At 48.0% G+C, this 55,910-nt stretch carries 62 protein-coding genes, 1 tRNA gene and 1 pseudogene (1 of these 64 only partly in view); 31 read left to right on the forward strand and 33 right to left on the reverse strand.

The window, feature by feature from the left end; translation table 11 throughout:
• Positions 1-31: 31 nt before the first annotated feature.
• From LEPBO_RS0129725 to LEPBO_RS0129815, 16 genes are all read right to left on the reverse strand, one after another.
• Entirely contained in the window at positions 32-1,126 is a 1,095-nt protein-coding gene (locus LEPBO_RS0129725; protein ID WP_017291245.1) for a site-specific integrase, read from the reverse strand.
• Entirely contained in the window at positions 1,108-1,332 is a 225-nt protein-coding gene (locus LEPBO_RS0129730) for a hypothetical protein (protein ID WP_017291246.1), read from the reverse strand. The genes LEPBO_RS0129725 and LEPBO_RS0129730 overlap by 19 nt, the downstream gene beginning before the upstream one ends.
• A 68-nt stretch (positions 1,333-1,400) precedes the next feature.
• Positions 1,401-4,352 (reverse strand): DUF3854 domain-containing protein, encoded by a 2,952-nt coding sequence (locus LEPBO_RS0129735; protein WP_017291247.1) that lies wholly within the window; start codon positions 4,350-4,352, stop codon positions 1,401-1,403.
• Positions 4,353-4,560: 208 nt separating this feature from the next.
• Entirely contained in the window at positions 4,561-4,755 is a 195-nt protein-coding gene (locus LEPBO_RS0129740) for a hypothetical protein (protein ID WP_017291248.1), read from the reverse strand.
• Between the two features lie 156 nt (positions 4,756-4,911).
• Positions 4,912-5,190 (reverse strand): GIY-YIG nuclease family protein, encoded by a 279-nt coding sequence (locus LEPBO_RS0129745; RefSeq protein WP_017291249.1) that lies wholly within the window; start codon positions 5,188-5,190, stop codon positions 4,912-4,914.
• Positions 5,191-5,481, reverse strand: coding sequence for a hypothetical protein (locus tag LEPBO_RS0129750; RefSeq protein WP_017291250.1), 291 nt, complete (start codon positions 5,479-5,481; stop codon positions 5,191-5,193).
• A gap of 199 nt (positions 5,482-5,680) precedes the next feature.
• On the reverse strand, positions 5,681-5,854 hold the full coding sequence (locus LEPBO_RS43480) for a hypothetical protein (RefSeq protein WP_017291252.1): 174 nt from the start codon (positions 5,852-5,854) through the stop codon (positions 5,681-5,683).
• Positions 5,855-6,041: 187 nt separating this feature from the next.
• Positions 6,042-7,871 (reverse strand): ATP-binding protein, encoded by a 1,830-nt coding sequence (locus tag LEPBO_RS0129765; protein ID WP_017291253.1) that lies wholly within the window; start codon positions 7,869-7,871, stop codon positions 6,042-6,044.
• A 69-nt stretch (positions 7,872-7,940) separates the two neighbouring features.
• Positions 7,941-8,927 (reverse strand): hypothetical protein, encoded by a 987-nt coding sequence (locus tag LEPBO_RS0129770; protein ID WP_017291254.1) that lies wholly within the window; start codon positions 8,925-8,927, stop codon positions 7,941-7,943.
• Positions 8,928-9,015: 88 nt separating this feature from the next.
• Positions 9,016-9,432, reverse strand: coding sequence for a hypothetical protein (locus LEPBO_RS0129775; RefSeq protein WP_017291255.1), 417 nt, complete (start codon positions 9,430-9,432; stop codon positions 9,016-9,018).
• Positions 9,429-9,644: a hypothetical protein gene (locus LEPBO_RS0129780; protein WP_017291256.1), complete on the reverse strand. Its 216-nt coding sequence runs from the start codon at positions 9,642-9,644 to the stop codon at positions 9,429-9,431. The genes LEPBO_RS0129775 and LEPBO_RS0129780 overlap by 4 nt, the downstream gene beginning before the upstream one ends.
• Positions 9,641-9,796: a hypothetical protein gene (locus LEPBO_RS43065; RefSeq protein ID WP_017291257.1), complete on the reverse strand. Its 156-nt coding sequence runs from the start codon at positions 9,794-9,796 to the stop codon at positions 9,641-9,643. Before LEPBO_RS43065 ends, LEPBO_RS0129780 begins: the two co-directional genes overlap by 4 nt.
• Entirely contained in the window at positions 9,793-10,122 is a 330-nt protein-coding gene (locus tag LEPBO_RS0129790; protein WP_017291258.1) for a hypothetical protein, read from the reverse strand. The genes LEPBO_RS43065 and LEPBO_RS0129790 overlap by 4 nt, the downstream gene beginning before the upstream one ends.
• Before the next feature lie 149 nt (positions 10,123-10,271).
• Positions 10,272-10,721 carry an HNH endonuclease gene (locus tag LEPBO_RS38675; RefSeq protein WP_017291259.1) on the reverse strand — a complete coding sequence of 150 codons (450 nt, stop codon included), beginning with the start codon at positions 10,719-10,721 and terminating at the stop codon, positions 10,272-10,274.
• Between the two features lie 373 nt (positions 10,722-11,094).
• Positions 11,095-12,129, reverse strand: coding sequence for a ParM/StbA family protein (locus tag LEPBO_RS0129805; RefSeq protein ID WP_017291261.1), 1,035 nt, complete (start codon positions 12,127-12,129; stop codon positions 11,095-11,097).
• 276 nt (positions 12,130-12,405) lie between these two features.
• A complete protein-coding gene (locus LEPBO_RS0129815; protein ID WP_026149023.1) occupies positions 12,406-12,702 on the reverse strand; it encodes a hypothetical protein in 297 nt (98 codons plus the stop codon).
• Between the two features lie 510 nt (positions 12,703-13,212).
• Here LEPBO_RS0129815 and LEPBO_RS0129825 point away from each other — a divergent pair.
• The 13 genes from LEPBO_RS0129825 (at position 13,213) to LEPBO_RS38685 (ending at position 24,374) form a co-directional block, all read left to right on the forward strand.
• Complete coding sequence (locus LEPBO_RS0129825) at positions 13,213-13,485, forward strand: hypothetical protein (protein WP_144056293.1); 273 nt, start codon at positions 13,213-13,215, stop codon at positions 13,483-13,485.
• Complete coding sequence (locus LEPBO_RS0129830; RefSeq protein WP_017291266.1) at positions 13,482-14,006, forward strand: hypothetical protein; 525 nt, start codon at positions 13,482-13,484, stop codon at positions 14,004-14,006. The genes LEPBO_RS0129825 and LEPBO_RS0129830 overlap by 4 nt, the downstream gene beginning before the upstream one ends.
• Positions 14,007-14,425: 419 nt before the next feature.
• Positions 14,426-15,103 carry a hypothetical protein gene (locus tag LEPBO_RS0129835; RefSeq protein WP_017291267.1) on the forward strand — a complete coding sequence of 226 codons (678 nt, stop codon included), beginning with the start codon at positions 14,426-14,428 and terminating at the stop codon, positions 15,101-15,103.
• Positions 15,103-15,282 carry a hypothetical protein gene (locus LEPBO_RS0129840; protein WP_017291268.1) on the forward strand — a complete coding sequence of 60 codons (180 nt, stop codon included), beginning with the start codon at positions 15,103-15,105 and terminating at the stop codon, positions 15,280-15,282. The genes LEPBO_RS0129835 and LEPBO_RS0129840 overlap by 1 nt, the downstream gene beginning before the upstream one ends.
• 2 nt (positions 15,283-15,284) lie before the next feature.
• A complete protein-coding gene (locus LEPBO_RS40465) occupies positions 15,285-19,553 on the forward strand; it encodes a tape measure protein (RefSeq protein ID WP_017291269.1) in 4,269 nt (1,422 codons plus the stop codon).
• Positions 19,554-19,693: 140 nt separating this feature from the next.
• Positions 19,694-19,903, forward strand: a complete 210-nt coding sequence (locus tag LEPBO_RS0129850) for a hypothetical protein (RefSeq protein ID WP_017291270.1) — start codon at positions 19,694-19,696, stop codon at positions 19,901-19,903.
• Positions 19,890-20,573: a hypothetical protein gene (locus tag LEPBO_RS0129855; RefSeq protein WP_017291271.1), complete on the forward strand. Its 684-nt coding sequence runs from the start codon at positions 19,890-19,892 to the stop codon at positions 20,571-20,573. The genes LEPBO_RS0129850 and LEPBO_RS0129855 overlap by 14 nt, the downstream gene beginning before the upstream one ends.
• 3 nt (positions 20,574-20,576) lie before the next feature.
• Complete coding sequence (locus tag LEPBO_RS0129860) at positions 20,577-21,086, forward strand: hypothetical protein (RefSeq protein WP_017291272.1); 510 nt, start codon at positions 20,577-20,579, stop codon at positions 21,084-21,086.
• A 31-nt stretch (positions 21,087-21,117) separates the two neighbouring features.
• A complete protein-coding gene (locus tag LEPBO_RS0129865; RefSeq protein WP_017291273.1) occupies positions 21,118-21,537 on the forward strand; it encodes a helix-turn-helix domain-containing protein in 420 nt (139 codons plus the stop codon).
• Positions 21,538-21,608: 71 nt separating this feature from the next.
• Entirely contained in the window at positions 21,609-21,830 is a 222-nt protein-coding gene (locus tag LEPBO_RS0129870) for a hypothetical protein (RefSeq protein WP_017291274.1), read from the forward strand.
• Positions 21,831-21,976: 146 nt separating this feature from the next.
• A complete protein-coding gene (locus LEPBO_RS44125) occupies positions 21,977-22,114 on the forward strand; it encodes a hypothetical protein (RefSeq protein WP_017291275.1) in 138 nt (45 codons plus the stop codon).
• Positions 22,115-22,670: 556 nt separating this feature from the next.
• On the forward strand, positions 22,671-22,955 hold the full coding sequence (locus tag LEPBO_RS0129875) for a hypothetical protein (protein ID WP_017291276.1): 285 nt from the start codon (positions 22,671-22,673) through the stop codon (positions 22,953-22,955).
• A 561-nt stretch (positions 22,956-23,516) separates the two neighbouring features.
• Positions 23,517-24,374, forward strand: coding sequence for a trypsin-like peptidase domain-containing protein (locus LEPBO_RS38685; protein WP_017291277.1), 858 nt, complete (start codon positions 23,517-23,519; stop codon positions 24,372-24,374).
• Positions 24,375-24,435: 61 nt separating this feature from the next.
• On the opposite strand, the gene LEPBO_RS42540 is transcribed toward LEPBO_RS38685, so the two are convergent.
• Positions 24,436-24,639 (reverse strand): hypothetical protein, encoded by a 204-nt coding sequence (locus LEPBO_RS42540; RefSeq protein ID WP_144056295.1) that lies wholly within the window; start codon positions 24,637-24,639, stop codon positions 24,436-24,438.
• Positions 24,640-24,787: 148 nt separating this feature from the next.
• Between LEPBO_RS42540 and LEPBO_RS0129885 the strand changes: the two genes are divergently transcribed.
• The 3 genes from LEPBO_RS0129885 to LEPBO_RS0129905 all read left to right on the forward strand — a co-directional run bounded on the left by LEPBO_RS0129885 (position 24,788) and on the right by LEPBO_RS0129905 (position 28,790).
• Positions 24,788-25,210, forward strand: coding sequence for a hypothetical protein (locus LEPBO_RS0129885; RefSeq protein WP_017291278.1), 423 nt, complete (start codon positions 24,788-24,790; stop codon positions 25,208-25,210).
• 470 nt (positions 25,211-25,680) lie between these two features.
• Positions 25,681-27,615, forward strand: coding sequence for a P-loop NTPase fold protein (locus tag LEPBO_RS0129895; RefSeq protein WP_017291280.1), 1,935 nt, complete (start codon positions 25,681-25,683; stop codon positions 27,613-27,615).
• 464 nt (positions 27,616-28,079) lie between these two features.
• Positions 28,080-28,790: a tetratricopeptide repeat protein gene (locus LEPBO_RS0129905; RefSeq protein WP_017291282.1), complete on the forward strand. Its 711-nt coding sequence runs from the start codon at positions 28,080-28,082 to the stop codon at positions 28,788-28,790.
• 716 nt (positions 28,791-29,506) lie between these two features.
• On the opposite strand, the gene LEPBO_RS0129910 is transcribed toward LEPBO_RS0129905, so the two are convergent.
• Positions 29,507-29,578, reverse strand: a tRNA-Lys gene (locus LEPBO_RS0129910).
• Between the two features lie 49 nt (positions 29,579-29,627).
• Between LEPBO_RS0129910 and cbiE the strand changes: the two genes are divergently transcribed.
• Positions 29,628-30,809 (forward strand): precorrin-6y C5,15-methyltransferase (decarboxylating) subunit CbiE, encoded by a 1,182-nt coding sequence (gene cbiE, locus LEPBO_RS0129915; protein WP_017291283.1) that lies wholly within the window; start codon positions 29,628-29,630, stop codon positions 30,807-30,809.
• Here cbiE and LEPBO_RS0129920 read toward each other — a convergent pair.
• From LEPBO_RS0129920 to LEPBO_RS0129930, 3 genes are all read right to left on the reverse strand, one after another.
• A complete protein-coding gene (locus tag LEPBO_RS0129920; protein WP_017291284.1) occupies positions 30,806-31,162 on the reverse strand; it encodes a DUF6464 family protein in 357 nt (118 codons plus the stop codon). The genes cbiE and LEPBO_RS0129920 overlap by 4 nt on opposite strands.
• A 97-nt stretch (positions 31,163-31,259) precedes the next feature.
• On the reverse strand, positions 31,260-32,777 hold the full coding sequence (locus LEPBO_RS38695; RefSeq protein ID WP_017291285.1) for a DUF4335 domain-containing protein: 1,518 nt from the start codon (positions 32,775-32,777) through the stop codon (positions 31,260-31,262).
• Positions 32,774-33,409, reverse strand: a complete 636-nt coding sequence (locus LEPBO_RS0129930; protein WP_026149027.1) for a DUF3038 domain-containing protein — start codon at positions 33,407-33,409, stop codon at positions 32,774-32,776. The genes LEPBO_RS38695 and LEPBO_RS0129930 overlap by 4 nt, the downstream gene beginning before the upstream one ends.
• Before the next feature lie 126 nt (positions 33,410-33,535).
• Here LEPBO_RS0129930 and LEPBO_RS42545 point away from each other — a divergent pair, with 126 nt between their 5' ends.
• From LEPBO_RS42545 to LEPBO_RS0129950, 4 genes are all read left to right on the forward strand, one after another.
• A complete protein-coding gene (locus LEPBO_RS42545; protein ID WP_017291287.1) occupies positions 33,536-33,718 on the forward strand; it encodes a hypothetical protein in 183 nt (60 codons plus the stop codon).
• A gap of 121 nt (positions 33,719-33,839) precedes the next feature.
• A complete protein-coding gene (psbP, locus tag LEPBO_RS0129940) occupies positions 33,840-34,391 on the forward strand; it encodes a photosystem II reaction center PsbP (protein ID WP_017291288.1) in 552 nt (183 codons plus the stop codon).
• A 4-nt stretch (positions 34,392-34,395) separates the two neighbouring features.
• Positions 34,396-35,052: a nucleoside triphosphate pyrophosphatase gene (locus tag LEPBO_RS0129945; RefSeq protein ID WP_017291289.1), complete on the forward strand. Its 657-nt coding sequence runs from the start codon at positions 34,396-34,398 to the stop codon at positions 35,050-35,052.
• A 115-nt stretch (positions 35,053-35,167) separates the two neighbouring features.
• On the forward strand, positions 35,168-36,196 hold the full coding sequence (locus tag LEPBO_RS0129950; RefSeq protein WP_017291290.1) for a serine/threonine-protein kinase: 1,029 nt from the start codon (positions 35,168-35,170) through the stop codon (positions 36,194-36,196).
• On the opposite strand, the gene LEPBO_RS0129955 is transcribed toward LEPBO_RS0129950, so the two are convergent.
• The 4 genes from LEPBO_RS0129955 to murC all read right to left on the reverse strand — a co-directional run bounded on the left by LEPBO_RS0129955 (position 36,193) and on the right by murC (position 39,888).
• On the reverse strand, positions 36,193-36,588 hold the full coding sequence (locus LEPBO_RS0129955) for a hypothetical protein (protein ID WP_017291291.1): 396 nt from the start codon (positions 36,586-36,588) through the stop codon (positions 36,193-36,195). The genes LEPBO_RS0129950 and LEPBO_RS0129955 overlap by 4 nt on opposite strands.
• A gap of 67 nt (positions 36,589-36,655) precedes the next feature.
• The gene (locus tag LEPBO_RS0129960) at positions 36,656-37,003 is read right to left on the reverse strand and encodes a YbaB/EbfC family nucleoid-associated protein (RefSeq protein ID WP_017291292.1); all 348 of its coding nucleotides are present in this window, start codon (positions 37,001-37,003) and stop codon (positions 36,656-36,658) included.
• A gap of 280 nt (positions 37,004-37,283) precedes the next feature.
• Complete coding sequence (gene murB / locus LEPBO_RS0129965) at positions 37,284-38,309, reverse strand: UDP-N-acetylmuramate dehydrogenase (RefSeq protein WP_081614777.1); 1,026 nt, start codon at positions 38,307-38,309, stop codon at positions 37,284-37,286.
• Positions 38,310-38,412: 103 nt separating this feature from the next.
• Complete coding sequence (gene murC, locus LEPBO_RS0129970) at positions 38,413-39,888, reverse strand: UDP-N-acetylmuramate--L-alanine ligase (protein WP_017291294.1); 1,476 nt, start codon at positions 39,886-39,888, stop codon at positions 38,413-38,415.
• A gap of 828 nt (positions 39,889-40,716) precedes the next feature.
• Here murC and LEPBO_RS0129980 point away from each other — a divergent pair.
• Positions 40,717-41,730 carry a type I glyceraldehyde-3-phosphate dehydrogenase gene (locus tag LEPBO_RS0129980; RefSeq protein ID WP_017291296.1) on the forward strand — a complete coding sequence of 338 codons (1,014 nt, stop codon included), beginning with the start codon at positions 40,717-40,719 and terminating at the stop codon, positions 41,728-41,730.
• 133 nt (positions 41,731-41,863) lie between these two features.
• On the opposite strand, the gene LEPBO_RS0129985 is transcribed toward LEPBO_RS0129980, so the two are convergent.
• Entirely contained in the window at positions 41,864-43,006 is a 1,143-nt protein-coding gene (locus LEPBO_RS0129985; RefSeq protein ID WP_051077901.1) for a glycosyltransferase family 4 protein, read from the reverse strand.
• Between the two features lie 81 nt (positions 43,007-43,087).
• Positions 43,088-43,381 (reverse strand): DUF2470 domain-containing protein, encoded by a 294-nt coding sequence (locus LEPBO_RS0129990; protein ID WP_017291298.1) that lies wholly within the window; start codon positions 43,379-43,381, stop codon positions 43,088-43,090.
• Positions 43,382-43,520: 139 nt separating this feature from the next.
• Between LEPBO_RS0129990 and LEPBO_RS0129995 the strand changes: the two genes are divergently transcribed.
• Positions 43,521-44,036, forward strand: coding sequence for a L,D-transpeptidase (locus tag LEPBO_RS0129995; protein WP_017291299.1), 516 nt, complete (start codon positions 43,521-43,523; stop codon positions 44,034-44,036).
• Between the two features lie 172 nt (positions 44,037-44,208).
• Positions 44,209-45,063 carry a hypothetical protein gene (locus LEPBO_RS43485; RefSeq protein WP_190713088.1) on the forward strand — a complete coding sequence of 285 codons (855 nt, stop codon included), beginning with the start codon at positions 44,209-44,211 and terminating at the stop codon, positions 45,061-45,063.
• Positions 45,064-45,126: 63 nt separating this feature from the next.
• On the opposite strand, the gene LEPBO_RS0130005 is transcribed toward LEPBO_RS43485, so the two are convergent.
• A complete protein-coding gene (locus tag LEPBO_RS0130005) occupies positions 45,127-45,828 on the reverse strand; it encodes an esterase/lipase family protein (protein WP_017291302.1) in 702 nt (233 codons plus the stop codon).
• Positions 45,829-45,883: 55 nt separating this feature from the next.
• On the opposite strand from LEPBO_RS0130005, the gene LEPBO_RS0130010 reads away from it, so the two are divergent.
• Entirely contained in the window at positions 45,884-46,462 is a 579-nt protein-coding gene (locus tag LEPBO_RS0130010; protein WP_017291303.1) for an Npun_F5749 family FMN-dependent PPOX-type flavoprotein, read from the forward strand.
• A 1-nt stretch (position 46,463) separates the two neighbouring features.
• Here the strand turns inward: LEPBO_RS0130010 and LEPBO_RS0130015 are convergent, their stop codons facing one another.
• The 5 genes from LEPBO_RS0130015 to LEPBO_RS0130035 all read right to left on the reverse strand — a co-directional run bounded on the left by LEPBO_RS0130015 (position 46,464) and on the right by LEPBO_RS0130035 (position 51,595).
• On the reverse strand, positions 46,464-47,219 hold the full coding sequence (locus LEPBO_RS0130015) for a hypothetical protein (protein ID WP_017291304.1): 756 nt from the start codon (positions 47,217-47,219) through the stop codon (positions 46,464-46,466).
• 102 nt (positions 47,220-47,321) lie between these two features.
• Positions 47,322-48,446, reverse strand: a complete 1,125-nt coding sequence (locus LEPBO_RS0130020; protein WP_017291305.1) for a glycosyltransferase — start codon at positions 48,444-48,446, stop codon at positions 47,322-47,324.
• Positions 48,447-48,606: 160 nt separating this feature from the next.
• Positions 48,607-50,277 carry a transglutaminase-like domain-containing protein gene (locus LEPBO_RS0130025; protein ID WP_017291306.1) on the reverse strand — a complete coding sequence of 557 codons (1,671 nt, stop codon included), beginning with the start codon at positions 50,275-50,277 and terminating at the stop codon, positions 48,607-48,609.
• Between the two features lie 196 nt (positions 50,278-50,473).
• Positions 50,474-50,800, reverse strand: coding sequence for a hypothetical protein (locus tag LEPBO_RS38700; RefSeq protein WP_017291307.1), 327 nt, complete (start codon positions 50,798-50,800; stop codon positions 50,474-50,476).
• 129 nt (positions 50,801-50,929) lie between these two features.
• The gene (locus tag LEPBO_RS0130035) at positions 50,930-51,595 is read right to left on the reverse strand and encodes a hypothetical protein (protein WP_017291308.1); all 666 of its coding nucleotides are present in this window, start codon (positions 51,593-51,595) and stop codon (positions 50,930-50,932) included.
• A gap of 350 nt (positions 51,596-51,945) precedes the next feature.
• On the opposite strand from LEPBO_RS0130035, the gene LEPBO_RS0130040 reads away from it, so the two are divergent.
• The 6 genes and pseudogenes from LEPBO_RS0130040 to LEPBO_RS43075 form a co-directional block, all read left to right on the forward strand.
• Positions 51,946-52,515 carry a hypothetical protein gene (locus LEPBO_RS0130040; protein ID WP_017291309.1) on the forward strand — a complete coding sequence of 190 codons (570 nt, stop codon included), beginning with the start codon at positions 51,946-51,948 and terminating at the stop codon, positions 52,513-52,515.
• Between the two features lie 3 nt (positions 52,516-52,518).
• Entirely contained in the window at positions 52,519-52,827 is a 309-nt protein-coding gene (gene secG, locus LEPBO_RS0130045) for a preprotein translocase subunit SecG (protein ID WP_263970843.1), read from the forward strand.
• Positions 52,812-53,462: a hypothetical protein gene (locus LEPBO_RS0130050; protein WP_017291311.1), complete on the forward strand. Its 651-nt coding sequence runs from the start codon at positions 52,812-52,814 to the stop codon at positions 53,460-53,462. Before secG ends, LEPBO_RS0130050 begins: the two co-directional genes overlap by 16 nt.
• A 172-nt stretch (positions 53,463-53,634) precedes the next feature.
• Positions 53,635-53,817: pseudogene (locus LEPBO_RS43710) on the forward strand (DUF4351 domain-containing protein); the annotation flags it as partial.
• 36 nt (positions 53,818-53,853) lie between these two features.
• Positions 53,854-54,315 (forward strand): hypothetical protein, encoded by a 462-nt coding sequence (locus tag LEPBO_RS38705; RefSeq protein ID WP_017291313.1) that lies wholly within the window; start codon positions 53,854-53,856, stop codon positions 54,313-54,315.
• 75 nt (positions 54,316-54,390) lie between these two features.
• A protein-coding gene (locus LEPBO_RS43075; RefSeq protein ID WP_017291314.1) for a tetratricopeptide repeat protein crosses the window boundary here: on the forward strand, positions 54,391-55,910 show its 5' portion. Its footprint extends 652 nt past the window's final position; 1,520 of the gene's 2,172 nt are visible here — the first part of the coding sequence; the start codon lies at positions 54,391-54,393; the stop codon falls past the right edge of the window.

Raw genomic sequence — 55,910 nt, forward strand, 5'->3', positions numbered from 1 at the left:
CACCAAAAAACCGCCACAATTTAGGGAAGATTTAGGGAGGCGGCAGAGGTCGATCACTTCTCTGCATTGCCAGGTCATAAGCCCGTTGATGTACCTCATCAGAAATCCAGTGATGATAGGTGTTGCAGTGGATTTGATAGCTATGTCCCATCTGCACAGCTGCAAGCTCCACGGGTAGAAAGTCGATCGACCGCACTGCCCAACAATGACGCAAATTGTAAGGATTGCGAAAGCCGTAACGCTTAAATGCTTGCGTTACCCGATGCCCTAATTCTCGATTGTTCCGTCCTGTTACCTGTGGCAATAACGAGACATCCCACAAGCGCCACTTGTCCCACCATTCTGGGTAGAGTGCCCAGACCCTTCTTGCACCGGTCTTACCGCCTCCGTGGGTGTCTTCGATCAAGTGCAGAACCGGACCATCGCGCAGTTTTTCTAGGTCAATATGAAATAGTTCGTGATTCCGCAACCCATAGCAAGCCATCAGTCCGAATGCGAACTGCCATTGCTCATTTGAAATACGATCGCGCCATTGGCTAATTTCAATATCAGACGGCAAATCACGCGGTGTCAGTTTTTTGGCTGAATAGTTCCCCCGCAACGACTTCACATCCAGATCCACCGATGCCAACTTAGCTAGCGCACCCAGAACCATGCAGTAGCGCTGCCGATTGCGACTATCTGGCTCTGTCTTCAAAATGTGCGATCGCAATAATTCCGGTGTTAGCGGCTCATTCAGTGGTAGCTGTCGAAACACTTGTGCGTATTCAGTCTGCCAAGTGGTTTCAGACTTGGGTGTGCGCTTCCGTTTGCTGAAGTAATCAGCCTCAAACTGCTCGATCCACTTGCTAACGGTATCTGATTGTGATTTGGGGCTGTCTATCCAATCAAGCCAATTAAACGCTTTATCCGCCAGTTGTGCGCCTGCTTTTCTGGCTTCAATTTCTGCCCGCTTATAGCCTGCTGGATTGGCGTAGATACCCAACGATATATCACGTTGCTTCCATTCCGTCTCGCCTGACTTAGGTGGGAACGTACCGCGCAAATAGAGCCGATCGCCCTTCTGCCGAATGGTTACGCCGATCTTGCCTGCCTTGAGACGGGCATTTATTTGGTCAAGTAGCATTTTCTCTTTTCTGGCGGAGTGTTCAAAAGTTCCTCGCAGCGTTCCACATGAAACTGAAGGGTCGGACGCTTTGAGCCAATTGGAGAGATGTCGCGGAAATGATGCCCATGCTTAAACATTCCTGACCTGTACAATTCTCTCAGCTTCTCGGCAGGTAGGTCTAGCGCGATCGCGGCTTCGTTCGTCAAATACCAGGTCTTCATCATTCAATGTTTCATGAAATTAGTTAAGAGTTGGGTTAGGGCGGGCTATTACCGCCCTAAGAGTTGATGGATTAACGCCCAGTGCTTATTGAGAGCCGTTCAGGTTCGCACTCCGAAAGAGCCGTTAGGTTGCCCGTAGGATCTTTCACTACTAAACCGTCAGCAGCCCGAACAATCTCTTTCACGCGGATTATTGCCTTTGTCCGTTTATGAACGACGCAGCAACCAGCTTGCGCCCAACTGGGAATACGTTCATTAAGTGGAGCTTCAACTTCTTTCGCAGGAGTTGGTTCGGCTTGCTCAACAGGGGAATCTACTTGCTCTACGGAGTTAAAAGCCAGTCCCTTAATTCCTTTTTGGCGATGTCCAACGTCAACCAGTTTGCATTGAGGGAAAAGCTTCGAGAGCCTATTCCAAATCTGATTCGCGCCTTTGACATAGGAATCTCCAGGGCGCACATCTTCAGCCCAGATGCGACTCCCATTCCCATCAATCCTCAAAGTCTCGGTATCGATGTAAAACTGCTCAAGTTTTTCCCAGATTTCCTTAATTGGAACAATGGAGCCGCGATCTGGGGTTAATCCCGTTTCTTTCGCAAACTCAAACAGATGCGAATTGTGGATTCTAATTTCCTGCATCGCTTCGTCACAGCAAGAATAGTTGATGCCGTTCAGCAAAAGATCTTGAAATGCCGCAACCATCCGGTTCAGGAAAGCTGACAAAACGTTGTTTCTGAGAAAGTCTCGATCGTATTTGAACCGTGGATCTGCTTGAATTTCGCCTTTTGCGGGATCTGGGTTTGTTGCAAAAGTTTTATCGAAAGCAATTACGGCAAGCCTGCTATCGATAGCGTTCATACCTGCCTTGAGTGTGGGAATGTCGTTCAAATTAAATAAGAACACTGCTTTAGGATTGAACGGCTTTTCGTCAATTCCTTTCAGCTCAAAGACCAACTCTTCGCCTGTGATCGCCGTTTTAAGGCTTGGCAAATCATCTAGACTCACACCTTTACGGTTCTCTGATGCCCAGTTAATTCGAGAAGTCGCCAACTTTGCAAGAGGAAATTTTCTTCCAAAGTCGTACTGCTGAAAATCCTCCAAACTTGCTGACGTTAATCCGGTTCCACCAAAAACAGCGCTTACAGCTTCTCTGATCGTGTCCTTGCCGTTAGATCCAACTCCAATCGTCAGAAGTGCTTTGATGTTTCTGCCGTGGAACTTCCGAACCGTTTTAAGATCCATTGAAGCCGAAATCACCTTCATTAAAACGTTTTGTTGTGGCTGTTCCAATGCAGCCATCATGCGATCGCAGTCTTCAGAAGATGCCGATGGATCGTATGTTGCTTGTGGCTCATAGAGGTAGTAGAGGTCTGGAGTATGCGGAATCAATTTGAATTCCGCAACATTGCCGCGCTCACCTGTGTAGTTGATTTGCAAGACTCCATTTGTGCAGTTCAACCCACTCGGATTACAGTCCTCAAACGGAACTGCAAATTGAATCTTGACCCAATCCAAAGCGCTCCGAACTTGGCTTGGCGTTGCATATGGATAGACGTAAAAAACCTCCCCTTTTGACACTTTCTTTTCCTTGATCGTATCTGCAAGTCCTCGAATTCTTGCAAGCTCAACATCATCATCAGAATGCATGTAATGACTCCCTGTCCAACGATAAAGCTTGCCTGCAACGCAAATCCAGCGATCCTTCTTGTAAAGTGAATCGCTAACCATCTGAGGGAAGGTTTTGATTGCGTCGTCATCGTCATCATCTGATGAACTTGCCAACCGCAATCCTAGGGATTCTTGCAGCTTCAATGAGGCTTCAAGTCTTGCTTGGTTTCTTTCAGTTTCGAGCTTTTTCGAGATTGCTTTGAGTACCTTTTTTCCAAGCTTTGTCGAAGCTTGAATCTCACTGACCAACGATTCAGAGTCCAGCTCACTTAGATGCTCTATCGCAAGTGCCAGTAAGCCGTTAACGCATTCATCCCGTTTGGACACGTCCACAGCCTTGAGCGATTTAGCGATCGAGAACAGATACTCTTTCGTGGCGGATGCCACGCCAATTTCGGCAGGAAAAAGCTCTTTTAAGCACTGGGGAATCTCAATCGCAGGAGCGCTAGAAGAAAATGCGATCGCATTTTTGACAGCATCCTCAAAAGCTTCCTTTCCGCTTTGCGTTACTAAATCATCAAGTCCTTTTCCCTGAGAATGCTCCCACAGGACAATCCGTACCGAAACCCCTTCTTGAGCGCTCAAAAGCTCAGCGGCTTGTTTAACGGCGTAGCCTACAGATCTCATGGTTTCAGGCTTCTCATCACGATCAAGAGCGATGAAAAATTCTCTCCCAGGTTGGCTAAATCTTTTTAGCTCCGGGTTAACGATGTGCTTGCCGTCTTCCTGTTTTTTAGTCAGGCAGCTTGCCCCGTACAGAGCAATGGCAACATAACCCAAACTAATCGCGCAAAGCGCTTTTTTAGCGCCCTCGGTGAGAATGATCGGGATTTCTGGATTCTGCTCTACAAAATTCCAGAATGAACCTTCTAGGGGAATCTCAGCACCATTTCGATTGTTGATTATCTGACGAATAGATTCGGGGATTGGAGGTAGGTAAGCCTTTGAGCCGTTCCCTTTGGGAGCTAGATAGGGCTTGTTGTAGCGTTCTTTGTCTGCATTCCAAGTCTGATAGTTCAGTTTCGCTTGCCACGAAGAGCTATCTTCGTTGTGCATCAGTGCAGCAAAGAAAGACTCTCTCAAAGCGAATCCTGCTTGGGAATCGCTTTGCTTCCATCCCAAAAATTCAGCGATAGGATTTGCGACTGCCTCCCCGTGTTCAATCTGCATATCGCTGACAATTTGAACGACTGAGTTAAACAACTGCAAGTCAATTTTGCTGTCATTAACGAACTCTGTACGAATCCCTTCTGAAAACTCATCAAAGGTCTTGTATAAGACTCTTTTGGGTTTAGGCTGCTCAACGTGAGAAGTCTCAAGCTCTTGACGCTGAGCTAAGATTGAAGTATCTTGCATGTTAGTTTGAAAAGCTTCTCGAATACCCGTCAACGCCCCTGGAAAGTTTGTTGGCGGGTATTCGTTTGTCTGGGCAATTCCTCAGAATCGCCCTTGCCGATATGTTGGTCGGCTCCCGTTTGCTTGCATCGCGCAACAATCCAGACGGGTAAGGTAAGGTTCAAAATATTTTTCAGGGCATCGCGCCGTGATTGTTTCGAGTCTAGCGCTAAAGAACAATGATATTGACCTGTCCTGGGTTTCGATCAATGAAGTGTTTTGCTAGACCGATCGCAAGGCGCACCTTTTCGCTACGTTTCTTCAGTTCGGGAAACATTCCGTCGATCAGTTCCATGTCTGCTTTTGATAAGGTCACTGGCGACCCACCATCATGCCGTGCTGTTGTTGTTTTCTTGTTGCTCATAGTGATTAGTTAGCTCACTGAGATAAACTTACGGACTTTTCCGTGAGGAGTAACAACAACTCAAAAAAAAATCTTTTGAGTTTGATTTTGGATCAAGCCGTCTACCCCTGAACACTGCGAAACATTTCGTACCGTCCAGGGGTAGACGGCTTTACTTCAAACCTCGCCCTGCTCATAAGAAGTCAGAAGTCGTCCAATATCACCTAACAACCGGAGCGAGTACCTAAATAATTCGCCGCCGATCGAGTAGAACTTAAATGTTTCAATGATTTTCGCTTCGATTCTTCCCTCGGTTGCTAGCGACCCCAAATCAACGATCCTCAAGCATTCCCAGTCCGGGCAGGAAGTCCGCAACTGCTGGAGCCGTCGATCTATATTGTTTGTGATGCCGATCTTCAAAGCCGCCTGTCTTTTGCTTTCTAACAAATAAATCATTCAGCGCTCCGAAATCATTGAAAGTTCTTCGCTCTCGATCGCCAAATCGATCGCCGCACAGAGCATTAATTCTGCGATCGCCTGATTCAAATCCTGGTAGAGGCGATCAGAGATCGCGCTTCCGCTCCATGCCTCCCAGAGAGTGATTCGCAGTAGTTCCGCTTCAGGTTGGATTGTGATTCCATATGCGCCGCAATCTAACCCTGTTGAAGCCAGGATTCCGTCCCTGCAAAGTTCAATATTTTGAAAGCTCTTGTCTGCAAGAATGTTGATAATTTCCGAAACTTTCATCGTCTTTAATCCACATAAATTTCACCTCAAAACATCCGAGTATCTTGTTCGGGAATTCACACATTATTCAATCTTTCTTCGCTACGCAGCGAAGTTTTTTGTCGCGCCAGCGCTTCAACTTTTGTCCCGGTCTTAGAACGCTTGGTTCTTCCGGTTTTGTCTCGATTAGTACAAGCTGATCATCGTCTTTCTTCATAGTTCAAAACCCAAATAATTTTGCTTCGATTGCTTTTGAGATTTGTCCTCTTGCAGCGTTAACGCTGATCGAAACAATGCCTCGTTCTGGATGGCTCCAAAGCTGATGTGAGCCTTTCGCAAAACGTTTGAATCGCCATCCTTGAGCAATTAGCTTCTGTTTGAATTTGGTGTGCATTTTGGGATTTCTCCTGATAACTTGATAGCTTGATTGTAGCGAGATCTAATTCTGTATCGTCTGTATCGGATTCTGTATCGTATCGACTGTATCGCTGTATCGTATCGGCTGTATTGCCTGTATCTTCGTCGATACAGTGCTGATACGGGGTGTTTCGATACGGGCGATACAGCGATACAGGCAGTCTCTAACTGTTAGCAAAAAAGCTTCCGTCTACCTCGTAGATTTCATCTTCGAGTACCATCACATCCAGATAAAGCTTGATGTCATCGGTAGACATCCCTTTAACAGGTTTTCTCGCTCTGGCTGACAGATCGCGAGGCTTAGAACCCTCGCTGTTTGCCAGTAGAAAGCGTTTGATTTCTGCCCTGATTTCGAGTTCATCGTTGTCGGTTTCGTTCCCATCAGATACAGTATTTTCGCTGTGATAAAACTGCTCGATAGGATGTTCGGCTTCAGTCGATTGCATTAATGATTCGAGTGATACTCTGCGCGATTTCGGCTCTGATTTAGATTCTGAATTTACAGGAACATCTCGAACCAAATCAGGGTAAACCGGAGTGATTCCCCACGAATTCGTAATCGAATCAAAGTACACTCGCCCTGTTTCGTTCAGTTGCGATTGCGTTGGCTCACCACTAAAGAAAGTCGAGCGATTGGCAATCAAACCTTGATTTGATTTCGCCAATAACAGCACCCGTCTGTAAACGTTGCGAGTACCGCCACTAATACCGAAGTCATCAGTGTTCGGTGATTGGCTGACTAACCAGCCGTACTGCTTAGAACTCCGTCCCATTGAGCAAAGCGCGTTAAACCCTGCCATCAGTCCCTTGAACCACTTCCCAGTCTTTTCCTTCACCGCTAAGGCTTCATCAAAAATCAGAAGCTTCATTGGTGCATGTGAGTTCTGAAACTCTGCAATGAAGTTGTCGATCGCGTCTTGAATGGCTTCCATGTCCTCAGCAGGAGTGAACGGACGAATAGGGCATTGCAGCAAGCGATCGCACATCTTCCAGTAATCCGCCTCTGCCGGGTCAGACTTCGGATCAATCGCCCAAATTTCACATTCAGGATGCAACTGTTTGATCCAGCGAGTTGCATAAGCGATCGTCAACCCTTTTCCGGCTCCCGGCTGTCCGACAATCAGAGTCGATTGCAGATGTTCAGCAAGTGACTTGGCAATGTCTTCTGATGCCTGTTTTTGAGCCGTAGAAGCAACGCTTTGAACCATTGGCGCGTGTTGTACCTCTACCGCGTTTAAGCGGGTATTGGAGCCGATTTGCGGGGCTTGGAATGATGCTCTCGCTGCATCCCCTTCAATTGCACCCGCGCTTTGCAATCCGTACTGTGGGAAGCGCTTCGATGCTTCTGGCAGATGAGAGGTATAAATCGCGGGATTGCCGAGAACATCTCGCAATGCTTGGGGATTAGCGAAATAACTCTGAATCGTTCTCGCGAGAAACGCATCAATCAAGAACTGATAGCACGCCCACCGTTGCGTAGGGTGAACATGGTTCATTGCTGACAACAAGCCTTCAGGGGAGAAGTGCAGAAGTTCATATTCAATCTTTTCGCGATCGCTCAAATAGGCTGCATCCTCTCGAATCGAATCTCTCGCTCCCTGGATTGCTGCAACGTCGTAAGCGTTTCCAGTCTCGGTCGAACCGGATAACTCAATGTCTCGCTCTGATTGGGTCTTACTGGACAGTGGCATCAGTTGCAGCTTGCCAGTTTGCAGCCATTGAGCAAAGACTGCCATCGAATAGGCAACCGCGCTGCCTGCGACCACTAATCCCCCCAATGGATTGCTGAGAATGAGTAACGCGCTGCCGCCTGCAATACCCGCTAACCCTGAAACTTTGCCAACGCCTGCGTCAATCTTAGATGTCTTGATCTCATTGCGTAGAGTATGTTTTCGAGTCTCGATAAAATTCAGCGTATCGCCCATCTCCAGTAGGGTTGCAGGGAGAAGCTGATCATCATTCATCAGTTGCGGATTAAACTTGTTCAGAGCCATTTGATTTACCTCGCCGGGGAATTGAATGGAAAGAAAAGAGGGGAGTGTGACGGCTCCCCTTTGTCGTATCTATGCAGATTCAGATTTGTTTGCGGCTGGCTTTCGGAAGTTCAGCCATTTTGGGAAACGCTTCGACTCGTTTTCAGTCTTCACGATGTCCTCATTGGCTTGCCAGAGCGCTACAAACTTCTCTGCTGCAAAGACGTTGATGTAAGTCCAAATCGCGCAGGTAACGAAAGCGCTAGGGCTTAGGAACATGAATCGGTAGAGTGGTGCGACGGCAGATGCAACATCCACAGCGTATGAAGCTCGAACCGCGCCAGAGATTTTCTTGTGATTGGCTGTACCTGCTTGCTTGTAGGCTCTCGCTTCAATCTTCACTACGTCGATAGAGTCCTTTGGAACTTCACCCACTCGGAGGTTCTTGACCGATTCATAGTCCTGCTTCGCCTTGGCAACCGACTTTTTACCGCGCTGCAAGTTAGCCTGAACGCCCAGAATAACGATCGAGATAATGCCAGTCACATAGAAGTTTGGATCAGCGAATGCAACGCCAATGTTCTGAATGTTGCCATTGTTAGGGCTGAACGGTTTCGGCATGAATGATGGGTGAGTTTCGGCAATGTATGAACCATCAAACTTGCCCGTCTTAGAGAAGTAATTGCCGATGGCGAGTGCTTGCCAATAGGATTCTGCCGAACATAGCCAGAAGTAAATGGCGATTGAACCAAGAAAGATTCGCTGTCCACCTCTCGGAGCCGTACACCACTTGTAAAGTGCGGCTGGACGGGAGAAGAACCACGCAATACAATCTGCCATCGAACCAAAGATTTCGTCAGGCGATGGATTCGTATCATGATTTGTTTTCGCTGGCTGTGCTGTAGGGGATTCGGTCTTGTTTTGGTTTGAATTGCCTTGAGTGGTCCGAAGTGCCATGAGTGTTGCTCCTATTTGAGTAGTGGAGTTTTCTTGTCCGTCTTCCTGCGCGTCTTGCTGGCTATGCCGATAGCCTCGCTTGAAGCCTTGCCTGTATGCCGATCGTTGTTCGATCGGCATACAGATTCTCGATAAATGCGTTCGGGGGAAATGTTGAAAGTTTTGTACCCGTCCTCATATCCCACATGAGCGGGGCTATCAGTCACGATCATTTGAGTAATGGGTGATCAGGGTTATTGCAAACGGTTGTATCTGGTGTGAATTTGCGATCCTTCCAGATACCTGCACAGCGCTCGAACTTGTCGAAAATCAATCGAGTTTGAGTCGGTTGTGTCTTCCAAAATGGAAGCCCTGGTTTGATTTGCTCTCGCCCGACATCATTGATAATCAGCCGATCGATGTTTAACTGATCTGCCTTCTGGAATGCCGTAGCTTCTCGGTTTTGCGCGTCGGCTTGCTTCTCTGAGATTTGTGCCCGTTGCTCAATCTCAGCAGTTCGTAGGTCGGTTTCGTGTTGCTTGCCCGCTTTGATGAGTAGCTGACTGCCACCAATGACGGCAGAGAAAAGCAGTAATCCGATACCGAGGTTTCGAGAACCTTTGTAGAGTTGCTTGTGTAGGCTCATTTCACCCTCCGTTGCTCGATTCGCTCAACTTCATCTGGTCGGATTGTGTTGTTTCTAATCCGGTCAGAATCGGTGATTGCTGGACGATCGGCGGGTACTTCAAAGCCTTTAATCGGCTCGATTTGTGGCTTATGGCTGATAGGCTGACAGCCTTGGATGATTGCGCCTATCGAGATTGAGATCGCGAAACATTGAATGGGAAAACGTATCATTTCACCCTCCGTTGCTCGATCGAGGGAATATCAATGCGAAATAGAACGCCCTGGTCGCGCACCCAGTAGCCAGCGACGAAAGCAAGCAGGACGCAACCAAATACGAAAATCCCGCTAGTCATCGAGCCATCGTCTTTGTGATAGTTGCTCAAGGCTCTTGCTCCATCCAAATACGCTGATCGAGTTGAGCCACAAGAGCCTTGAGTAGCGGCATTGCATCATCTGGCGTTCTGAAATTCGTGTGAATTGTGGCAACGTCCCAAGCATCAAAACTTGGATTGATTGGTGTGAATTCTTCGACGTAATCGCTAAAGCTTGCATCGTCGATTTCTCCGTCAATGCGGAATGAAATCCACATTCCGATCGCTCCGATTAACTGAACTTTCTCAATGTAGAAAAGTTGTTCTAGCCTGTCGCCAAACGTCGGGGCAAGGGCATCTGCAAGTGGTTGAGAGTAATAACTCAGGTCAGGCTTCATAATGAAAAAGCTCCGATGATTTTGTAGTTGTGGGAGTGGAGCCGATCACTGAACTTTCCTAGGGCGAAGTGATCGGCTTTTGCGTGTCATTTCTAGATGTTTCGGAACGATTGAGCAAGATTCGGCTTGGTTTCGGTCGAAACCGTTGTCTAGCAGGCACTGTTTTCTCTAAGAAATTGTTTCAGTGTTAGCGCAGACATCAAAACGTAGTTGGCAGCATCATCGATCGAGGAATACTCACCTAGATCAACTAACGCCTGAAGCCTTACAAATGCAGTATCAGTGAGTGTTACGGTATTCTTCCTGTCGGGCTTTCTCCATCCCTCTCCATAAACTGCATTTGGGTGTATTAACGCCTTCTCTTTTGCGATCGCTCGAATGGTTGCAGCTTTCTCCAATCCTGCAAAATCCTCGATTGTCTTTGCTCCTTTCTTGGAATTGCAGGATTTGCAGCAGGGGGCAAGGTTTGAAAGGTCGTGAACACCACCGAGCGATTGAGGCGTTAAATGATCTCTACTTGTCGCTTCAGAGCCACAGTAAACGCATTCACAGCCCCAAATCGCAGCTAGTTCACGGGCGAAAATAACGGTCTTGATCATTGAGTCTTCCTGTTGTTCAAAGTTTTAAGGTCGGACTTAGATGTTTCGGAACGATTGAGCCAAACTTTGCTTAGTCTCACTACTTGGTGGATAGTGTTCTTTAGTGTCGTTTAGTGCTGCTTTAGGATCACTAATAGGACGGTAAGGCTCTTTAGATTCCACTATTGGGACAGTACTAACAGCTTTGTGTTCGATAGGCTCACTAGTAATCGTTACTGCCCCGTTAGTCATCTCTAAAACGGCTTGAGATCCGAAGCGATTAATCAGGTACTCAAGAAAAAAAGACACATCAACATCGCTTTTATCTGACATTGCCTGAAGTCGCTTTCTAGCTCGATCACTGAGTCGCAGTCTGCTTTCTGTCATGATGCACCTACGCCAAACTCAGGAAGTGATAGTACGAACCTCGTACACTAGCTGTTTGAGCATCGCTGTCTACCCAGAAGTTCGGGTTAGCCTTGAGCAGTCTTTCTCGCAAAAGCATCGCGCCGCCGCCAGAGAATAGAATCTGCTCTGCTTGGGTCAAAATCGCTTCGTGCTGACTGAAGATCATCCCGATGACATCATCTTTCCAGCGTTCCAGGTGACGGGTTTTGATTGCCTCCCACTGCTGATCTTTAATCTTTGCAATCTTGCCTTGCTTCAGCGCGATCGCGATTTGGGTATCCTTCACTGTCTTAGGCGTGTCAGTGGTTCCGAGTAGTGCAGTTCTCACTTCATCATCGGATGAGATCGCAGATGCCAGGTTGAACACTCCAAACTGAATCGGCTCACCCTTAATTGGCTCCCCTGCATCATCAAGTAACCAAACTTCGACGGTTCGGTAGCCAATCTCAATGCTCAGGGTATAGCCGGATTTCAACTGATTCAATTCAGAGGCAAGCCAGTAAGCACCCACGCCTTCTGGGACAAGCTCAACTGAATCAACAATGACATCAACCTCACGTCCGTTGCGGGTGAATTGATGCCGCCCTAGAATCTGATCCTCGATGCGTTGCTTAACTGCTGGATCAAAGTAGCTATGATGACTCATCACAATGCGTAAATGACCTCCATGCGCTCCGCCGTTGTCTTCAGGCAGTAATAGAGGCATGAGCAGGAATGCAGCCATTTCAGACTTGTCTCTGCCGAGAGTAGCGATCGATTGATGCTCGCCCAGTGCAGGCATCTCACCGAACCAGATCGTTTCGCCGTCTTTGGTCTGAATTTGCGGACTAGATTGTGTTCCCTTCCCACGGGCAACTCTGTCGATCGTGTGAGTCCAAGCTGAATGCACAATCAAGGGATTGATGTCGCCTTCGCCGTACCGTTTACCTTGAGAATTGCTGATTTCAATGCTGATGAGTTTGGAAGAGTAACCGACTTTGTTTCTTAGCGATAATGCAGCGCGATCAGGTGAGTAGTTCATTGTTGATGCTCCTAATTTATGAACAAAAAAGGCTCTAACCTTGAGTCAGAGCCAGTTGAGAGATTTAACGCTTCGCGTCAAAGTTTGTGATCGGCGGGCGATCTTGTGGAGCCTGCCTGGTTTGAGACTTTGCAGGACTTAGATAGATAAAAGCGCAGGCTCCAAACGCAGCCAGAAGCAGAAAGCTTTTCAGCATAATAGAGTTACCTCAATGATTTGACGGTTGTTGAGTGGGGCGCGATTTTGCTGTGGAAGGCATCGCGCCTTTTGATTTGGCTAATCGAGTTGCACCGTTGCAGGAAGCGCGGGAAGTTGCAGGGTTGGACTCTTGATGCTGATTCCGAATCCTTCCAGCCAAGGCGAAAGCACGTTGTTGAAGTAGTTTCGAGTTTTGCGCCCAGTTGAAATCGCCCAGTTGCAGACGAAGCTGATTGCCGTAAAGAATGCAACTATGTTCTCCCAAATCGTTTTGTAGTCGAGTGTTGCAGTTGCTTGATCGAAGTCGTCAACATGAAATGTGATTCTGCGCGAGATGTAAGCTCCGAACATCGAAGCCATGAGCAATGTGAGCATTTGAATGCCTCCTGAAATGAGTTGAGTGAGTACTGGAAGAATCCAGAGGATCGCTTTGCGGAATAAGCAAAGGCAATCTCTGAAGTCTCTAAGCAGGCATCAAATCATCGAAGCTGGAACCAGTCACAGCAAGAGCCTCTTGCAATGAATCTTCGGTGCACACTTCGAGTCGATCCCATCGATCCTCAACACGGCAAAACCCCGTATCGGATTCGATGCAGTAATAAAAAGTGCCGTCGAAATAAGTCATTGAAATATCCAAACTCAGGAGAGTGAAGCGTTTCGTTTCTCACAGCTATGTAGTCTCTGCCTGGGTTTTGGTTCACCCAGCAACCTATTCGCCTCGCTCACATATTTAATGTAGCGCACTTATTGTAAAAGTGCTGCACTTTAATATAAAAATATCTACTCAAATTACCTGCAAAATGGTCATCTTTCTAATAATAGGTGCAGCACTTATTCAAAAAGAAGCGATACACTGTAGGAAGTAAGTTTTAATGAGGTGAATAAATGAACGCGCTGCCCGTGTCTACGGTTTCTATGCCGACAAACAAGCAACGATTAACGCTCAATCTTCCGCCTGAACTGTACGAGGCGTTGGAGGCTTGTGCGACTAGAGCCAATCGGACATTGGCAAATCAAGCAACGATCGCACTTGAGGAGTTTCTACTAAAAACTGGAGACTTAACTGCGCCTGTAAAGTTGGCGCTTCAGGGAAGACCGCGAAAAAAGGCAAAGAAAACCACCGATGAGCAGAATCAATCGGAGGACTCTGAACCATGAAGCCAACCACCGAGCAAATCCAAAACTGGTTTGAATCCCCACAAATCGTCCAATGGATCGCCAGCCGTAGCCCAGACCTCGGCAAGGCAATTTTGGAGAATCTGCCGGAACTCATTGCAAACTACAACCCACAAGCTAAGTCCGACTGGACAGCAAAATTTGTCCTGTCAGACGGAATCCAGCGGGCGATCGGCGTGAATCGCCAGCAGTGGCTTCTTTGGACAGGGACAGGCATTGCAGTGAGTCCGTGCGATTTTTCGTTGCAAGACTATCTGAACTCACTCCCCATACCGACACAAGACGATCTTCGCAAAGCTCGACTGTTGGCAGAGCAAGGCTTCAGTCGTGGACAGATTTACGAAGTTCTGGACTGCAATCTATCGCCAGAAATTGAAGACGCGATCGCGCTAGGGCATGAGCAGTCACACGGCAAATCGCTTTATCGGCGCGCGGTCGAAGATCATCACTTCCCGTCCATCGTCAGGATTTTGAAGCGATTTGGATGGAGAACGGCGGGTTAGTGCCGCGCCAGTGCAGCACGCTGAAATCCAATCAGAGCAAGCGTTACTTCGATTCCAATAGCGCTTAGTGCAGCGGTTAGTGCCGCGCCAGTGCAGCACGCTGAAATCCAATCAGAGCAAGCGTTACTTCGATTTCAATAGCGCTTAGTGCAGCGGTTAGTGCCGCACCATCTTGCCAACCTCGGTAAATTGCTCAAACCAAAAAGCCGCGCCCAGTCGCCCAGGCACGGTTTTTCAGAGAATTTATCACCAAGAAAAGGATACAAGCCTTTCCCGAAAAAGAAACGACGATGCCTGCTGGGTATCGTCGTTTCTTTGTAGACGTTGGGCTTCATCCGAGCGAAACAGAAATCGCTTTTGATAATCATATCTTATATTATATTGCGTAAAATATAGATGTAGATTATTAAATGCGGCTTATGTCAGAGCAAACAGAACCGACCGTAGAACAGCAGATCGAGCAGCTAACGCAGCAATACGCCCGGATCAACCTTGAGCGCGCCTATCAGCGCCACGGAGGGCAGCCAGAAAAATTCCCTGAGTTTTGGGAACGGGCAAAGAAATCTGAAATCGTCTTGACGGAAGACCACCAAATCACGATTGGAGGACGGCTTGCAGATTTTTACGTGGGTCGTGAGCGAAAATCTCCTGAAGTCGAGGAGCATTTCTTCAACTTTGCAGATCGCAACGCAGCAAACGCAGAATCAACAGAAGCTCCCCAAACTCAGCAAGGTTCTTCGCCAGCGCCTAGGGCGGCGGCAACCCTTGATGTTCTGTATGTGTCTCAGACTCAACTCAACGATCGCCGATTCATGCGGGCGGCTGGAACCGAGATTTTGACGGCAATTAGAGATGGGCGAATCGCTGTTAATGATTCAAAGGCAGTGCAGGACGTTGCCGAAGTTCAGAAATTCCTTGCACCAAAACAAGCGGAGCCAGCGCCCACAGCAAAGCCAGGGCCAGCGCCGAAGCGAACGACTCAGATCACCAAAGCTCAAGCGATGAATCGCAACTTCACACGCAAGCTTGAAGCTGAATGGTCAGAGCAGGGCGGCTATCTGAAAAATGTTCAAAACGGAAACATCCGGATCGTCTGATGAAAGAGCAAGATCTTGACCCCGGAATCCTTAACGCGATCGCTCATGCCAGTATCCAGATTGAAAGACTGGATACTGGCAGTCCCGAAGAAAAACGCATTGCTGTAATGCTTTGCGTAATTCACTTCGGGATTTTCTTTGGCTCGTTTGTTCAAAATTATAAAAACATCATTGAATAGCCATGTCCGACAATTCCCTTGGCAGATTAGAGCTTGAGCTAACAGCGGATGCCAGCAAGCTAAGGCAAGAAATTGAGGCGGCGGAGCGCATCTCTAAGCAGAAAGCAGAATCCATCAATGCTTCTCTTCAGTCGGCATTTAGCGGCAACTTCCAAGGGAAAGGGCAGCAGATTGGCGACAGTGTTGTTCGCGGCATTGATGGGCGACTGCGAGACTCCAAAGGGAGATTCGTCAAATCGACCGAAGATGCCTTTGGGAATCCATCGCAATATCAATCCCACGGACGAAAGATTGGCGATGGCATCTCTAGTGGAATCCAGCAATCTCTCAAAGCCAGTAGTAGTGCGCTCTCAAGAGTCTTCGACGGCATCTTTCAGGGGATTGGTCAGAGCATTTTCAGGGCTGTGATGTCGCCGCTATCAGGCAGCTTTAACTTCATCGGAGATTCTGTTGGACAGGCGAACAGGATCGAAGCTTTGACGACTGCCTTGAAGTATGTTTCTGGCAACTCCCAAGAAGCTGTGGCGAACATGAAGTTTCTGCGCGATGCTTCTGACCAGCTTGGCTATTCGCTCACTGCTTTAATTCCTGGATTCAATAGTCTGGCAGCATCGACGAAGGGAACGCAGCTAGAAGGACAGGAAACGAGAAACATTTTTTACTCGATCGTCGAAGCAGGTCGAACTCTCGGACTGTCTAACGAACAAATCAAAAATTCACTCCTAGCTGTCAGTCAGATGGCGGGGAAAAATATCGTGTCGATGGAAGAATTACGTGGGCAACTCGGTGAAAGCCTTCCATCGGCGATCCAAATCTTTGCCCGTGCGATGGGCGTTTCTGTCCAGCAGTTTACCAAGATGGTTGAGTCAGGGCAGGTCGGAGCCGATGCCCTGACGAAGTTTTCACGGCAAATCAACAAAGAAATGGGCAGTGCTGTTCCTGCGGCACTCAACACTGCGGCGGCTGCATCAACGAATTTGCAGAATCAAATCGAAAAGCTCCAAGAGAATCTTGGCAAGGGATTGCAGCCTGCGACAACTGCCAGCGCAAAGTTCCTTGCCCAGACTCTAGCCGAAATTCAGAACTCAACAGCGTTCGATGCGCTAAATGCCGAGGCGACTAAGTTCGCAGACTTCCTCAAGGAAAATCCCCAGTATGCAAAGTTGCTTGGCTCCGCGCTGGATGAGTTACTAACGACCGGAATGAAGGCGCTAGTTGCCGAGGCTGAACGTCTCCTGCAGTATCTTGAAAAGAATCCAGATGCAATCAAACAGGGGATTGCCCAGATCGCAGACTTCGGAAAGATTGTTGCAGACGTGGTTCGATTCTGTGGCGAAGTTGCAGGGAACCTCAAGACCTGGAATGAATGGCTGAGAAAATCCAATGAAGTTCTCTATGGCTCTGGGAACCTGCTTGAAGGCGTGAATAAGTTTCTGGACTATTCCAAGTCAGTGCTGACAACTTGGCAGGGCATCGTCAGCACAATGGCGAACGCCACAGGTATGAGTTCAGACCTTAAGCAGACCGGGAATGAACGCCCAGACTCGAAGGCGGCGGCATTGCGAGACGCGATCATGGGTCAGGAGTCCAGTGGCGATCACAGGGCTGTAAACACCAAGAGCGGCGCACTTGGCTTGTACCAGATCATGCCTGATAATCTTCCGTCATGGAGTAAAGCGGCGGTAGGTCGAGAGGTTTCCCCTGATGAGTTCCTGAATGACCCAAAATTGCAAACAAAGATCGCCAATCATCAGATGGCGACGATGTTTAGAACAGCGATGAATTCTTCTGGTGGGAATGAAGATATTGCAGTTCGTAAGGTCGCGTCTGAGTGGTACTCAGGGCAGCAAGGCTTATACGATGACCCGACACCGCAAAGCTATGGCGGCGAGTCTTATCCAAGTATTCGGGATTATACGCTGTCAGTCTTGCAGCGTTACAAACCGATCGCAGCAAAGTTAGGCAATCTCAATCAAAGCGGCAATGCTCCCCAGTCAGGCGGCGCTATGAGTGACAATAGCTCGGCTTCTGGCGGCATCAACACATCGTCTCGATCTATTTCTACTGAAACATCGAAAGGCGTTTCAGGCGTTGATTTCAATGCCGCGCCGCCGCAACAGCAGCAAGAAAAAATTTATCCGGTGATCGGAAGTTTCCCCATTACCAGTGGTTATGGCAATCGTCAGCATCCTACGAGAGGCGGCATTCGTTTTCACGATGGTATTGACCTGGGAACACCCATAGGAACGCCCGTTGTTAGTCCGATGGACGGCAAGGTAATTCGTTCTGGTGGCACTCAGGGCAAGGACGGCGAATTCGGCGGGTACGGCAGATTAGTCGAAGTCGCGTTCAAGGACGGCACAACGGCATTCTTCGCCCACTTGTCTCAAAATTTAGTCAAGGTCGGGGAACAGGTTAAGGCTGGACAGATTCTTGCGAAAACTGGTAGCTCAGGCGACGGAACCGGTCCACATTTGCATTTAGGAGCATCGAAGAATGGGCAGTCGATTGACCCTTCGTTCCTACTCGGCTACAAGCGAATTAATTCCCCGACACAGGGAACAGCAGCAGGCAGCAATGCCCTCACCGACTTGCAGGCAGAGCAAGAGGCAGCGAAAGAAGCGCGGGAACTTCTCGCAAAGCGCAGAGCCAAGGATAAGGAAGCGACAGACCGTGCGCGGTTAGAGCGTGACCGTGACCTGGCATTGCAGCGACAGCGAGAAGATGCTGAGTCCGAATCCGCGATCGCTAAAACTCGAAATCCTGAACTCAAGTCACAACTTCAAAATCAAGCCCAGATCGCCCAGAAGAACCGCGCCGCAGAGGATCAGATTCAGAAGGCGAAGGATGACCTTGCTGATCTAATTGCCGCTAGAACTGCCAAGGTTCAGGATGGAGCCGAGGGCGGAATCGATTACAGCAAAGCGATCGAGAATCAGAAAAAATATATTGCTTCACTGGAAAGCTTGAAATCAAGCCTGTCGGAGGCTCCCAAAGCTGAATGGGCGAACAAGGTTACTGAGTCGCTGGAAAAGCTAACTAAGGCGACGAACGAAGGCGGCGATGCTGTTTTCGAGATGGCGAATCAATACGAAAATGGCGACTCACCAGCGATTCAACACATCAAAAATCTGAACTCTATTAATGCGGCGTATGAGTCCCAGAAGCAGCGCATCAACGAAACCTTGAAATCTGCCAAGGAACTTGCGGCGGTCGCTCCCAGCGCCGATCTGAGCGCCATTATCGGACGCAATGAAGCGAATCTTCAACGGCTAGAGGAAGGACAGAGACGCGCCATCGAACGTGCTAATGCTCTTGAAGCGAAGGCAGATGAGGAACGAGCTAAACAACAGCGCATCGACCAAATCTCTGCCGGAGGAGAACGCCGCAACACCTTAGCCAGTGGGCGACTGGGATTGCTGCAAGGTCAGATTTCCCTTGGCAACTTGATCGGCGGCGATACCCGTGACTTGCAGCGAGAGGAGGCTTCATTAAAAGAGGCTCTGCGTTTCGAGGATCAGATTGATGGATTGAAGCAACTGCATGAGCAGGGCAAGATTTCATTCCTCACTCTGCAAGACCTTACCAGGCAGGCAGAACAACTTAATGAAGTCAATTTGGCGAGCATCAATCAGCAGTTCAATGAAACCCGCGAGATTATTAATGACAATGTTTTACCGCCGTTTAAGAGCTTCGTGACCGAGATGTGGCAGGGCACTAAATCTGTCGGCGATGCGTTCAAGAATATGATTTCTGGATTGCTTCAGAATCTTGCCCAACTTGCCGTCAATAAATTGTTTACGAGTTTGTTTGGGAAACTGTTCGGCGGCATTGGCGGCGAATTTAGCGGTGTTCCCGACATTGCTTCGCCCATCCTGAACTTCTCCGGTGGTGGCGATGTGCCAGCGATCAGCGGGAATTCATTTAGAAGTGGCTACGGCGAAATCTCGGCTGCACTTCAACGAGAAGGGCCAAACGCTGTTCTTTCAGCGCTGACCCCCGGCGAAAAAGTTTTGGATATCACTGAAGCGATGCAATACAGACGCATGTTCCCGAACGGAATCGGCAGTGTCGCTAACTTTGCGATGGGAGGGGACGTTGGAGGAATCGCACCTATTGCAATGGGCGGAGGCTCAGGAACAATCATCAACATTCCAGTGACGGTTGGCAGTGACAGTAACATCGATCCGAAAGCAATGTCCGAAGCAGTCAGAGCAACCGTTAACGACGAAATTATGCGTCAGAAACGCCAGGGCGGACAGTTCTGGTAAGCCTGACAAGAAAAGCCGCCACAATCCCCAAGGGACTACGGCGGCTCCTTCGACTGTATCCAGACAACTTCAGTTGCCTGCATAAGTTTATCTTATAAATTTATCGGTAAACTTAAAGTATTATTTATCGACTGGAATCTATGGCAGAGCAAAAACCCGCGCAAGTCCCCCCGGCAGTCCTACGGCTCAATCCTGAACGAGAGCAAGCGCTTCAAGACCAGATTGCTCAAGCCGAAGCACAAGGCGACGTAGAGTTCGCTGCATTCTTGCGAGAAATCATCCGGGCATCGCAAGCCGAATATTTGAAGGCGATTTTGAATTGGGAGGGCGGCGACAATGGCAACACATGACGGCGTAATTGACGATCAAAGTTTTCCGTCCTTTCGGGCGGATATGAATAGCTTATTTCTGGCGCTGATCACGGAGTTCTCCGGGAATAGCCAACCACCAATCACCTACCCGTTTCAACGATGGGTGGATACCTCGACTTCACCAGCGACAATCAAAAGACGAAATTCAGGGAACACAGGTTGGGTTGTCGTCGGCTACGGCGACACAACTAATGACGGCATGGCTACGGCGAACAATGCTGCACTGACAGGTGTTTCCACGGCTCCCACGGCATCGGCAGGGACGAACACGACTCAGATTGCAAACTGCGCTTTTGTTCAGTCTGCGATCGCAAATAATCCATCGTGGCAGACTGCGGCTCTTATCAATGGCTGGACATCCAGTACAGGCGGGGGATTCCCAACGATCGCATATCGCAAACTCCCGACTGGTGCTGTTGTTTTACAGGGCGTTGCAACTAAAACAACTCCAGCAAATAGCGTGATCTTCACACTGCCTACTGGCTACCGACCGTCCGCAACTAGACGCTTTGTAAGCATGGATACGGTTCCAGCAGTTATAGACATTGCTTCGTCAGGTGATGTTTCAATTGTGTTCACTTTCACAGGCTCAGGAAGTCCACCCGCGACGGCTTTTGTTGTTTTAGATGGGATTCGCTTCGAGGTTTAGACGATGATTACGAAACAAGTTTACAAGTTCGATGCCGAGGGATTTTTGGCCGAGCCATTAGTCATGGAAATCCCCGAAAATATCGAAGAAGCAATTGTCTTAGGACTTCCCCACGATCCGGAGACAGGAGAATTTTCAGTGCCTCCAGTTCCGTACGATTGCACTGAACTGCATCCTACTCCAGGACTGTATCGCCCCAAATTCGATGGAATGCAATGGCAGGAAGGTGCAACGCCAGAAGAGATTGCAGAACTCAATCCGGCGCACGCGGACTGGGAACAGCTTCAAGCAAGACTGCGGGGAACGCCGTTGTTCGGCAAAGCAATGCTAACCAGTGCCGTCAACGCCTGGTCATTGCTGCTGTTTGCGCTGGGGACGAGCCGAAATGTTGATGATCTGCTATTTGCGCTCTCAGTGGTTCGCGCTGGGATGCCAGAAGATTTCTCCCAAACCGAGACTGAAGAATTGAACGCGATTCTTGCAGATTGCGGTTTTGAAATTAGTTTGAGTTAGAACAATTGGCTTGATTTGGCTCGATTTGGCTATGGCGAAAAGAAAAAACATTACCGATCAACAATTAGCTGTTGTCCGCGCCCTAATCGCGGGTAGAAGCTATTCGGAAATCGAACAAGAACTAGGAGTTCCAAAGCGGACGGTATCGCGTTGGAAAGCTCAATTTTCAGGTCTTTTGGCAGAACATGACGATGCGATCTCCTCAACGCTACTAGAAGCTCGATCTGAGTCGGCAGCGCTAGTTGTGTCGGCTTTAGATGAACTGGGGCGACTTCTGCGAACTGCCGAGGAAACGCAAGATAAGCTTGCCGTCGTCGATCGAATTTTCCGAGCGCATCAAATCTTGAATCCGCCAACATCCCCCGGCAGTGTCACGGTTACGCCTGCCGAAGAATCTCACGGGCAAGTCGTTGTCATGCTGCCGGACAATAGCCGAGGTAGCAAGTCTTAGCGGCAAGAACTGTGACGTTTGGTAGACTTTAGGCGACAAGATAGATGCCGTCTCTTAATCGGGAGGATTTAATGACTTTCAGAATGAGTAGAGCCACGGCATTAATTCTCAGAGAGTTAGCAGAGAGAATTATGCCAATGGATGAATTTTTAGCGTCACAAAGATCTGCTTGTCCTGAACCTCAATGCGATCCTGAAGACGGTGGCAAGAACCGTGACGTTGACGACGCTTCATCCCTTGATGGTGCGGAACTGGGAATCTGTCGGGATTCCAATAGTGCGGAACTGGGGTAGACAGTATCAACCCAATTGTTGATTTTTTTCTTGCAAGCTTTGCAGAAGATGCGCTGACCTTGGCTCTCATCACTCCTAATTTCGGTTTTGCCCTCAAATCTCATATTTCCTGATCCGCATTTTGGACAATCCAGGGAATCGCCCCCTTGAGAATCGTCTGTGCCGGGCTTTGGGGATATCGCTTTTATGTTTGTGACGAGATTTATGATCTACTCGGCAATTTCGATTTTGGGCGGTATCTACGCGAAATTGTTCAGCCTGCGGTTGCGCTGTTGGACAAATAAGAGAAAAGCCTCGGAAATCCCTCCGAGGCTTTTCTGCTTTGTATATGAAAAACTTATAGACTGAAATCCTTATATTTGAAGGCATTCAAACGAAATTAGATATCGTCAATAAATATCCAAATTTGCGACGTGTCGTAAATTGGGCAAGCATTAACAAATCAACTGAAATCCTTATATTTGAAGGCATTCAAACGAAATTAGATATCGTCAATAAATATCCAAATTTACGACGTGTCGTAAATTGGGCAAGCATTAATAAATCAACTGAAATCTTTATATTTGAAGGCATTCAAACGAAATTAGATATCGTCAATAAATATCCAAATTTGCGACGTGTCGTAAATTGATTTGCGACGTGTCGTAAATTGGACAAGAACTATACAAAATATAAAAAATAACTGCTCAAAGCTATGTCACGCAAGGGATAAGCGTATTTTTTATAATTAATATTTGAGCACTTTTAGGTTGAGGATTTCTGCTAAATATGACGAAAAAAGAAGCGAATTGATATTAGAAAATCAAACCAGAACAAAATTTTTCAGGTTTCGAGTATAGGATGAAAATCAAAGAGGCGGTTACAGCCGAGCAAGACATGGAACCACCTCTCAAATTCACGTTAGCCCCCGAAGGAGGTAACTTCTCTATGTCCGATTTTAAGGCATTTCATCAAAAAGGAAATCCGAATACTTCGATCTCACTCGTCGAAGTTTCTCCAACGACTCAGGTTTATTCATCACCCGTGGCTGTCGAGTTGGTTAAACAGGGCGGAATGCTTGCCGCCCTTGCCTTCATCTGCGTATTTGTTTATCTGTTGACGAAGCTGATTGAAGCTTCTAAGTAGGTTCGGACAGCTTGCTGTGCGCCTACCCTGATCGCTTCTCACGTTGAGCGGCAAATCTACCGCTCAACGTGAGACTCTGAAAATTTCTGCGCTTTTGCTCAAAATTGCCGCCGTGGTTCCCGTGACTCTGGTAATCACCGCTCAATGATGACGTGTGGCATGATGTCTCACTGTCTTAACCTGAGTCTCAAATCTCGTACTACATCGCTGGACTAAATTCGGACTAACTGAGATTTGTATTACGTGTAGTACAACAGCTACAGCTTAAGAAACTCGTGAGACTAGGATTTCGGATTTAGTTCATGCAAAAAACGCTGAAACTCCGTCTATGAAAGAGGTTTCAGCGTTTCTAGTGGATTTGCGCTTCTGCATTCGTCCGCAGAAGTTCCGTATGGGGTCAACGTTTTACACAGACCGAGAACAATCTTGACTAGACAACTTCACGGTAACTTTACGAGAACAGTCACGCTGTAAATTTCTCTGTGTCACGTGTTTATATAACAGTACAAACTTTCTAAGGTTTGCAACCATTTGAAGTTAGTAAATTCAACAGTTTTAACTATGCGTAAGGTCAACGTTCAAAATCTCTTGAGCTACGTACCCGTCCACATCACCTTAAGGTTTGGGGAAACAAATTTAGGCGTTGGTACAGCATTCTTCTATACCCATGAAGGTCAAGACTATCTCATAACGAATTGGCATAACGTGTCAGGTCGCGACCCTCAGAACTACTCCCTTCTGTCAAAAGAAGCCGGAATACCCGACAATATTGTACTCAGACTGCCTTATCTAGAGGCTCTAGAGGACGGCACTCTAGTCATAAAGTGGCTTCCGAGCGCACTGAATCTATATAACGACAAAGATCAAACACTGCCTGCATGGTGGGAACATCCCCAACATGGATCAGATGTTGATGTAGTAGCAATACGTATACGGCGACCTAGTGAGACAAAATCAATACCAGCAAATAATGAGGTTCTAGATTTAGAAAAACTTCAGTTTGAACCAGGAATGGATGTTTTTGTTTTAGGTTTCCCGCTCGGCATTAGCGGCGGGGGACGCTTTCCGATCTGGAAACGTGGAAGTATTGCCTCGGAGCCTGATGCCCATATCGACAACCTACCGAAAATGTACATTGATACAGCCACAAGACAAGGAATGTCAGGAGCGCCTGTATACGCCCAGGAAACAGGAGTTTGGGTGCCAGAAGGAAAAACATTGCACGACTTTGAACACGTGGCTTTCGGCAAGGGATACCGCTTTCTTGGAATATATTCTGGGCGCATCCTGGGAAGCGATCCGCTTCACGCACAGCTTGGGATCGTATGGAAGGAGGAGGCGATCCTGGACATCATACGATCGGAAAAAACTGGAATTCCATCCAACGAACTAACAAGCAAATCAACAGAAGCTTCCTAGAAATTGATTGAAAAATTTGGATGATTAGACCGTTGCATTGCCCGTTTAGAATTCCCAACGTTCACCGATCGCACTCGGAGCCATAGAGAATCGTCCTCGTACCGGACGGGGAGAATCGAGCGCACCAATACCCATCGGCAAGCCAGACGCGCACCGGATGATAGGCAAGACAGCCCACCACGATAAGCACAATCGTTAAAGGAACAACGACTGCTAACGCCGGAAACAAAACACTTGGTCTTACTTGCCACGGGGAATTTTTCATCACTGCCTTTCTGGGAACGGGTTCAGGATTCCCAGATCGAGGGCGGCGATTGCAAAATCCACGGTCTTGTTTTTGACGATGCCTCTACCGTAGCAGTCCTGGTTATTAGTCGATAACCTTGGTTTGTTGCCAGCCGAGGGATTGCGACATGGAAGACATAAAAGAGATTGATGCGGATTTGAGAGCAAAACTTGACGAGTACGTCAAGTTGAAGGAAGACGCAGAAATCCACAAATTTCTCTACGAAAAAACAGTAGCCAAACTACTAGAGCTTGGTCAACAGATATCAGAAGCAGTCGCCCCAGAACTTACGCCAGAAAAACTCTTCATTTCCTACGCAATCGAAGAAACTCACGAGTTTCCAACAAGGGGTAGGAAACGAAAAGAGCCGGACAAGGACTTTCGGTACATGGTCGCTAATTTGTCGCCAAAAACAGACGAGCATGGGTTATCGATGTACGTCAGTCGCAGTATACGCATACTGTCCGAAGACGAAAGCCACTCTCGATTCCTTCAGCAACTTCTTGAAGAACTTGAAAGAAGGAAAAGCGAGAATCCTGACCCAGGTTGAAGCCGGAAGCCGACGTAGAAATTTCACGTAGCTTCACCATCACTTCACGATCGCACCCAGGCAGGGGCGGCAAGATGGAGCGTTGCGATTTAGACAAGGGCACGTCAATGCTTTTCACCTGGGGAATGATCTGTTTGATCGTTGGACTGATTTTCAGCCCTCTATTAATCGGTGTCCCGATCCTGTGCCTATCAGCAGTGCTTTTCTTTTGCTCGTTCTGTAAAAACGCCTTCGCTCCGGGCAAGGGCCAGAAGACAAAGAGCGAACAGCCAGTTGAGCGATCGAAGGTGGAAACCCTGGATGATTGGGAGTGACGTTGTTGTGCCTGTCACTTGAGTCGAGCAGAAACCTGTCGGATCTCTGGTCAAGATCAGGCTGTAAAGACTGACAGTAAAACTCTGCTCATAACACTTGCCGCTTTGTAACTGCTATATTTACGCCAAGCATCATAAGACAAGGTTGAAGGATAGATGAGCCAAGAGCAAAAAACAATCAATAGTCATATAGAAACGTACCTAGACTATTACTGTAATTTGTCACATGCACCCGGATTTGCTGTTCTTTTACAAGGTCAATGGGGATCTGGAAAAACATGGTTTATTAATAGGTATCGTGAAAAGCTTAAAGAGAATAATCACAAGTGTCTGTACGTAAGCCTTTATGGAATGACTTCTTTTTCTGAGATAGAAAATGCTTTTTTTCAACAACTACATCCTGTGCTCTCTTCAAAAGGAATGGCAATAACAGGAAAGATTATTAAAGGTTTACTGAAAGGCACGTTGAAGATTGATCTAAATAGCGATAGCAAAGATGATGGAACCCTAAATCTTCAGATTCCAGAAATTAATCTGCCGGAATATCTTAGAGATGCCGATAAAAGCATACTGATATTTGACGATTTAGAGCGCTGCAACATAGACCTGGTTAATATATTAGGGTACATCAATTTCTTTGTAGAACATCAAGAATTGAAGGTGATCCTTATTGCTAATGAAGACGAGCTAGTGAAGGATACTAAATATCAAATTATTAAAGAGAAATTGATAGGTAAAACCTTTGGTGTCTCTCTAGATTTTGAAGGTGCATTGGAGAATTTTATTGCCGTAATAAATAACTTAAACGCCAGAAGATTCTTATCTGATAATACTGAGTTGATACAAAATTTCTATGGACAAGCTGGGTATGAAAATCTAAGAAACCTGAAGCAGATTGTTTTAGATTTTGAGAGAATATTCAATGTTTTGCCAGAAAAGGCGAAAGACAAAGTAGAGTTAGCGCAAGATTTATTGAAGTTACTTATAGCCTTTTCTATAGAGATCAAGCGCGGCAACATACTGCCCAAGGATATTAGTAAGTTAAGAGAAACATATTCCGTTAGCCTCAGTACGAGAATTGCGAGCCAAGCACTTGGCACTGGCAAGGATGAGGATCAAGAGAACACTCCACTTCAAGAAGTGCTCAACAGATATCCCTCAATTGACTTGCGCGATCCATTTCCAAGTGAATTATGGTGGCAAGTATTTTTTGATAAGGGCATTGTAGATATCGAAGAATTAGCTCAATCAATATTAAACAGCAGATACTTTCAAAACGAAAATACTCCAAACTGGGTTAGGCTGTGGCATTTTACTGATCTTTCTGATGACGATTTTGACAGTATTATTAGCAGCGTCGAATTAGACTTTTCTAATAGAAAGTATGTTGAGATTGGAATAGTAAAACACGTTTTTGGACTCCTTCTCATGTTCTCTCATGCTGGACTTTACAGCAAAAAAAAGGATGAAATTCTCAAGAACACTAAGCGCTACATTGATTACTTGAAAGATAGTAAACAGCTTGCTATTTCTACTTCTTCATCAATTGATTCCATAACCGATGATGGTTACGGTAGCCTTGGATTTCAAGGAAAAGAATTTGAGGAGTTTCAAGAGCTATCTTCTTATATTAACGAAGTGAAAAAGTTAGCACAAGAAGAGAGTTTACCTGTTGCTGGTCAAGAGTTGCTTACAATCATGCAAAGTGATATCTGGAAGTTCTCTAGAATGATTTGTCTAAGCGAATATCAATATGAAGATATTTTCATCCAAGATTATCATGAAATTCCTATACTAAAGTATATAGAACCAACTACTTTCATAACTTTACTACTGCAAATGGGTGTTGAAAACAAAAGACGCATTCTTCTGTCATTACGTGAACGGTATAAATTTGGAAACATTAATCTAAGGCTAATCGAAGAATTAGAGTGGCTTAAATCTGTCCGAGATCTACTACAAAAAGAAGTTGAGAGCAGAAAAGGAAAGGTTAGTGGGTTTGTTTTAGCATCATATATTCAGTACTATCTGGACGAGGCTATCAGAAAGCTCGAAAAAGATAAAGCACAATTAGGGGCAAACCAGCAGTAAATATTTGCGTTAAATCCTTCTAGAGAAAATCAAGCGTATCAATACCGATTAGCTAACCAGACATGCACCAGATGGTAGAGGTAGTAGGTCAATTTGGTGAAGACGAACTCAAAGGAACATCGCTTGCCATTGCCGGAATCAAAATATTCAATCGCACTTGTCATTGTGGATTCTTCATTGCTCTCTCGCATGGGATAGGGTTAAGACTTTCCCAATAGTAAAGTGTCCTTACTAGAACTCGTAATCACGATTTCCCGCCTTAATCTTCTGGAACAGATTTACCTCTGCAAACTGCTGAGAACCTTTCCTAGAGTTTGAGACGGCAAAGACTTAAAGCGTTCTGATCGCGAGGTTGAAGCAAAATAGTTCATACCGGAATTTCACGTGGGTTCACCGTCACTTCACGATCGCACCAGAATCAATCTGTCAGCATTCATAAGCGTGTTTCTGTGGTGGATGGCTCTATGAAAATTGCGGCAATCGGCTTAGCTGGATTGGGGATTGTGTGTGCGGGTGTCTGGGCGGTTGCATTGGTCGTCAAGAACAATTCGCCCGTTGCGACTTCGGTTGTGCCCTCGCCTGTCCCTACAACTCAAGCCACTGGCTCTGGCGGTGGATCTGCATTTGACGAAACATCAAAGGAAACTTGTGGAGATCCGCCAGACGCAAGCGCAACCTGGTATGCAGTATTTATTGATGGCGGGAATCTTAACGAGGTTCACAGACGGTTTTGCAAAGACGCGATAGCTGTAAATCGGCAAGATTCTGGCAAGGCATCGATCCAGGTTGCCAGTTTTAGCGATCGCGCTAGGGCAGAAGCTTTTGCAAAGTCGGTTAGTGGTGAGGTGTCGAGGTATGAGCCGAAAGTGGCTGGACGTGAATCGACGGTCGGTACGACATCTGAACCAGGCTCAAAAATGCGGCAAGCTATTGAAAGCTACGCCAGCAGGAATTATGAGCGATCGTTGAAACTGTTTCAGGAAATCATCGAAGAAGACCCATCCAATGCCCAAGTTTGGCGCAATTTGGGAGAGGCATATCACGCCACTGGAGACGATTACAACGCATCGCTGGCGATGAATAAATCCAAAGAGATTTATTTGCAAAATGGGGATAAGAACGGAGCCTACCAGGTTGAGACACAGTTAGAAAGCTGGAAGTCAAAGCGCGTCTAACCCATCAATCAACGCTGTTATCGCCCCACCCGTCTCACAATCGAGTGGATCTTCGTCGCATGGTTCAGGCAGGTGTAATTCCCCGGACGATGTTGATATCCGAGGGCATCGCTGTGGTGGGAGGGCGAAAGGGATGCGACGGAGATAGGTTGCTCGGAGTCAGTTCGGAGTCAGTTTTATCGCCCGAAACCCTTACAGAGTAAAAGCTACAGCGTTTTAATCGGAGCCAGTTCGGAGTCACCGGAGTCAGTTCGGAGTCAGTTCGGAGTCAGCTTTGACCCACTATAAAGTTGGATCAAAGCTTTATATAACAAGGGTTTCAGCCCCCTTCCTCGGAGTCACCGGAGTCAGTTTCCCTACTCAACGCAAGCGAGAACAAAAAATATTTTTCACCAATACAGGAAGATCGAAAAAAATATTTTTAATACATACAGTAATAAGTCTCAAAATTGACTCCGGTGACTCCGGATCGAATTCCCCAAAACCCCGATATGTAAGGCTTTGACCCAGTTTAAAAACGCTTAAAAACTGACTCCGAACTGACTCCGGTGACTCCGAGCAGAATCGCTGAAACCCCTGCCATTACTAAGCCTTAGCGTTTCACAAACTGACTCCAGATCAAAACGAGGGGTCATTGCCCCTGTGCAGAATATTTACTTGTAAGCGGGTTCTAGGGCAGTTTTAGGGAAGCCCCTAGACTGAAAGGCTAGAACCTATGGATGACCTGGGACTCGAACCCAGAACCAGCGGATTAAGAGTCCGATGCTCTACCATTGAGCTAGTCATCCGAGAAGTTCTCCTCATATCATATCAGGATTGCTCAAATCAGGATAGGGTATGGACAAGTGGCTCTCGATCGTTGGAATTGGCGACGATGGAATCGACGGAATTTCGCCAGTGAGTCGAACACTCATCGATCGCGCCGAAATTATTTTCGGGGGCGATCGACATTTAGCCATGTTGCCAGGGGATTCACGCCTCAAAATTCGCTGGACTTCTCCGATCGAGCATTCGATTCAAAAACTTCTCACCTACCGAGGGCAATCCGTCTGCGTCCTCGCAAGCGGCGATCCGATGTGCTATGGAATTGGTTCAACCTTAGCCCGTCACGTTGACCTTGCAGAAATAACGATCGTACCCGCGCCTTCAGCCTTTAGCCTCGCCTGTGCGCGCTTAGGCTGGTCACTCCAAGAAGTCGAAACGCTGAGCCTTTGTGGGCGCGATCCAGCTTTGCTGAATGCTGTATTGTATCCAGGCGCAAAAATTCTCGTGTTAAGTGCCGATCGACAAACTCCTGCGATTGTTCAGCATCTCCTCAAGCAACGCGGTTTAGACGACAGCGAAATCGTTGTTCTCGAACATCTAGGCGGCACTCAAGAACGAATTGTTCGAGGAGACTTCGAGCATCTCGCTGACTTAAATACGATCGCCATTACTTGTGCTTCTACTCCCTTACCTGCACGAATTCCAGGTCTTCCTGACTCGGCTTATATCCACGACGGGCAACTGACAAAGCGCGAAATTCGAGCAGTGACTTTATCCACCCTGGCTCCGCATCCGGGACAATTGCTCTGGGATGTCGGCGCAGGGTGTGGCTCGATCGCAATCGAATGGATGCGATCCGATCGCAGATGCCGCGCGATCGCAATCGAATCCAACACTGATCGCCTCAAACTCATCGCCCAAAATGCCAATACCCTCGGCGTTCCCAATTTAAAGATCGTTGCGGGCAAAGCGCCGATTGCACTTCAAGATCTACCCGAACCCGACACGATTTTTATTGGAGGCGGATTAACTGTCCCGGATGTTGTGGAAACCTGTTGGCGATCGCTGCGATCTGGAGGACAACTCGTGGCAAATGCAGTCACGGTCGAAACAGAAGCCAAACTATTCTATTGCCAAAGTCAACTCGGGGGAGAACTCACTCGCATTGCTGTTCAAAGAGCAGAAGCGATCGGGAAATTTCTAGGCTGGAAAGCCATGTCACCGATTACACAATGGAGTGTCACAAAACCTTAATCCAACGGACTATAGTGACGGCACCCTTCGCAAGGACCATCTGGATTGACAGCACATCGGACTAACTCCGATCGCGCATTAAATTCACAACTCGCATCTCCCAAAAACCAACGCCCATCGACGAATGATCGCTCGAGTGGGCGTTGAGCTGTTTGGACATAGAGCGCGACTTTATGGAGTCGATAGCGCCCTAAGTTGAGTTGGTAGCGATGACGGCGTTCTAAAACGGCATAAGTCTGACCCTCCAAGTCAAGATAGGCTCCGGGCTGGGGCGACCAGTCTAACTGGACATTGCCAAGAGAGCGACGCGGATGGGTCAGAATAACCTCTGTTGGTAGTGAGTCTTGCTCCATGAAATTGTGTTCTAGCTAACGCTTAGAGTTCCTTGATGGTATCGCACTTGAGCAACGACCCGGACTGAGTTTAGATTTTGCAAAGAATTGACAGGCTCTATTTCTTCCTCACAACTCCATACCAAGGATTAATTTGCAGCACACCACTGGGTTTGAACACCACCTTAAATGAGGCTGCTGACTCGGCAGGTGCATTTGGATCGATCTGCTTACTTAATTGCGGCAAGGGTGTGCTCTTCACAAACTCGTTTGCAGGAGGATTATCGGGTTGGAATCCCACGATCGTGCCATCCGGTTTGATGCGGACTCGGTAGACTAAATCTTTGTCAAACGGTGGTCTGCCTTGCCAACTTTTGTCGATCGCATCATAGAGCTTTGGTTGCAAATTCTCTAAAGTCTCAGCATCAGTCAATTCGGTCGCAGGTGTGGCAGCAGCCGTTGGACTGGGGGATGCCGCAACCGTTGCAGTTGGGCTAGGCGATGCGGTAACGGTTGCCGCATCTGGACTGGGGGATGCCGCAACCGTTGCACTCGGAACGGCTGAAGCAGCATTCGCAGGAGTCACTTCAAGATTGCCTTGTGGTTTGAAAACCACTCGGTACTGTGCCAGTGGCTCAGAATTCGGCGTACTTCCTCCAGGTGGAAGATAGAGCAAATCCAAGAGCGGTGTTTGTTGTCTTGCTTTTTCTAATGCAACTGGCGTTTCAGCTTTAAAGCCGACAATATCGCCATTTCTGGCAACGCCAATTCGATAGGCTAACTCTTCAGTCACCGCAGATTGAGTCGTCCATTTACCGCGAATCTGCTCAGTGACGCGATCGCCTAATGTTTTCAACTCCGCCACATCGGTAATCGCAGGGGCAGCATTCAGCGCCGTTTCCAGTTGGGTCAGATCGGGACTTGCCGCAGCCGTTGGAGAAGGCGTAGGACTCGGGCTAATCGATGGACTCGGACTCGGACTCGGAGAATTTTTAGCAATCGCAGCCGGACAATCGGGCGCACCCGGACTCAAACATTCCGGAGTTTTCACCCGCATTGTGGGCAGAGAGAAAAAGGCAACCGCTGCCAATGCTAAACCAGAAACCCCAATCGAAGCCGGAACGACCTGTTTTGCAAGCGGTTCGCCAGAGCGAGCATAGCGTTTCGGTACAGGAGAAAGATTTAGTGACCAAAACGGCAGAGTCTGCGTATCTGCCACAAATTGATCGATCGCTTCAACGAGATCAAATAATTGCACCGTGGTCAAATCCGCAGAGCGTTCTTCACTCGCCGGATTATTCGGATCTTTTCCGACACTGAGGCGGTGATGAGACCGATCGAGACGCTCTAAGGTCACGAAAGAAGGACGATCGCTATACGTATGACGCGGTAAATGAACGCCACTGAGAAACTCTTGAGCATACAAACTCACTGCTGTGACCAGGCTTTCAAAGAATTCACGCCCGCCCTTAAGAGGCGTTTCTTGCCCAGGCAGATGACATTCTGCATTGATTAAAAGCGACATGACCGGACGAATATCGGCTTGTCCAGTGGCAGTTGGATCAGATAGCCCTTCCAAAATCAAAGTGCAATTCGGCAAACTGTATTGCCGTTGTAGCGTCATTGCATTCGTCATTGCACTTCTCCGTCAAACAAACTAATCCACAGCCGTTGTACACCGGAAGTCCCCGTACAAAACAGCAATTGCTCTAACAAATCCAGCGCCAATTCGTTCAGTTTTTCATCTGAACTATACGCCAAAACTCCCGCCCGCTTGGAATTCATCCGGCTGCGATAATGCGCGCGAAATCGCTCTAGATACTCTGAGAGCCGAAAATGATGATCGGGAGACAGATTCTTTTCACTCAACTGCTGATACGCCAAAAGCAATTGCCGAATCAACACGGTTAAACGACGTGCCAAATAGCAAGTGATCAGGACTAACGCTTTGGCTTCAACTAACGTTAAAGGGCGACGTTGAGCATAGCGACGGAATGGATTCGTCGATCGCATCCGCCACAGTGCCACTCGATTTTTGAGGACTCCGCGCAGGTCAAAATCGTTTGCAACCGCCAAGATTGCCTCTGATCCAGTGAGATCTAACGCCTCGATCGCGAGCAATAACAAATCGATCTGCATCCGGGTGCGACGGGGGCAAACGCCATCGGCAACGGGTGGATCGGGCAGACCATCGAGAATAATCGGAGTTGGGGGAGTTGGCGGAGCAGGTGGGCTATTCAACTGCATTACATTCACGGAGACACTCATTCCTTTAAATTTAGCTAGTCACACTACACGATTTGTCTGAAGCAACCTTATTTCTTCAAGGCTGAAAGACCCAGAATTTGAGAATGCTTCATTCCATCATTCACTGCTCCTAACTACGAATCACGCATGGTAAATTACGAATTGCCAGCATTGTACCGAGAATTTATGACGAATTCGCGGGTGAAGTCTAGCAACGCACCTAGCAAATTCTGTGGGCGAAGTCCGATTCCTGCCTCCGTAGAGTTGCGGGAAGTTGCAACCGATACAATTGCTGAAATCAAAATTTTCCCAGACAGCATTACAGTCTAGCGGACTTCTCGCACAGTGCTGCTCCATTTTGACAAATTTGATCGCAATTCAGCGCAGATTTTTATGAGGGAAGTGGGACAATAGATCTCATTGTTTTGCCCTGCGTTAATTGATTGGATGTATGTTGAAGAATTTCAAACGAGTCGTTGCCGTTTTGCTGATGGTGCTGGCACTGGGTTTGCAGGGCTGTGTGTCTGGCGTGGGTGGGCTGAATAGTTTTGTGGATAGCACCGACGGCTATCGCTTCCTCTATCCCAACGGTTGGCTTTCGGTCAAGGTCGCAAACGGTCCTGATGTGGTGTTTCATGACATTATCGAGCAGACCGAGAATATCAGTATGGTGATCAACCCCGTTCCCGGTAAGAAGAAGCTGTCGGATTTGGGCACACCTTCAGACGTGGGATATCAGTTGGGCAAAAGCGCGATCGCTCCCCCTGATTCAGGTCGCAAGGCTGAATTGATTAGCGCTGAGGAGCGTCAGATTGCCGATCGCACCTATTACCTGTTGGAATATTTGGTCACGTTGCCGAATCAAGAGCAGCGTCATAATTTGGCAAGTGCGATCGTCTATCGCGGCAAGCTCTACACCATGAATGCGTCCACGTCTGAGACGCGTTGGGAGAAAATGGCTCCGCTGCTGACCAAATCTGTGAAGTCCTTCAAGGTAGATTAGATCGATGCCTGTTCCCTTTGTGCTTGCGTCTGCTTCTCCGGCTCGAAAGCGACTTTTAGCGATGGCTGGGATTCCTGTCATGGTTTACCCGAGCGATTTTGACGAGTCGCAAATTCAAATTACCGACCCCGGACAACTCGTGCAGGTTTTGGCTGAAGGGAAGGCGCGATCGACGATGCGCGATTTGTTCGATCGTCAGGCTGAATTACCGCCTGGTTTTTTCTCTACGCATCCAGGATTGATTCTTGGCTGTGATTCAGTTTTGGCGATTCACGGTGAAATTCACGGCAAGCCGAAAGACCCTGACGAGGCGATCGCGCGCTGGAAAATGATGCGCGGCAATGTGGGCGAATTGTTTACAGGACATGCATTTTTGCAGCCTTACACAACGGAGCAAGGCGCATTGATGCCTTATCCACCGCTCGTCAGAACGCAAGTGACGCAGGTTTATTTTGCAGACATTAGCGATCGCCAAATTGAAGCCTATGTTGCCACTCAAGAACCGATGAATTGTGCCGGCTGTTTTGCCTTAGAAGGACGAGGCGGCTTATTTGTCGAAAAACTAGAAGGCTGTCATACCAACGTGATTGGATTGAGCTTACCGCTCTTACGGCAGATGTTAGCAGAATTGGGATATGACGTAACTGACTTTTGGGCATGAGCCGAGTTTAAAGATTTAGCGTGATCCGGAGCGAGCGCCCCTAAACTAGAAGAACACAGAGAGACAATAGGTTAGAACTCTTACCGAAGTCCTTCGAGATTGGCGCTTATCCAGCATGACGTTACCTGTGAATTCTTCAAGGCATGAGGCGAGTCCAGAACAACGTTCTGATGATCTGTTACACGATCGATATGCGATCGGACGGGTGCTGGGACGCGGTGGCTTTGGAGTCACATATATAGCGCGAGATATGCAGCTGCCGGGAAGACCTCGCTGTGTGATTAAACAGCTCTGTCCTAAGGTTCAAGATCCCTCTGCCCTGAAAAAAGCACGTCAACGCTTTGAGCAGGAAGCGAGAACTTTAGCGAGATTGGGCAGCCATTCTCAGATTCCCCAATTGTTAGATTACTTCGAGATTGAGGGCGAGTTTTATCTCGCTCAAGAATTCGTCCGAGGTCGCACCCTGGCTCAAGATGTCCGTAAGTCAGGCGTTTGGTCAGAACAGGCGGTGAAACAGTTTCTAAAAGAATTTCTGCCGCTCCTGCATTACGTCCACCGACAAAAGGTGATTCACCGCGACATCAAGCCGTCTAATATTGTCTGGTGTAAAGAAGATGGACGCTGGGTTTTGATTGATTTTGGTGCAGTGAAAGAACGCTGTGTTGCGCCGGATTACTCTGAGCGATCGATGGCAACTCATTTTGTCGGCACGATTGGCTTTGCGCCACCTGAACAAATTGCCATGCGTCCGACCTATGCGAGCGACCTCTATGCGCTCGGTGTCACTTGTCTCTATCTCATGTCGGGCAGAATCCCCAATGAGCAAGATTACGACCCCTACACAGGAGAATTAAATTGGCAAAATCTGGCGCGGGTGAGTGATCATTTTGAGCGAATTCTGGACAAAATGCTGAAATCTTCAACGCACGATCGCTTCAAATCAGCCGATGAGATTTTGCGAATGTTAGAACTCGAAGATCACTTAGAAACGCTCCGCCCCTGTTTGAGTCATTACCCGTTATCTCAAGCTGAACTGGAACCGGAAAACCTGGAATTTGTTTCACCCTTGGTCAGAACCGCCATCGCAATTCGAGCGTGGCAAGCTCGCCTTGCAGCCAGACAGTCACATGAAAAAAACCGTTAAGGGGTAAGCAACGATCGCCGTTTCATGAACTTGACTGCCATCACAACAGATAGAAAGGCAATACAGCAAGCAACGGCAACGAATGTCTCCCGTAAATCGGGTGAGACAACGACAATAAAGCCTTTTCCTTTAATCAAAGCTGCAAAACTTGAAACACAAAAAGGCATCAAATAGAGCCGTAAGGTTTGCCAACTGCGCAGTTTTGCCGTCTGGGAAGCAACACTGAAAACCAGACCCGTTCCAATCACAGCGCTCATCCCAATCGAATTGATCCAAATAGCAGGGGCAGGATCGAAATGAAACGAAAGCGTCACAAGATACCAAATGAGATAGCACCAAAGCGCCGCTTTCCCGACTTTGAGTTCAGCCAGATAACCGATCAACCCTTTCATAAACGCTAAAAAACCGGACTATCAACTCATAGTCCGGTTTCATGTAAAGATCTGTCAAACCGATCGCTTAACCTAAGCCAGGCAGATTTAACCCACCCGTCAAGTCTTCCATCTTCTCGCGCATCGTTGCCGTGGATTGTTCATAAGCCGCACGAGTCGCAGCGAGTACGAGATCCGACAAGGTTTCCGCATCTTCTTTCAGCGCGTCTGGTGAGATTTCAACCTTCAGTGGCTCCTGATTTCCACTCATTGTCACCTTGACAAGACCGCCGCCTGCCTCGCCTTGAATCTCCATTTGTTCGAGTTCTTCTTGAAGCCGTTTTGCGCCTTCTTGAACCTGTTGAGCCTTTTTAATTGCGTCGGTCAATTCGCGCATTTTGCCCAGACCGAAGCCAAATCCCTGTCCTTGTGACATAACGTTTTAGTGAATAATGAGTGGATATTGTCGCCTGCTCAACCCGAACAGGGCAACAATCAAACAGATTTAATTATGACACCGGGATGCAAATCCGACGCACTCTAGCTGCGCCAATCTGATTAGGGATTTCCCTACTCAAAAGACCTAAATTTTATCGATCGTGGGATCTCGATGACTCGCACCATAAGCGATCGGATGGGGAAATAGAGAGCAAGCTGAGTTTAGGTTCTCTCCATCTCCTCATTCCCCACCTAGATCTGAGATTCCAACCCAACAATCAGAACTCACCCAACATTTTCACTTCCGGCTCCAGCAAGAGCGACCATTCCTGATGCACTCGTTGCTGCACATGATGAATTAACTCAAAAATGTCAGATGCAGTTGCACCGCCACAATTTAGAATAAAATTCGCATGTCGTTGCGCCACCTGAGCACCACCGATCTGATGTCCTTTCAAGCCTACCTGCTCAATTAACCAACCCGCTTTGTACGCATCGGGATTGCGGAATACACTGCCGCAACTCGGTAAATGATAAGGCTGAGTGTTTTGTCGCTGCTGCTTATGATTTGCCGTCACTGCATTGACTGCCGTTGGATCAGCCCCAGGCTGCAATTGAAACGTGGCGTATGTGACATAGCGCGAACTGCCTTGCAGAGCAGACGTGCGATATTCATACTGTAACTCTGCAGGTTTTAGCACCTGCAGCGTGCCGTCTGGCAGCAAGATTGTCGTCTTGACCAGAATTTCGGAAATACTGCTATTGTGCGCGCCAGCATTCATCACAACGGCTCCGCCCACCGTTCCTGGAATCCCAACCGCCCATTCAAAGCCTTGCCATCCGCGATCGGCAAGCTTCCAAGCCAATCTCGGCAATGGCTCACCCGCACCCACGGTTACCTGACCCGTCGCATCATCAAACTCAGTCAATCTCAAATGCCGAGTCGAAATCACAAGCCCTGGCAATCCAGCATCGCTGACTAATAAATTTGAGCCAGCCCCTAACATCGTCACTGGAATATCCTGAGCATGCGCCCATTCTAAACTCGCTTGTAATTCTTCAGTTGTGCGGGGGGCAGCGTACCATTCAGCAGGACCACCGACCCGGAAAGAGGTCAACGAAGCGAGAGGAACATTGGCTTTTAGCACAGCGTCAGTACCAGGGAGCGGAAGAGTGAGTATCTTGCGTGCAGGTTTTGCAGTGGCTTCACTAGACGAGTACGGAGTGGCAACCGAGCTAGACTTGCGAGAGAAATCGGAAATAACGGGTGAATGAACAGTCCGGGAATCAATAGAGAGTGTCATAACATTGTCACAGGTAAGCTTAAACCTGAGACCCTTACCGCAATGTAATCAGAAATCACGGTTCAGATCTCACATTGCATTCAACACAACAAACACGAAGTTTCTAGGAAGCAGCTTTCTCAACTCGTTGTTGAGCCGCCATGACGTCTGGAATGATTTGATTCAAGTTTCCAGCTCCTAGAAAAATTGCTAAATCTCCCGGCACAAGAAGTTTGTTCAGGAAATCGCCCATCGCAGGTAGCGAGGGTTGGTAATGCACGCACGAATGATGTGTTGCGACAAGATCAGCAAGGATCTGACCGCTAATTTCGCCTGTATTGACTTCTCCAGCGCTGTAAATATCACTGAGAATCACGACATCAGCATCTCCAAAAGACTCCGCAAATTCCGCTAAAAACGTTTGAGTGCGGCTATAGCGATGCGGTTGGAAAATGGCGACGACACGACGACGCGGCGATTGCTTGCCAGCTTGCAGTCTTGCTGCCTCTAGTGTGACCCGTAATTCACTGGGATGATGCGCGTAGTCATCAATAAATAAAATGTCGTTAAAATCACCCCGGTGTTCAAACCGCCGCCGCGCACCTTCAAACGGCGCGATCGCGGCAGCAATCGTACTAAATTCCAATCCAATGAGGCGACCGACCGCGATCGCAGCCAGCGCGTTACTCAAATTGTGTTGTCCAAGCACTCGCAGCTTGATTTCTCCTAACACCTGCCCCCGTTCCCACACTCTCGCCGTCGTTCCATCCCCTGCATACTGGATTTGATCCACGGTGTAGTCTGCCTTTGTCGCCGGATCGAGACTGTACGTAATGTTGGGGGGAATGCGATCGCGAACTGTTTGACAATCGATCGAGCCGACTGTGACTTGACACTGGCTGGCAAAAGTTTGAAACGTTTGAACGACTTGATCCAAATCGCTATAGTGATCGGGGTGGTCTAATTCTGCATTCGTGATGATGCCAATATAAGGTGCAAATTTAACCAATGAGCCATCTGACTCATCCGCTTCTGCAACCATGTATTCACCCCGTCCAATCCGGGCATTTCCTTGCCAAGCCTTGACTTCTCCACCCACAATGACCGTCGGATCAAGCTTCGCATTGTAAAGCATGTAACTGATCATGCTGCTCGTCGTTGTTTTCCCATGCGTTCCAGCGACGGCGATACTGCGATACTCTCGAATTAACGCAGCAAGGAGATCCGAGCGATGAAAAATTGGACATCCTAGCTCTAGCGCCGCTCGATATTCAGAATTTGTAGGATTAATCGCCGTCGAGCAAATCACTTGGGGCAGATCCTTGACGGGTGCAGGCAATGTGACAACATTTGCACCAGCGGCAACGGGTTGAGCAAGCTGTGCTCTGACTTGATAATGATCCAAATTCGACGCATCTTGTCCGATGAATATCTGCGCGCCCAAGCTTCGCAGTCGTTCAGTAATGTGGCTGGATCTGAGATCCGAACCAGAAACAGGTAACCCACGGTCTAACAAGACATAAGCTAGGGCTGACATTCCAATTCCACCAATGCCGATGAAATGAAATGGTCTGCCGCTGAAGTCAACGGAACTCAGCATTTTTGCTCCTTAAACACCACACCAATGTCACGCGCTATCATATCAAGGATCTTCTATTACCGATACGGTAATAGAAAACATTTTGATAGCAAATCTGCTTATCTAAATCGAGTCCATTTAGAACAATTCAAAATAATTTTAGTTTGAACGCTCTTAATTGGGGAGTTTGAATCAGAACAAGCTGTAATCAACGAGATACAAGTCGATCTGCTCCAATTCCTGACAGAATTCAACTTTTTAATAATTGAATTGCAATCCGCAATCTGTCAACAAATTCAAGCCTAAATTGTGTACTTCTAAAGGTACTAAACGTTTGTGAGAAATGCTCTCAACTTTTTAGCCAATTTGCATCAATTCTCAACTTGATCGTGATTTAATTTTGTACCTTTTTCTTAAATCTGCTCCATTTCTCAAGTTTTTCACCATACGACAGTTGTAGAGTCGCTACAGATTTTGCCACAACTATTTTGAATTGGCATCTACTCTTTAGATTGCCTAGGGTTCCCCGCAAGTCAGAAAGAACACAAGTATTGGTAAAGACTCAGATTAGATTCAGGGCCGCATTCAACAGATGGCTGATGCACAATTTTTTTGCACAGTCAGAAACATGTTTTTGCTTCTCAAGCGAATTGTGGTCGTTCCCAAGTTCACCAAGATTGCCCGATCGCCCATTCATCTCAGCATGCTTCAGGGATCAGTCGCAGCGACTCATTTTTCCTGCTTGTCACCATCTGTTGATCCCAGATTGATTTTGAGTTGAGATGAGCGCATTGTTTTACGGTATGATGTCTGCATCAATAGGTATTTATATTCAGAGGGCAAGACGCAGTGGTTAGAGTAGCGATCAACGGCTTTGGACGCATTGGACGCAACTTTTTGCGGTGCTGGGCAGGGCGACAACAGACGGGAATCGAATTGGTTGCGATTAACGACACGTCTGATCCCAGAACCAACGCTCACTTGATCAAGTATGACTCGATGCTGGGTAAGTTTTCCGGCGAGGTGAGCGCGGACGAAAACACCATTACGGTGAACGGTAACGTTATCAAATGTACGTCCGATCGCAATCCCGAGAATCTTCCGTGGGGAGAGTGGGATATCGATTTGATTATTGAATCGACGGGCGTGTTCATCTCCAAAGAAGGCGCAACCAAGCACCTGAATGCGGGTGCGAAAAAAGTTCTGATCACTGCGCCGGGTAAAAACGAAGATGGAACCTTCGTTGTGGGTGTGAACGATCATGAATATGATCACCACAAACACCACATTATTAGTAATGCAAGCTGTACAACCAACTGCTTAGCTCCAATTGCGAAAGTGCTGAATGACAATTTCGGCATTATCAAAGGAACAATGACCACCACGCACAGCTATACCGGAGATCAGCGGATTCTCGATGCGAGCCACCGGGATTTGCGACGCGCACGGGCAGCAGCAATCAATATTGTGCCGACTTCAACGGGTGCTGCAAAAGCGGTAGCGTTGGTTCTGCCTGAATTAGCAGGTAAGTTAAACGGGATTGCGTTGCGGGTTCCGACTCCGAACGTCTCTGTTGTAGATTTGGTTGTGCAAGTTGAGAAGAGCACGATCGCGGAACAAGTGAATGCGGTGATCAAGGAAGCAGCTGAGACGACGATGAAAGGCGTTCTCAAGTACTGCGATCTGCCGTTGGTATCGAGCGATCATGCTGGAACCGATGAATCTTCGATCATTGACGCGGCTCTGACCATGGTGATGGGCGGCGACATGGTGAAAGTTGTCGCTTGGTATGACAACGAGTGGGGCTATTCTCAACGCGTTGTAGACTTAGCGGAAGTTGTTGCGAAGAACTGGGAAAAGTAAGATATTCCTTTTTCTGATCTAATTTTGCTTGCCTCTGACGTTTGATTGAACGTCAGAGGCAATTTTTGTGGGGAGTGGGGAGTGGGGCGATGGGGAGTGGGGAATCGCTACAGCAACGCGCTCAATGAAGTTTTTATAGCAGTGCCTTTAGACGTTGAGTAAAGGCAGGTTTGTCGAAAATCGATAGGCTTTGTTCTCGGAGCCAGTGTCCATTACAGCGCTGGTCTTCGCCCTTTAAAATCTCGATGCAAGCGATCGCGACTTCAACCGGATCGCGATACGGGACTTGCCAGCCAAACCGTCCATCCTGTAAGGGATCGGCAGAGCCATCCGCATTGCCAGACAGTACTGGAACCCCGCAAGCCATTGCTTCTAAATACACAATGCCAAATCCTTCTTGTGAAGGCATCACATACGCATCTGCTAAACAATAATGCTTTGGCAATTCCTCAGAGGGAACAAACCCCGCAAACACAACGCGATCGCTGACTCCCAATTCTTCGGCAAGTTTTTGTAATCTGGGCTGATCATCACCGCGCCCAATCACTAAATATTTCGCATCGGGGCAAGATTTGAGGATATCGGGCAGCGCACGAATAGTGACATCAACACCTTTGTAGGGATCGCCTGACCACAAGCGGGCAACCGTCATCAACACTTGATGATTTTCAAGGTGGTAACGCTGGACTAACTCCGGCGCTTTGGCTTGGGGACGAAATACGTTGCCATCGACTGCACAGAAGAGAAAATCGACCTGATCGCGATCAATCCCATTCGCTGCACAGGTGCGATCGCGCGAATATCGACTGATTGTCCAAATGCGATCGGCATTTTGTAGCGCTTTTTGTTTGCGGCTCGGTAATGGCTCCCACACCTCTTTTCCATAAGTCAAAACGGTATAGGGAATACCCAACGGTTTGCAGAGCAGTTCGACCAGTGGCGCGAGGTGAATATGTCCACAAAAGACGCGGCTAGGACGATGCTTGAGGAGATGGGTGAAAAGTGCGATCGCCAGTTTGGCACGTCCGAGTTTGGCGGAATCCATTTTGCAATAGTGAAATCGCATGTGTTCAGACACAAATGGATTCTCAACGTCAGCACCATCTCGTAGGAGAAAAATATCAGCGTTCGCGCTTTCTAACTGCGAATAGGCTTGCAAAATATCCTTGACGTAAGACTGAATCCCACCTTCGCACGAGAGAATTTCCAGAAAGACAAAAACGTGGTGAGCCATAAACAGGAAAAAGGGCGAACCGCAGTCCGCCCAGAAGAGCATCAGATTACCCTCTTTTTGAATACCCAAAATCGCCGCATGATCGAACAGTCGTATGAACACGCAGCTGATATCCTGCGTCTGTTAGTCGCTGGGGCGGACTCGTTTCAGCATTTCTACGAGGATCACATGCGCTTCTTTTGCATCCTTTAAGGTGCGATCGAAATTCACACGTACCGGAACCGTCTCTCCATTTACCTGTGCTGAAAGATCCATGCCTTTCGCGTCAATAGATTTCATCTCAGCAGCAGTTGCGTCGCTGATTTTGCCGAAATACTGGGCGTAAACTAAGACTGCATCACCGTGATCTTTATTCATATGACCGCAGATGCGATCGCTAATCGCAGGCGAAAAGGCTTCACTGACTGACTCAGACATAAGTTCTCTCTATTGCGTCGATCCCGATGATATCGCAATGTGAGATGCGAGGTCATCGTAGAATTTCCTGCGGATGATAGATGCAATACCTAACGCAAATTTGATTTTGTCTTAACGTAGCTAATCCTAAATCAAGTTGATGCAGCGAAAAAAACTCTGGTGTGGGGTCGCTCTGCTGACCTGTGCAACGATTCTGATGCCGCAACCTAGTTTCTCGGCTCCACCTGCGATTGAGTCCGCCCCAGAAACTCAGCCGCAAACTCAACCGATGCGATTAGAAATTCGGTTGAAGCAGAAACGAGTGACGGTTTATCGCGGCGATACCAAAGTGAAAAGTTATCCGATCGCCGTTGGGCGCGCAGGATGGGAAACGCCCGCTGGAACTTATAAAATTCGCCAAATGATTCGGAACCCAGCTTGGATTCATCCTTTAGAGGGCTACACCATTCCGGGAGGCGACCCTGACAATCCGCTCGGGCGATACTGGATTGGATTCTGGACAGACGGCAAGAATTGGATTGGCTTTCATGGCACACCGAATCCAGAATCCGTGGGAACAGCGGCTTCACATGGCTGCATCCGTATGTACAACCGAGATGTTGAAGAACTCTTTGGCAAAGTTCGAGTAGGGACAGAAGTTGTCGTGAAGAACTGATCCCGAATCATAAAATTTGCACTCGGATAAATCAAACCAGAGGGGGAGTAGGTCTTTTTTCGCAATCACTAGACTACAACCTGTGGTGGTAATCCAGACTCGGATTCTCGCTTCCGGAAACTCGGTGAGTTTCAATCTGCAAAAACCCTTTTAGGTATACAGGAGAGACCGAATGAACGGAAAGAATAGAAACGCATTTACAAAATTAGCAGGGACAATCGGGGTCGCAAGCTTTGGTTCTTTGCTCTCGCTACCTGCAATGGCACAGTCGCCATTGAATCCGAATCCTAGTATTTTTAACGAAGCACCTTATACACGGGCTTTGGCTCAGGCAACTCCAGATTCTTCTACGATCGCGCCTTCTAGTTCTCCAAACACAGATTTGCCTCGTAACTCAACACCGTCACTAGGAAAGGTCAATCCCAATCCCAGTATTTTTAATGAAGCGCCTTATAATCGCTCTGCTGCGGCATCACCTGACACTTCAACTCCTAGCCTAGCTCCTAGCAGTACGATGCCCAGTGGCTCTATGACTCCGGGCAGTTCTGTGGCTCCGGGTTCTAGTTCCAGCCCAGCGACTTCTCAGCAGCCGACTTCTCCACGATCGAATCCTTCGACGGTTCCGACTGAGGCTAGCCCGAGCGAATCTTCCAGTCCAACCCAATCGTCTCCAAGCAGCACTCCATCAACAGTAACTCCGGGAACTTCTAGCCCAACTTCGCCGAGTCCTTCTGGAGATGTGATTGTCCCGACGACACCTGGCGGCTCTACCACTCCAGATTCAACTACAACACCTGGCGGTTCCACCACCCCAGATTCGACCACCACGCCTGGCGGCTCCACCACTCCAGATTCGACCACCACGCCTGGCGGCTCTACCACTCCAGATTCAACTACAACACCTGGCGGTTCCACCACCCCAGATTCGACCACCACGCCTGGCGGCTCCACCACTCCAGATTCGACCACCACGCCTTCTAACACAAATGACAGCGATAGTTCTGGTGGAGTACGTGCTCTTTGGTAAGTTGAATCGAGGTCAGTTGAATTACTAGTTCTTTCAAGGAGGGGGCAATTGCACCCCTCTTTTTTAATTGAGATAGGTTGCCCATTGTTGGACAATCTCAGCAGAGCCATACCACTTGCCTCTCGATCGTGGAGAATGACTGACGTTTTCATAAGTCAGATTCTCTGCTCCTTCTAAGTGGGCGGCTTCGATCGGGGTAATTCCATCCCCCCAAGTATCCCCTCTGCCTCCTGTCAATTGATAGCTGCTATAAGCTAGCCAACTTCCAACCCGCCGCACTCCAAAAATCGACTTGCCTGCAATACAGACATATTTGACTTCTGGGTAAAACGCACCTGGATACGTCAGATTGACAAAGTTCAAATTCTTCAATGTCCAGCGTTCATAGCTTGTTTGTGGTGTGCCTAATGTGATTAAGGTTGAAACAAATTGATGTGCCTGCCAGCTATAAACGCGATCGCTAACCCTGCCGTGAATGTCGTAAGCTTTTGCGCCTAAGTAGATGCGAGAAATCCATCCGCCTGCAGAATGCCCAATGAGATTAATTTTCTCGGTATTGTAAGTCTGCCGAATTTCTTGAACAGTGCGATCAAGCTTGTCTAAAATCGGTAACACAGATCGACCGCCCAAGGTTGGCAGCCAGTCCCGCTTCACCAAAGGAACGGTTACGGCTGGAATTCCCAGGTCAATGAGAGTTTGCTGCATTTCGCGATAGTCGATCGCGCCTGCAAGATAGCCTGGCAAAATTACAGTCGGTAAAGGCATAACACCAAGAGAACATCTATGTAGAATTGTAAAGCATTTCTCGATCGTACTGTTTATGCCCCTAGCTCCTTGGCGTTCTCTGATTGCTCGTGCGCTGCATCGAAATCGCGCTCTGCCTAATGCCCGGTATGTCCAACTGGCAACGGTTCGTCCAGATGGCAAGCCCGCAAATCGCACTATTGTCTTCCGAGGCTTTTTAGAAGAGACGGATCAGCTTAAATTCGTCACAGACGATCGCAGTGAGAAACCTCAGCAAATCGAGCATTGCCCTTGGGGAGAGGTGTGCTGGTATTTTCCGAATACTCGTGAACAGTTTCGGATTGCAGGAGAGTTGAAGCTCATCGATCGCGCAAATTCAGATGAGAAGCTCCAAAAAGCAAGACAGCAAGCATGGCAAGACATGTCAGACAGTGCCAGAATTCAATTCGCCTGGGCACATCCAGGACTCCCTCGCGCTGCCGCAGAGACATTCTCGCCGCCTATCCCAAATCAGCCGGAACCTTTGCCGCAGTTTTGCTTACTCTTACTTGAGCCGCTTTCTGTAGATCACTTAGAACTCAGAGGCGACCCGCAGAATCGACATCAATATCACTTGCATCAAGGTAATTGGAGCATGGAAGCAGTGAATCCTTGATTTATCGAGGCATTGCCCCTGGAAGCGGCGCGGGTGCTGCACCCATACCGGGTGTGCCGGGGGCAGTCCGGATCGGTGGCAGGGTTGCACCGACTGCTGCCGGATTTCCCTGAAAGTTGAATTCCATTTGACGCATCACATTGTTCAGAACAGTAATCGTTTGACTGGTTCCGATCGGGAAGTCGGGAGAGTCAGGCTCGATCACGTACATGCCGGGAATCAGACGAATTTGGAAGAGTCCTTCGGGGTCAGTGACAAGACGTGTTACGCGATCGCGGGCAACTGTCGTGATCTTAATCGCACCTGTGTAGGGACGAACACGACAGGAAGCGGATGGAGCGGTGACAGGACAGATAGGAGTGAACATTACTTTGCCAGAGATGCCGCTAATTGGAGTGACCGGAGAACCGGGAAGCGTGCGAATGTCGAGTGGTCTCGGAAGTTCAGGCAGCGGAGCGCGGGCATCTCCAGGCATGGGAACTGGATCGATGGGGATGCGGCGAGGTCTTCGAGTTGGACGCGCAGGAGCGGGCGGAGCGGTAATCGGGGCGGGTGGAGCGCCTGGAATGCCAATCTGGCTCGGTGCAGCGAAAGCATCAGGAGTATCAGGAGCAGGAGCAGGCATTACTTGAGAGAGCCGAAATTGTGCTCTCGCCTGAGTCGCGATCGCAATCATGCCTCCTGTAGCAGCAACGCCTGCGACTACAAGAGCAATTTTGCGCGATTTGGTTAAGCTGATTTTCGTTAAACCAAACATTCCACTCTTCCCAATGGCAACATGTGTTAAAAACTAGCACACTCAGGTTTCACAATCCGGTAAACGCCCTGCTTCTTGATGAAAGCTTCAAATGGATTGCACTTAGTCAATTTGCTGAATGATTCCATCTCCTTCAATACGCAGTTTTCGCCCACGCCAGTAGGCTTCTCGCCCAAATCCACCGATTGCCCAAATTACCAAACTCAATGCATCTCGAAATGGCAGAACCCATAACCAACGCAATAGCCCAGAGGCATCCATGCTGAATGCTGCGATCGTTGCTTGAGTATAACGAATCACATAGACTAACCCAGTCAGCACGATTGCCCAAGCTGCAAATTTCGACACTAAAAGCAACAGCAGAGACAATATTGTTCCGTAGCAAAAGATCATACTGTAATAAATGCTACCTCGGTTGAAGCGGATCGTTCTTGACCAACGTAATTCTCGCTGAAAGAGATCCCAAAGGCTTTCTTTTCCTGTATCGGATTCGAGAATCAGGTGGGAAAGTTCGACGGTGTAACCAGCTTGAGCAGCCCGTTTACCGAGGTTATAGTCTGAGCCGATGCGGTTGAGTTGGAGTCCGCCAAAGTTGACGAGAGTAGATTTTCGAGTCGCAATCGTCACGCCAATCGCAAATTTTAATCCTCGATCGAGAGTACGGGCAATTAAAGTACTCGGGATGAAGTCACAGCAGCGCCCCAGAGACGCGATCGCGGAAGTTAAAGACTGAGGATGATGCGCGATATAGCCACAGGTGATGACGTCAACTTGAGCGAGTGGAGCAGTGACAGTGCGAATATAGTCTGGAGCGACTCGGATATCGCTGTCCGCAAAGATGAGAGTTTCGTATTGGGTCTGTTCTAAAAGGTAGCTGAGGGTACTGTCTTTGAAGTTAATTCCGCGTGGGGGAAGTCCGACGAAGACTTGAACCCGATCCGAGTAGGTTTCTTTGAGGCGATAGAGCACAGGGACGGCTGGATCGGTTTCATCGACAACACCGAATAAGACTTCGTAGGTCGGATAGTCTTGCGTACAGAGAGATGACCAGTTTTCAAATGCACCTTCGTCGAGACCGCAAATCGGAACCAAGACAGAGACAGGATCTTCGGAAGATGCGATCGAGTGAGATTTTGAGAAAAATTGCAGTGTGAAGTAGGCACAGGCGAGGTAAAAGACCATTGAACCTAGCACTGGGATAGTTAATAAAATTTCGAGCCAGAACATTTTTAAGTTTCGCGATCGTCTGATCTAAGGATCGCATCGGTTTGGATACAACATTCAATTTATCGTGGTGTTTGGGTCTCAGATCCGCTCAACCCGCAGAAGATTCTGGCATTGAATCACGTAGAGTTTTGCAAGTTGAGCAGATCTATAAAGACAGCAATTATGGCGGAGGCAATTCTCCCAAGATTGTGAATCGAATATGATTTAATGCTAAATCCCCAATCGATAAATCCATCAAATCACCAATCGGGATTCCTTGACTTCTCAGCGATTCAAAAGAAATGCCTTTACCAATCTCAGCGTGATACCAGGGTAGCCCCATGAAAAATCGAGTCGGATAAGGTCCACGCTCAACAATGTCATCCGGATTTGACTCCATCGGTAGCCACCCATATCCAGGCAGATAGAACTCAATCCACACATGGTTGTAGTCAGGTTCAAGCGGGACATTTTGGCGATCGGCAAAAGGCGGACATTTATACCGTCCAACCGTTCGGCAAGCAATTCCATTCAGACGAGATAATGCTAGCAACACGCCCACGTATTCACCGCAAGAACCAACTCCGCGATCAAGAACGACATCAGGAGAATCAATATGAGGCTTAATACCGTAAGACAATCGATCGTAAACGTAATTCCGAATCTTCAGCATTTTACGTAATACATTGGTCTCCGTTCCGATCGCTTCTTTTGCAGCTTGTTGAATGGCTGGCTTATCCATTGCCAATTCATCATCATCGACTAAATAGCGATCGCGAAATTCTGGCGGAAGCTCTGGCGACTGTTCAACATCCTCAAACGAAAACTGATACTTAATACCTCGAACTTCTAGCACCGCTTTCCAGCCGAAAATCTGCCGCTCCTGAGATTTGAGTCTCGGAAATTGAAAGACTGCAACTCTTTGTCCGTCTTGGATATCTTCGGTAAACGGAATCCCGATCGCTTCAACGCTGCGAATCTTTTGACGATGCGTTTCCGTTGGCAATGCAATTCGCCATTCTAGATCGGTTAATTCCACGTCATCGAGGGGAAGGAGTTCCTCAACGTACGACATTTCCACCAAATATCCAGTCGATAACGTGTAGCGCTCGTCTGGATAATGGCGAAAATGTAAGGGATGAATGAACGTTCGATCGCGATAGGTCAGCTCTAAATTCGGGTCAGCATTCGGATTGTCACGAATGTAAGCTTCTTCACCTGCATAGGAAACATACAGCGTTGAATTCAAGAACGCGATCGCAGTTGGATTCTCAAACGGAGTGAGCATACTGAACTTCTGTTCACCCGTTGCGCGATCAAGACAATAAACCGTTTCTTCGGTGCGATCGCATAGCCAAAGCTCTTCATCTCTCACCGTCAAATTTGTAATTCCAACGCCAGGCAACGGAAATTGGGTAATCTTGCGTTTCGTTTGACGTTCGTAGATCAGAATATATCCCAGTTTTTGACTCGTAATATAAACTGTTGACTCCCAAATGCCGATTCCATCGGCTTCATAAGGTAGAACAGTGAACAACTGCGGCTCAAACTGTCCAAACTCACAGGAATAAACCTCTTTGCCTTTCGCAAACCAAATCGTATCCTCCCAGACCGCAAAGCCTGTTGCTTCGATAAATAGCTCGGTGTGATAGGAATTGAGAATTGTTGTATTGTCACTGAGGGGATTGACCTGAAGCAAATAGCCTCGGATCGCATCCATCGTCACAAGTTGATTGTGCCAAGTCGCTAAACCTTGCAGCGCATAAGCCCCGATCGGTCGGATTGATCGAGCAGACCACTCTGAAGCGGCTTGGGGGTTGGAATGCGGAGTTGAAGTACCAGAGTCGAGCATTCAAAAACAGATGCCATAAGTTAACACTTCTGAATTCTAGTAAACCTGAGCGCGATCGAATGTATCCCAGCCAGCGAGTTTTTGAATTGTGCGATCGGCTTTGATCTCACAAAATATTTAATCTCACAAAGTAAAAGTGGCATTGGATCATCTCCAATACCACCTGCTAACCTTCACCTACAAACTGAATTCACGCTTAAATCGAGATCATTTCTCGCAGTTCGGCTTCTAAAGCGCGTAAAAGATTTTGATCGCCTCGTTCTCTCGCAACCTGCATTCGACGTGTGACATTCCGGTGAATTGTCACGCGATGCGCGTCTGCAACAGAATGAGAGCGGCGGACAATGCCAAGCCGTCGCGCCTTCACAGGCGATTTCTCAACCAGGACATCAGCTTTTGGAATACTCATTTGAGCGATCGTCTGACAAGTCCAGGGTTTCACAGACCGTCCGATTTCCGTTTCTCGCACTTCGAGACTGGGAAACGGAGACAAATAAGATTGAGTAAGCCGGGAGTGACGCATAAGAGAGATAATCTAAAAAGGCTATTGCTTGAGGATTCCCCAGGCAATCTATAAACTCGGGGTTATATTCTGTATCTTACGTGACAGTTTATATTTCACCAATACTACTTAAGGAATATTTAGATCTCGCTATCTTTCGAGGCGTTTGAGATGAGCGCAGACATCCCCTGAATCCCACTGCAACTCAGCAATCAAGAGCGCACTCACTCCCGTAACGAGTCCCGTAGTCAGAAATTCCCATCCACCCACATAAGGCAGGAGCGCGATCGCCAAAAAACTTAGCCCTCCGATCCAAGCAAATGCCCGCGATCGAATCCTGATACCTGTGAACAAATACCCGATCGCATTAATGCCTAGCCACAGAGGGCACAGCCGCGCCATCAGTTCTCCCCAACTTAGAAATATACTCAAATCCGTGAGAGTAATTCCTACCAGCATCAGGATGACCCAAGCATCGATCACATCTTTCAGGGGCTTAATCGTGCGCCAACACTGAGAAAGTTTTGCCATTGAGAGCGTGCCCACCAATGACAATCCCGACCATAAGAAGGCTTGAATTTGCCAGTCGATCGCTAAAAATTGAGCGGTGGCAAAAATGAGAGTCGAAATGGCTCCCCAGAGGATACAAGCTTGGTCGATGCGAGTGTAAAAGGTGGAAAGAATTATCGTCTTGCCCAGTTGCCAATGAATGCGCCACAATCCAGGTAAATCCTCGATTTCAAAGGCAGAGCGCTTTCGCCGTAGCGGCACAGATCGGTCAAACCAAAAGAGTTCCAATAAAAAATTCCAGGTCATTGTTGTTAACAATTCTTATTATTATTCTAAGAATACTCGATCGCCTGATAGAAATATCTCTATTGAAGCAGCGATTAAAGAATTAGGGTGAGACATCAAAAGGTGGATTTTGAGGCAAGTCTAAGTTTGCGACCTGCGACCCGCTGTATTGAACTTGTCATTCGCTCTGAGCGCTTCTCTTTCTAAAGGTTGACGTAACTTTGAGTTTTTCAGCCCAAGGCTCACTTCTCCAGACAGAGTGACTTGCCTTGACGTTTTGAGTATTTTGGTTGCATTAGAGCATCTATGAATACCAATCTGAGACATCAACCTCAGTGATTTTGGCTGTAAATAATTAAGGACTATTCAAAATGGCAAATCCCAATCCTCGTGATCCCCAAGATCGCACAAACTATCCTGGCTCGACTTCAAACGACCCACTGAATCCACCAAGCTATAACCGTAACGATTTGTCCAGACAAACGGTTGAAAGGCAGCGGTATGAAGACGCACAGCAAGCCAGAGATGAAAACAATACGGCGAATGGTTTTTTGATTGGAATCTTGTTGACCGGATTAGTTTTAGGCGGTGCAGCTTTGGCATATTTTGTCACCCAGCGCGATCGTACTCCGGTTCCGCAACGCACGATTGTGGTTCCGAGTGCATCTCCGTCTCCGTCTCCGTCTCCAGAGGTGCGCGAGCGAGTGATTGAGCGCGATCGCATTGTGCCGGTTCCCCAACCTCAGCAAAGTGCGCCTGTCGTCGTTCCGGCTCCAGAAGTCAGAATTGAATCTCCCAGACCTAACCCTCAAACCTCGCCTTCTACGCCCAGTTCTCAACAGCAGGAGCCTGCCCGTCAAGAACAACCGCGATCGACGAGCGAACCAACGACTACTCCTGAAGCGACTGCAAGCCCCAGTCCAAGTAATACAGGGCAGTAGTGAATGTCCGAAAATTCTTCAATGTATCTGCAATGTTCATATAATGAGAAACGAGTCGATCGTATTGGATTTGTTGAGATGACGCTAATTGCAGTGCTGAAGATAATTTGGATGGTTTCTGCGGTAGGAACAATTATTCTGGTGCTGCTGCATAGCCCGAAAGGGGATGGTTTGGGCGGTTTGGGCGGTCAAGCGCAACTGTTTACCAGTACCAAAAGTGCAGAGACGACGCTGAATCGTCTGACCTGGTTATTAATGACGATTTGTATGGGAATCACGGTGGTTCTCAGTGCCGGATGGCTCGGTCGTTAAAGTGGAATTGGTTCAAAGCGCATTCGATCTGTTTCGCGATCGGATGCGTTTTGTTTTGGGCAATTTCGGTGCAGGCGACTCCAAAGATTCACGCAATGCCACCGATTTTGGCGCAGTGGTCTGATCGATCGGGCGATTATTTCGATCGAGTTGAGAAAACTGAGCCAGAGTATTTGATTTGGTCAGAATTTCCCGTCAAGGTGTATGTCCAATCTGGAGATGCGACTTGGGCAAAGTTGATGATCCAGGCTGTGAATGAGTGGAAAGCTTATTTTCCCTTAGAGTTGACCGAGCAAAGGGAAGAAGCGGGAATTGTGTTCGATCGTGCTTCTATTCCGCTCCGGTTTCCTCCAACGGAGCGAGTTCGATTTGCGGATGCTCGGTTCGAGCTTTACAAACAAAACTCTGTTTTGCGGCATCGGATGAAAATTCGGATTCAGCCCAATCGTCCAAATGATTCTTTATTGCTAGCAGCGCGGCATGAGTTGGGTCATGCTTTAGGAATTTGGGGACATAGCCCTCTAGAAACCGATGTAATGTATTTTTCGCAGGTGCGCACGCCACCAACTATTTCACCGAGAGATGTAAATACGTTGAAACGGGTGTATGAGCAGCCGACTCGATTGGGTTGGTAGGAGAGGGTTTGAGCGATCGCGGTTGAGAAAGAAAAATGATTGAGAAGTGATTATAGATGTAGTCACCTCGATCATTGCATACAAGTTTTCAGCCTTAAGCCTCTTGGAGATTAGAACGATGATAGGAATCAATTTGTCTGAAGAACCTCGTGCGATTTGAGAAGCTAAAGAGGAGCAAGCGATCGCTCTAATCACACGGATGTTGAATCGTCGATTGCAACAAGAATTGCCTGAAGAAGTGCGATCGCGGTTGACTACGCTTTCACTTCCAATCCTCCAAGATCTCAGCGAAGATCGCATCATTCTCTTTATCTACAGAAATTCTGAGATTTTTCGGAACGACTTTCATTCTTAGAGTAGAAAAGATACAGCCCCTATCCGGAAAATCTGTATGACTGAACCATTCAGCGCTCTCGGTATTGCTGCGTTTGCTTTCTTGAGTCATTTTGCTCAGTCTGAACCTGGAAAGAAGTTTATTGAGTCGATCGTTGGAAAGCTCGGCGAGAAGATGCTTGAGGCGGGATTGAAGAAAGCAGGGGAATTGAAGTCGATCGTGGTCAAAAAATTGCAGGGAAATGCAACGGCGGAACAAGCGATCGCATTAGCGGAAAGTGGCGATGAGCAAGCATTGAAAACGGTTGGGGCTTATTTGAATGTGGCAATGGTTGAGGATCAGGAGTTTGCGGCTCAGGTGCGGCAAATGGCAGAACAGATTATCAACATTGGCAGAATTGAAGGGAAAAACATTCAAAATATTTACGGTGGACAAGGCTTGCAGGTGAATGATTCGACTGCACCTGTGATTCAGGCGGGAGAGAATGCCAGCATTAATTTCAATTACGGCAAGGATTGACTGAATTCGTCGGATCGCGGTTCCGACAAAGTAACGCCGTCTTTTGAAATTCCCTATCGCGTCTCGCCGAATTTTGTGGGACGGGAGGATGAGCTTGTTCGATTGCAGGAGATTTTGCGATCGTCTTCGTCTGCGGCGATCGCGGTTGTGAGCGGAATGGGCGGATTGGGCAAGACGCAATTGGCGGCGAAGTATGCGACGGAGAACAAGGCGAAGTATCCGGGGGGAATCTATTGGCTGAATGGTCGCGCCAGTAATTTAGCGGTTCAGATCATTTACAAGGCAGAATTCGATCTGCATTTACCTGGATTGGATGCGGCGAAAGAGCGATTGCAGGAGTCGGCAGCGATCGCGAAGTGGTGTTGGGATCATTGGTTGCCGAAAGAGCCGACGCTGATTGTGGTAGATGATGTGGCGGACTGGGCAGAGGTACGATCGCTGATGCCTGTGGAGAGCCGCTTTCGGGTGCTGGTGACGACGAGACAGCGCGATCTTTTACCGCAGCAGCATACGATCGCGTTGAAGCGGCTGGAACCGGAGCAGTCGCGATCGCTGTTGGCGGCATTGGAGGAGGTGGGACGGGTTGAGGACGATCGAGCATTTGCTGATCGGATTTGTGCGGGATTGGGCAATTTGCCGCTTGCGATCGAGCTGGTTGGATCTTATTTGCGGCACGATCGACATTTGACGCTCTCGGAGATTTGGGAGCGGTTGAGGTCGAATGGGGTGCGGGACGAGGTGCTTGAGCGATCGCCGCAGTATGAGATGGCGGCGGAGTTGGGGGTGAGAGCGGCGTTTGATTTGACTTGGGAGACGATCGAGCCGGAAGGGAAACGGGTGGCGCGGTTGTTGAGTTATTTCGGGTTGGATTGGGTGCCGTGGGAGTTGGCGGAACGGGTGATGCAACGGGTGGAGGGGGAGGAGTATCGATTTGGGAAATGGAAGGCGCGGCTAGAGAATGCGTCGCTGGTGGAATTTGAGCCGGAGCGCATTGGGGATTGTCGGTTGCATCCATTGATTCAGAGTTTCTTGCGTGATCAGCCGGAGGAGGAGGAGATTCGATCGGCGTTTGTGAAAGAGATGATCGCGATCGCGAAAACAATGCCGGATAACCCGACGACGAAACAGGTGAATCAGTTTAAGGGTCTAGAATTGCACGTTCAAGAAATTTCAAAGCGACACATAGCAGAGTTAGAAGAGGATGATCTGCTATGGGCATTCGTCGGACTCGCACGATTCTATGAAGGACAGGCACTCTTTAGAGATGCAGAATCACAATACGCAGACTGTTTAGCTGTCACCCAACGCCTGTTTGAGGGCGACCTTGGGATGGTCGCCCTCAGCCTCAACAATCTCGCAGCACTCTACGACTCACAAGGACGATTGAGTGAGGCGGAACCCCTCTATCTCCAAGCTCTCCAAATGACACAACGACTCTTTGAGGGCGACCATCCCAATATCGCACTCAGCCTCAACAATCTCGCTTACCTCTACAAAGCACAAGGACGATTGAGTGAGGCGGAACCCCTCTATCTCCAAGCTCTCCAAATGACACAACGACTCTTTGAGGGCGACCATCCCGATGTGGCAAGGAG

The sequence above is a fragment of the Leptolyngbya boryana PCC 6306 genome (assembly GCF_000353285.1).
Taxonomy (GTDB): Bacteria; Cyanobacteriota; Cyanobacteriia; order Leptolyngbyales; family Leptolyngbyaceae; genus Leptolyngbya; species Leptolyngbya boryana.

Coding starts and splice junctions, on each gene's coding strand:
- cbiE (WP_017291283.1), top strand. CDS start 29,628: ATGGACAAGTGGCTCTCGATCGTTGGAATTGGCGACGATGGAATCGAC.
- LEPBO_RS0129930 (WP_026149027.1), bottom strand. CDS start 33,409: ATGAGTGTCTCCGTGAATGTAATGCAGTTGAATAGCCCACCTGCTCCG.
- LEPBO_RS0129830 (WP_017291266.1), top strand. CDS start 13,482: ATGAAGCCAACCACCGAGCAAATCCAAAACTGGTTTGAATCCCCACAA.
- LEPBO_RS0129775 (WP_017291255.1), bottom strand. CDS start 9,432: ATGAGCCTACACAAGCAACTCTACAAAGGTTCTCGAAACCTCGGTATC.
- LEPBO_RS0129735 (WP_017291247.1), bottom strand. CDS start 4,352: ATGCAAGATACTTCAATCTTAGCTCAGCGTCAAGAGCTTGAGACTTCT.
- LEPBO_RS43485 (WP_190713088.1), top strand. CDS start 44,209: ATGAACGGAAAGAATAGAAACGCATTTACAAAATTAGCAGGGACAATC.
- LEPBO_RS0129920 (WP_017291284.1), bottom strand. CDS start 31,162: ATGGAGCAAGACTCACTACCAACAGAGGTTATTCTGACCCATCCGCGT.
- LEPBO_RS0129860 (WP_017291272.1), top strand. CDS start 20,577: ATGATTACGAAACAAGTTTACAAGTTCGATGCCGAGGGATTTTTGGCC.
- LEPBO_RS0129945 (WP_017291289.1), top strand. CDS start 34,396: ATGCCTGTTCCCTTTGTGCTTGCGTCTGCTTCTCCGGCTCGAAAGCGA.
- LEPBO_RS0129725 (WP_017291245.1), bottom strand. CDS start 1,126: ATGCTACTTGACCAAATAAATGCCCGTCTCAAGGCAGGCAAGATCGGC.
- LEPBO_RS0129960 (WP_017291292.1), bottom strand. CDS start 37,003: ATGTCACAAGGACAGGGATTTGGCTTCGGTCTGGGCAAAATGCGCGAA.
- secG (WP_263970843.1), top strand. CDS start 52,519: ATGTCCGAAAATTCTTCAATGTATCTGCAATGTTCATATAATGAGAAA.
- LEPBO_RS0129905 (WP_017291282.1), top strand. CDS start 28,080: ATGAAAATTGCGGCAATCGGCTTAGCTGGATTGGGGATTGTGTGTGCG.
- LEPBO_RS0129840 (WP_017291268.1), top strand. CDS start 15,103: ATGAAAGAGCAAGATCTTGACCCCGGAATCCTTAACGCGATCGCTCAT.
- LEPBO_RS0129865 (WP_017291273.1), top strand. CDS start 21,118: ATGGCGAAAAGAAAAAACATTACCGATCAACAATTAGCTGTTGTCCGC.
- LEPBO_RS0129870 (WP_017291274.1), top strand. CDS start 21,609: ATGACTTTCAGAATGAGTAGAGCCACGGCATTAATTCTCAGAGAGTTA.
- LEPBO_RS0130035 (WP_017291308.1), bottom strand. CDS start 51,595: ATGACCTGGAATTTTTTATTGGAACTCTTTTGGTTTGACCGATCTGTG.
- LEPBO_RS0130025 (WP_017291306.1), bottom strand. CDS start 50,277: ATGCTCGACTCTGGTACTTCAACTCCGCATTCCAACCCCCAAGCCGCT.
- LEPBO_RS0129995 (WP_017291299.1), top strand. CDS start 43,521: ATGCAGCGAAAAAAACTCTGGTGTGGGGTCGCTCTGCTGACCTGTGCA.
- LEPBO_RS0130010 (WP_017291303.1), top strand. CDS start 45,884: ATGCCCCTAGCTCCTTGGCGTTCTCTGATTGCTCGTGCGCTGCATCGA.
- LEPBO_RS0129835 (WP_017291267.1), top strand. CDS start 14,426: ATGTCAGAGCAAACAGAACCGACCGTAGAACAGCAGATCGAGCAGCTA.
- LEPBO_RS38695 (WP_017291285.1), bottom strand. CDS start 32,777: ATGACGAATGCAATGACGCTACAACGGCAATACAGTTTGCCGAATTGC.
- LEPBO_RS42545 (WP_017291287.1), top strand. CDS start 33,536: ATGGTAAATTACGAATTGCCAGCATTGTACCGAGAATTTATGACGAAT.
- LEPBO_RS38700 (WP_017291307.1), bottom strand. CDS start 50,800: ATGCGTCACTCCCGGCTTACTCAATCTTATTTGTCTCCGTTTCCCAGT.
- LEPBO_RS0129765 (WP_017291253.1), bottom strand. CDS start 7,871: ATGGCTCTGAACAAGTTTAATCCGCAACTGATGAATGATGATCAGCTT.
- LEPBO_RS0130050 (WP_017291311.1), top strand. CDS start 52,812: ATGGCTCGGTCGTTAAAGTGGAATTGGTTCAAAGCGCATTCGATCTGT.
- LEPBO_RS0129750 (WP_017291250.1), bottom strand. CDS start 5,481: ATGAAAGTTTCGGAAATTATCAACATTCTTGCAGACAAGAGCTTTCAA.
- LEPBO_RS0129850 (WP_017291270.1), top strand. CDS start 19,694: ATGGCAGAGCAAAAACCCGCGCAAGTCCCCCCGGCAGTCCTACGGCTC.
- LEPBO_RS38675 (WP_017291259.1), bottom strand. CDS start 10,721: ATGATCAAGACCGTTATTTTCGCCCGTGAACTAGCTGCGATTTGGGGC.
- LEPBO_RS0129790 (WP_017291258.1), bottom strand. CDS start 10,122: ATGAAGCCTGACCTGAGTTATTACTCTCAACCACTTGCAGATGCCCTT.
- LEPBO_RS0129815 (WP_026149023.1), bottom strand. CDS start 12,702: ATGCTCACATTGCTCATGGCTTCGATGTTCGGAGCTTACATCTCGCGC.
- LEPBO_RS0129780 (WP_017291256.1), bottom strand. CDS start 9,644: ATGATACGTTTTCCCATTCAATGTTTCGCGATCTCAATCTCGATAGGC.
- LEPBO_RS0130015 (WP_017291304.1), bottom strand. CDS start 47,219: ATGTTTGGTTTAACGAAAATCAGCTTAACCAAATCGCGCAAAATTGCT.
- LEPBO_RS42540 (WP_144056295.1), bottom strand. CDS start 24,639: ATGAAAAATTCCCCGTGGCAAGTAAGACCAAGTGTTTTGTTTCCGGCG.
- LEPBO_RS0129805 (WP_017291261.1), bottom strand. CDS start 12,129: ATGAACTACTCACCTGATCGCGCTGCATTATCGCTAAGAAACAAAGTC.
- LEPBO_RS0129985 (WP_051077901.1), bottom strand. CDS start 43,006: ATGCTCTTCTGGGCGGACTGCGGTTCGCCCTTTTTCCTGTTTATGGCT.
- murC (WP_017291294.1), bottom strand. CDS start 39,888: ATGCTGAGTTCCGTTGACTTCAGCGGCAGACCATTTCATTTCATCGGC.
- LEPBO_RS0129885 (WP_017291278.1), top strand. CDS start 24,788: ATGGAAGACATAAAAGAGATTGATGCGGATTTGAGAGCAAAACTTGAC.
- LEPBO_RS0129950 (WP_017291290.1), top strand. CDS start 35,168: ATGACGTTACCTGTGAATTCTTCAAGGCATGAGGCGAGTCCAGAACAA.
- LEPBO_RS0129770 (WP_017291254.1), bottom strand. CDS start 8,927: ATGCCGATCGAACAACGATCGGCATACAGGCAAGGCTTCAAGCGAGGC.
- LEPBO_RS0129855 (WP_017291271.1), top strand. CDS start 19,890: ATGGCAACACATGACGGCGTAATTGACGATCAAAGTTTTCCGTCCTTT.
- LEPBO_RS0129825 (WP_144056293.1), top strand. CDS start 13,213: ATGAACGCGCTGCCCGTGTCTACGGTTTCTATGCCGACAAACAAGCAA.
- psbP (WP_017291288.1), top strand. CDS start 33,840: ATGTTGAAGAATTTCAAACGAGTCGTTGCCGTTTTGCTGATGGTGCTG.
- LEPBO_RS38705 (WP_017291313.1), top strand. CDS start 53,854: ATGACTGAACCATTCAGCGCTCTCGGTATTGCTGCGTTTGCTTTCTTG.
- LEPBO_RS43480 (WP_017291252.1), bottom strand. CDS start 5,854: ATGCACACCAAATTCAAACAGAAGCTAATTGCTCAAGGATGGCGATTC.
- LEPBO_RS38685 (WP_017291277.1), top strand. CDS start 23,517: ATGCGTAAGGTCAACGTTCAAAATCTCTTGAGCTACGTACCCGTCCAC.
- LEPBO_RS40465 (WP_017291269.1), top strand. CDS start 15,285: ATGTCCGACAATTCCCTTGGCAGATTAGAGCTTGAGCTAACAGCGGAT.
- LEPBO_RS0130040 (WP_017291309.1), top strand. CDS start 51,946: ATGGCAAATCCCAATCCTCGTGATCCCCAAGATCGCACAAACTATCCT.
- LEPBO_RS0129740 (WP_017291248.1), bottom strand. CDS start 4,755: ATGAGCAACAAGAAAACAACAACAGCACGGCATGATGGTGGGTCGCCA.
- murB (WP_081614777.1), bottom strand. CDS start 38,309: ATGACACTCTCTATTGATTCCCGGACTGTTCATTCACCCGTTATTTCC.
- LEPBO_RS0129745 (WP_017291249.1), bottom strand. CDS start 5,190: ATGATTTATTTGTTAGAAAGCAAAAGACAGGCGGCTTTGAAGATCGGC.
- LEPBO_RS0129895 (WP_017291280.1), top strand. CDS start 25,681: ATGAGCCAAGAGCAAAAAACAATCAATAGTCATATAGAAACGTACCTA.
- LEPBO_RS0130020 (WP_017291305.1), bottom strand. CDS start 48,446: ATGTTCTGGCTCGAAATTTTATTAACTATCCCAGTGCTAGGTTCAATG.
- LEPBO_RS0129875 (WP_017291276.1), top strand. CDS start 22,671: ATGAAAATCAAAGAGGCGGTTACAGCCGAGCAAGACATGGAACCACCT.
- LEPBO_RS0129955 (WP_017291291.1), bottom strand. CDS start 36,588: ATGAAAGGGTTGATCGGTTATCTGGCTGAACTCAAAGTCGGGAAAGCG.
- LEPBO_RS0129730 (WP_017291246.1), bottom strand. CDS start 1,332: ATGATGAAGACCTGGTATTTGACGAACGAAGCCGCGATCGCGCTAGAC.
- LEPBO_RS0130005 (WP_017291302.1), bottom strand. CDS start 45,828: ATGCCTTTACCGACTGTAATTTTGCCAGGCTATCTTGCAGGCGCGATC.
- LEPBO_RS0129990 (WP_017291298.1), bottom strand. CDS start 43,381: ATGTCTGAGTCAGTCAGTGAAGCCTTTTCGCCTGCGATTAGCGATCGC.